Source organism: Sphingomonas crusticola, from assembly GCF_003391115.1.
Lineage (GTDB): Bacteria > Pseudomonadota > Alphaproteobacteria > Sphingomonadales > Sphingomonadaceae > Sphingomonas_I > Sphingomonas_I crusticola.
Genome location: NZ_QTJP01000001.1, coordinates 283,469 through 338,774, shown reverse-complemented (window position 1 = coordinate 338,774; position 55,306 = coordinate 283,469). Strand labels below are relative to the sequence as shown.

Annotated in this window: 58 protein-coding genes, 1 tRNA gene and 1 riboswitch (2 of these 60 cut by a window edge); of the genes, 39 read left to right on the top strand and 20 right to left on the bottom strand. The window is 63.8% G+C overall.

Features of this window, described 5'->3' with window-relative positions; genetic code table 11:
- The 4 genes from DX905_RS01610 to DX905_RS01595 all read left to right on the top strand — a co-directional run.
- Positions 1-669: the 3' portion of an N-formylglutamate amidohydrolase gene (locus DX905_RS01610; protein WP_116089773.1), read on the top strand. It extends 57 nt beyond the left edge of the window; only the last 669 of its 726 coding nucleotides appear in the window; its start codon lies beyond the left edge, outside the window; its stop codon occupies positions 667-669.
- Positions 666-2,045 carry an NAD(P)H-hydrate dehydratase gene (locus DX905_RS01605; RefSeq protein WP_116089772.1) on the top strand — a complete coding sequence of 460 codons (1,380 nt, stop codon included), beginning with the start codon at positions 666-668 and terminating at the stop codon, positions 2,043-2,045. The genes DX905_RS01610 and DX905_RS01605 overlap by 4 nt, the downstream gene beginning before the upstream one ends.
- Positions 2,042-3,244, top strand: a complete 1,203-nt coding sequence (locus tag DX905_RS01600) for a class I SAM-dependent RNA methyltransferase (protein WP_240320677.1) — start codon at positions 2,042-2,044, stop codon at positions 3,242-3,244. Before DX905_RS01605 ends, DX905_RS01600 begins: the two co-directional genes overlap by 4 nt.
- Before the next feature lie 68 nt (positions 3,245-3,312).
- Positions 3,313-3,567, top strand: a complete 255-nt coding sequence (locus tag DX905_RS01595; protein WP_116089771.1) for a hypothetical protein — start codon at positions 3,313-3,315, stop codon at positions 3,565-3,567.
- A 30-nt stretch (positions 3,568-3,597) separates the two neighbouring features.
- Here DX905_RS01595 and DX905_RS01590 read toward each other — a convergent pair whose 3' ends face one another.
- A complete protein-coding gene (locus tag DX905_RS01590) occupies positions 3,598-4,056 on the bottom strand; it encodes a hypothetical protein (RefSeq protein ID WP_162875407.1) in 459 nt (152 codons plus the stop codon).
- Positions 4,057-4,131: 75 nt separating this feature from the next.
- On the bottom strand, positions 4,132-4,770 hold the full coding sequence (locus tag DX905_RS01585; protein WP_116089769.1) for a carbonic anhydrase: 639 nt from the start codon (positions 4,768-4,770) through the stop codon (positions 4,132-4,134).
- A 63-nt stretch (positions 4,771-4,833) separates the two neighbouring features.
- Between DX905_RS01585 and lipA the strand changes: the two genes are divergently transcribed.
- Positions 4,834-5,763, top strand: coding sequence for a lipoyl synthase (gene lipA / locus DX905_RS01580; RefSeq protein ID WP_116089768.1), 930 nt, complete (start codon positions 4,834-4,836; stop codon positions 5,761-5,763).
- Entirely contained in the window at positions 5,750-6,229 is a 480-nt protein-coding gene (locus DX905_RS01575; protein ID WP_116089767.1) for a type II toxin-antitoxin system RatA family toxin, read from the top strand. The genes lipA and DX905_RS01575 overlap by 14 nt, the downstream gene beginning before the upstream one ends.
- On the opposite strand, the gene DX905_RS01570 is transcribed toward DX905_RS01575, so the two are convergent.
- The 4 genes from DX905_RS01570 to DX905_RS01555 are packed head-to-tail and all read right to left on the bottom strand — an operon-like array spanning position 6,172 to position 9,346.
- The gene (locus tag DX905_RS01570; RefSeq protein WP_116089766.1) at positions 6,172-6,693 is read right to left on the bottom strand and encodes a CinA family protein; all 522 of its coding nucleotides are present in this window, start codon (positions 6,691-6,693) and stop codon (positions 6,172-6,174) included. The two genes, DX905_RS01575 and DX905_RS01570, sit on opposite strands and share 58 nt — an antisense overlap.
- Positions 6,690-7,235 carry a hypothetical protein gene (locus tag DX905_RS01565; protein WP_116089765.1) on the bottom strand — a complete coding sequence of 182 codons (546 nt, stop codon included), beginning with the start codon at positions 7,233-7,235 and terminating at the stop codon, positions 6,690-6,692. Before DX905_RS01565 ends, DX905_RS01570 begins: the two co-directional genes overlap by 4 nt.
- Positions 7,232-8,386, bottom strand: a complete 1,155-nt coding sequence (locus DX905_RS01560; RefSeq protein ID WP_116089764.1) for a bifunctional 2-C-methyl-D-erythritol 4-phosphate cytidylyltransferase/2-C-methyl-D-erythritol 2,4-cyclodiphosphate synthase — start codon at positions 8,384-8,386, stop codon at positions 7,232-7,234. The genes DX905_RS01565 and DX905_RS01560 overlap by 4 nt, the downstream gene beginning before the upstream one ends.
- 51 nt (positions 8,387-8,437) lie before the next feature.
- Positions 8,438-9,346: a hydrogen peroxide-inducible genes activator gene (locus DX905_RS01555; protein ID WP_116089763.1), complete on the bottom strand. Its 909-nt coding sequence runs from the start codon at positions 9,344-9,346 to the stop codon at positions 8,438-8,440.
- A 105-nt stretch (positions 9,347-9,451) separates the two neighbouring features.
- Here DX905_RS01555 and DX905_RS01550 point away from each other — a divergent pair, with 105 nt between their 5' ends.
- Both DX905_RS01550 and ahpD read left to right on the top strand, forming a co-directional pair.
- Positions 9,452-9,994, top strand: coding sequence for a peroxiredoxin (locus DX905_RS01550; RefSeq protein ID WP_116092241.1), 543 nt, complete (start codon positions 9,452-9,454; stop codon positions 9,992-9,994).
- A 74-nt stretch (positions 9,995-10,068) separates the two neighbouring features.
- Positions 10,069-10,590 (top strand): alkylhydroperoxidase, AhpD family, encoded by a 522-nt coding sequence (gene ahpD, locus DX905_RS01545; protein ID WP_116089762.1) that lies wholly within the window; start codon positions 10,069-10,071, stop codon positions 10,588-10,590.
- A gap of 2 nt (positions 10,591-10,592) precedes the next feature.
- Here the strand turns inward: ahpD and DX905_RS01540 are convergent, their stop codons facing one another.
- A complete protein-coding gene (locus DX905_RS01540) occupies positions 10,593-12,362 on the bottom strand; it encodes a cation:proton antiporter domain-containing protein (RefSeq protein ID WP_116089761.1) in 1,770 nt (589 codons plus the stop codon).
- A gap of 56 nt (positions 12,363-12,418) precedes the next feature.
- Between DX905_RS01540 and DX905_RS01535 the strand changes: the two genes are divergently transcribed.
- On the top strand, positions 12,419-13,621 hold the full coding sequence (locus DX905_RS01535) for an FAD-dependent oxidoreductase (RefSeq protein ID WP_116089760.1): 1,203 nt from the start codon (positions 12,419-12,421) through the stop codon (positions 13,619-13,621).
- Positions 13,622-13,742: 121 nt separating this feature from the next.
- Here the strand turns inward: DX905_RS01535 and DX905_RS01530 are convergent, their stop codons facing one another.
- The gene (locus DX905_RS01530; protein WP_116089759.1) at positions 13,743-14,963 is read right to left on the bottom strand and encodes an NADP-dependent isocitrate dehydrogenase; all 1,221 of its coding nucleotides are present in this window, start codon (positions 14,961-14,963) and stop codon (positions 13,743-13,745) included.
- A gap of 99 nt (positions 14,964-15,062) precedes the next feature.
- On the opposite strand from DX905_RS01530, the gene DX905_RS01525 reads away from it, so the two are divergent.
- From DX905_RS01525 to rpmE, 14 genes are all read left to right on the top strand, one after another.
- Entirely contained in the window at positions 15,063-15,797 is a 735-nt protein-coding gene (locus DX905_RS01525; protein ID WP_116089758.1) for a phosphatidylserine decarboxylase, read from the top strand.
- 58 nt (positions 15,798-15,855) lie between these two features.
- A complete protein-coding gene (locus tag DX905_RS01520; RefSeq protein WP_116089757.1) occupies positions 15,856-16,599 on the top strand; it encodes a CDP-alcohol phosphatidyltransferase family protein in 744 nt (247 codons plus the stop codon).
- Positions 16,600-17,349: 750 nt separating this feature from the next.
- The gene (gene rpsB, locus DX905_RS01510; protein ID WP_116089755.1) at positions 17,350-18,102 is read left to right on the top strand and encodes a 30S ribosomal protein S2; all 753 of its coding nucleotides are present in this window, start codon (positions 17,350-17,352) and stop codon (positions 18,100-18,102) included.
- A 98-nt stretch (positions 18,103-18,200) separates the two neighbouring features.
- Positions 18,201-19,127 (top strand): translation elongation factor Ts, encoded by a 927-nt coding sequence (gene tsf, locus DX905_RS01505; protein ID WP_116089754.1) that lies wholly within the window; start codon positions 18,201-18,203, stop codon positions 19,125-19,127.
- Between the two features lie 94 nt (positions 19,128-19,221).
- On the top strand, positions 19,222-19,947 hold the full coding sequence (gene pyrH, locus DX905_RS01500) for a UMP kinase (RefSeq protein ID WP_116089753.1): 726 nt from the start codon (positions 19,222-19,224) through the stop codon (positions 19,945-19,947).
- A gap of 4 nt (positions 19,948-19,951) precedes the next feature.
- On the top strand, positions 19,952-20,509 hold the full coding sequence (gene frr / locus DX905_RS01495) for a ribosome recycling factor (RefSeq protein WP_116089752.1): 558 nt from the start codon (positions 19,952-19,954) through the stop codon (positions 20,507-20,509).
- Between the two features lie 20 nt (positions 20,510-20,529).
- Complete coding sequence (locus DX905_RS01490) at positions 20,530-21,249, top strand: isoprenyl transferase (protein ID WP_116089751.1); 720 nt, start codon at positions 20,530-20,532, stop codon at positions 21,247-21,249.
- Positions 21,236-22,021: a phosphatidate cytidylyltransferase gene (locus DX905_RS01485; RefSeq protein WP_116089750.1), complete on the top strand. Its 786-nt coding sequence runs from the start codon at positions 21,236-21,238 to the stop codon at positions 22,019-22,021. Before DX905_RS01490 ends, DX905_RS01485 begins: the two co-directional genes overlap by 14 nt.
- Positions 22,018-23,178: a 1-deoxy-D-xylulose-5-phosphate reductoisomerase gene (locus tag DX905_RS01480; protein WP_116089749.1), complete on the top strand. Its 1,161-nt coding sequence runs from the start codon at positions 22,018-22,020 to the stop codon at positions 23,176-23,178. Before DX905_RS01485 ends, DX905_RS01480 begins: the two co-directional genes overlap by 4 nt.
- Positions 23,175-24,308, top strand: coding sequence for an RIP metalloprotease RseP (gene rseP / locus DX905_RS01475; RefSeq protein ID WP_116089748.1), 1,134 nt, complete (start codon positions 23,175-23,177; stop codon positions 24,306-24,308). Before DX905_RS01480 ends, rseP begins: the two co-directional genes overlap by 4 nt.
- Positions 24,309-24,394: 86 nt before the next feature.
- Positions 24,395-27,085 carry an outer membrane protein assembly factor BamA gene (gene bamA, locus DX905_RS01470; RefSeq protein WP_116092240.1) on the top strand — a complete coding sequence of 897 codons (2,691 nt, stop codon included), beginning with the start codon at positions 24,395-24,397 and terminating at the stop codon, positions 27,083-27,085.
- Positions 27,085-27,669 (top strand): OmpH family outer membrane protein, encoded by a 585-nt coding sequence (locus tag DX905_RS01465; RefSeq protein WP_116089747.1) that lies wholly within the window; start codon positions 27,085-27,087, stop codon positions 27,667-27,669. The genes bamA and DX905_RS01465 overlap by 1 nt, the downstream gene beginning before the upstream one ends.
- Entirely contained in the window at positions 27,669-28,142 is a 474-nt protein-coding gene (gene fabZ, locus DX905_RS01460; protein WP_116089746.1) for a 3-hydroxyacyl-ACP dehydratase FabZ, read from the top strand. The genes DX905_RS01465 and fabZ overlap by 1 nt, the downstream gene beginning before the upstream one ends.
- Positions 28,143-28,223: 81 nt before the next feature.
- Positions 28,224-28,454 (top strand): 50S ribosomal protein L31, encoded by a 231-nt coding sequence (gene rpmE / locus DX905_RS01455; RefSeq protein ID WP_116089745.1) that lies wholly within the window; start codon positions 28,224-28,226, stop codon positions 28,452-28,454.
- A gap of 17 nt (positions 28,455-28,471) precedes the next feature.
- Here rpmE and DX905_RS01450 read toward each other — a convergent pair whose 3' ends face one another.
- Positions 28,472-29,335, bottom strand: coding sequence for an XdhC family protein (locus DX905_RS01450; RefSeq protein WP_240320914.1), 864 nt, complete (start codon positions 29,333-29,335; stop codon positions 28,472-28,474).
- A 145-nt stretch (positions 29,336-29,480) separates the two neighbouring features.
- On the opposite strand from DX905_RS01450, the gene DX905_RS01445 reads away from it, so the two are divergent.
- Positions 29,481-29,885 carry a VanZ family protein gene (locus DX905_RS01445; RefSeq protein ID WP_205412175.1) on the top strand — a complete coding sequence of 135 codons (405 nt, stop codon included), beginning with the start codon at positions 29,481-29,483 and terminating at the stop codon, positions 29,883-29,885.
- Here the strand turns inward: DX905_RS01445 and DX905_RS01440 are convergent.
- Positions 29,847-31,010, bottom strand: coding sequence for a tetratricopeptide repeat protein (locus DX905_RS01440; protein ID WP_116089743.1), 1,164 nt, complete (start codon positions 31,008-31,010; stop codon positions 29,847-29,849). The genes DX905_RS01445 and DX905_RS01440 overlap by 39 nt on opposite strands.
- A 15-nt stretch (positions 31,011-31,025) precedes the next feature.
- Positions 31,026-31,115 (bottom strand) — tRNA-Ser (locus DX905_RS01435).
- 100 nt (positions 31,116-31,215) lie between these two features.
- Between DX905_RS01435 and DX905_RS01430 the strand changes: the two genes are divergently transcribed.
- The 9 genes from DX905_RS01430 (at position 31,216) to DX905_RS01390 (ending at position 40,089) form a co-directional block, all read left to right on the top strand.
- Complete coding sequence (locus tag DX905_RS01430) at positions 31,216-32,307, top strand: lytic murein transglycosylase (protein ID WP_420822128.1); 1,092 nt, start codon at positions 31,216-31,218, stop codon at positions 32,305-32,307.
- A gap of 58 nt (positions 32,308-32,365) precedes the next feature.
- Positions 32,366-33,547 (top strand): D-alanyl-D-alanine carboxypeptidase family protein, encoded by a 1,182-nt coding sequence (locus tag DX905_RS01425; RefSeq protein WP_116092238.1) that lies wholly within the window; start codon positions 32,366-32,368, stop codon positions 33,545-33,547.
- Complete coding sequence (tmk, locus tag DX905_RS01420) at positions 33,544-34,179, top strand: dTMP kinase (protein WP_116089742.1); 636 nt, start codon at positions 33,544-33,546, stop codon at positions 34,177-34,179. Before DX905_RS01425 ends, tmk begins: the two co-directional genes overlap by 4 nt.
- Positions 34,176-35,156 carry a DNA polymerase III subunit delta' gene (locus DX905_RS01415; protein WP_116089741.1) on the top strand — a complete coding sequence of 327 codons (981 nt, stop codon included), beginning with the start codon at positions 34,176-34,178 and terminating at the stop codon, positions 35,154-35,156. Before tmk ends, DX905_RS01415 begins: the two co-directional genes overlap by 4 nt.
- Positions 35,157-35,161: 5 nt before the next feature.
- Positions 35,162-36,679: a methionine--tRNA ligase gene (gene metG, locus DX905_RS01410; protein WP_116089740.1), complete on the top strand. Its 1,518-nt coding sequence runs from the start codon at positions 35,162-35,164 to the stop codon at positions 36,677-36,679.
- The gene (locus tag DX905_RS01405) at positions 36,679-37,455 is read left to right on the top strand and encodes a TatD family hydrolase (RefSeq protein ID WP_116089739.1); all 777 of its coding nucleotides are present in this window, start codon (positions 36,679-36,681) and stop codon (positions 37,453-37,455) included. The genes metG and DX905_RS01405 overlap by 1 nt, the downstream gene beginning before the upstream one ends.
- Entirely contained in the window at positions 37,452-38,219 is a 768-nt protein-coding gene (locus DX905_RS01400) for an MBL fold metallo-hydrolase (protein WP_116089738.1), read from the top strand. Before DX905_RS01405 ends, DX905_RS01400 begins: the two co-directional genes overlap by 4 nt.
- A gap of 35 nt (positions 38,220-38,254) precedes the next feature.
- Complete coding sequence (locus tag DX905_RS01395) at positions 38,255-38,824, top strand: retropepsin-like aspartic protease family protein (RefSeq protein ID WP_240320676.1); 570 nt, start codon at positions 38,255-38,257, stop codon at positions 38,822-38,824.
- Between the two features lie 84 nt (positions 38,825-38,908).
- A riboswitch (yybP-ykoY riboswitch) is annotated at positions 38,909-39,061 on the top strand.
- A gap of 17 nt (positions 39,062-39,078) precedes the next feature.
- A complete protein-coding gene (locus DX905_RS01390) occupies positions 39,079-40,089 on the top strand; it encodes a sodium:calcium antiporter (protein WP_116089737.1) in 1,011 nt (336 codons plus the stop codon).
- Here DX905_RS01390 and DX905_RS01385 read toward each other — a convergent pair.
- Positions 40,086-42,524, bottom strand: coding sequence for a TonB-dependent receptor (locus DX905_RS01385; RefSeq protein WP_116089736.1), 2,439 nt, complete (start codon positions 42,522-42,524; stop codon positions 40,086-40,088). The two genes, DX905_RS01390 and DX905_RS01385, sit on opposite strands and share 4 nt — an antisense overlap.
- An 83-nt stretch (positions 42,525-42,607) precedes the next feature.
- On the opposite strand from DX905_RS01385, the gene DX905_RS01380 reads away from it, so the two are divergent.
- From DX905_RS01380 to DX905_RS01370, 3 genes are all read left to right on the top strand, one after another.
- On the top strand, positions 42,608-43,852 hold the full coding sequence (locus tag DX905_RS01380) for a putative DNA modification/repair radical SAM protein (RefSeq protein ID WP_116089735.1): 1,245 nt from the start codon (positions 42,608-42,610) through the stop codon (positions 43,850-43,852).
- Positions 43,853-44,118: 266 nt separating this feature from the next.
- The gene (locus DX905_RS01375) at positions 44,119-45,516 is read left to right on the top strand and encodes a UdgX family uracil-DNA binding protein (protein ID WP_116092236.1); all 1,398 of its coding nucleotides are present in this window, start codon (positions 44,119-44,121) and stop codon (positions 45,514-45,516) included.
- Positions 45,517-45,555: 39 nt separating this feature from the next.
- Positions 45,556-47,493 carry an OPT family oligopeptide transporter gene (locus DX905_RS01370; RefSeq protein WP_116089734.1) on the top strand — a complete coding sequence of 646 codons (1,938 nt, stop codon included), beginning with the start codon at positions 45,556-45,558 and terminating at the stop codon, positions 47,491-47,493.
- On the opposite strand, the gene DX905_RS01365 is transcribed toward DX905_RS01370, so the two are convergent.
- The 3 genes from DX905_RS01365 to uvrC are packed head-to-tail and all read right to left on the bottom strand — an operon-like array spanning position 47,488 to position 51,020.
- Positions 47,488-48,303, bottom strand: coding sequence for an aldo/keto reductase (locus DX905_RS01365; protein ID WP_116089733.1), 816 nt, complete (start codon positions 48,301-48,303; stop codon positions 47,488-47,490). The two genes, DX905_RS01370 and DX905_RS01365, sit on opposite strands and share 6 nt — an antisense overlap.
- Before the next feature lie 27 nt (positions 48,304-48,330).
- Entirely contained in the window at positions 48,331-49,062 is a 732-nt protein-coding gene (gene recO, locus DX905_RS01360; protein ID WP_116089732.1) for a DNA repair protein RecO, read from the bottom strand.
- 17 nt (positions 49,063-49,079) lie between these two features.
- The gene (uvrC, locus tag DX905_RS01355; protein WP_205412173.1) at positions 49,080-51,020 is read right to left on the bottom strand and encodes an excinuclease ABC subunit UvrC; all 1,941 of its coding nucleotides are present in this window, start codon (positions 51,018-51,020) and stop codon (positions 49,080-49,082) included.
- Positions 51,021-51,070: 50 nt separating this feature from the next.
- Between uvrC and DX905_RS01350 the strand changes: the two genes are divergently transcribed.
- Positions 51,071-51,601: a DUF4337 family protein gene (locus DX905_RS01350; RefSeq protein WP_162875406.1), complete on the top strand. Its 531-nt coding sequence runs from the start codon at positions 51,071-51,073 to the stop codon at positions 51,599-51,601.
- A gap of 38 nt (positions 51,602-51,639) precedes the next feature.
- Here DX905_RS01350 and DX905_RS01345 read toward each other — a convergent pair whose 3' ends face one another.
- The 5 genes from DX905_RS01345 to DX905_RS01325 are packed head-to-tail and all read right to left on the bottom strand — an operon-like array spanning position 51,640 to position 54,185.
- On the bottom strand, positions 51,640-52,194 hold the full coding sequence (locus DX905_RS01345) for a F0F1 ATP synthase subunit B family protein (RefSeq protein ID WP_116089730.1): 555 nt from the start codon (positions 52,192-52,194) through the stop codon (positions 51,640-51,642).
- 11 nt (positions 52,195-52,205) lie between these two features.
- A complete protein-coding gene (locus DX905_RS01340) occupies positions 52,206-52,694 on the bottom strand; it encodes a F0F1 ATP synthase subunit B family protein (protein WP_116089729.1) in 489 nt (162 codons plus the stop codon).
- Positions 52,695-52,754: 60 nt separating this feature from the next.
- Positions 52,755-52,985 (bottom strand): F0F1 ATP synthase subunit C, encoded by a 231-nt coding sequence (locus DX905_RS01335; RefSeq protein WP_116089728.1) that lies wholly within the window; start codon positions 52,983-52,985, stop codon positions 52,755-52,757.
- Positions 52,986-53,015: 30 nt separating this feature from the next.
- On the bottom strand, positions 53,016-53,804 hold the full coding sequence (locus tag DX905_RS01330; protein WP_116089727.1) for a F0F1 ATP synthase subunit A: 789 nt from the start codon (positions 53,802-53,804) through the stop codon (positions 53,016-53,018).
- A 48-nt stretch (positions 53,805-53,852) separates the two neighbouring features.
- Positions 53,853-54,185: an AtpZ/AtpI family protein gene (locus DX905_RS01325; protein WP_116089726.1), complete on the bottom strand. Its 333-nt coding sequence runs from the start codon at positions 54,183-54,185 to the stop codon at positions 53,853-53,855.
- Between the two features lie 142 nt (positions 54,186-54,327).
- On the opposite strand from DX905_RS01325, the gene radC reads away from it, so the two are divergent.
- On the top strand, positions 54,328-55,014 hold the full coding sequence (gene radC, locus DX905_RS01320) for a RadC family protein (protein WP_116089725.1): 687 nt from the start codon (positions 54,328-54,330) through the stop codon (positions 55,012-55,014).
- A gap of 67 nt (positions 55,015-55,081) precedes the next feature.
- Positions 55,082-55,306 carry the 5' portion of an adenylosuccinate lyase gene (gene purB, locus DX905_RS01315; RefSeq protein WP_116089724.1) on the top strand. 1,086 nt of this gene lie beyond the right edge of the window, so 225 of the gene's 1,311 nt are visible here — the first part of the coding sequence; the start codon lies at positions 55,082-55,084; its stop codon lies beyond the right edge, outside the window.

Below are 55,306 nucleotides of genomic sequence, written 5' to 3'. Positions count from 1 at the left end.
GCGGATCATGCCTCGAACCATGTGCCGGATGGGCTAGATCTGGGCGTGCCGCAGGCGATGATGCAGGAACATGTCGCGATCGACCTCGGGGTCGCGCCGCTGGCTGAATCGCTTTGCGCGGCACTGAATTGCCCTGCAGTCCTCGGCGCGGTTTCGCGCTTGGTAATCGATCTCAACCGCGAAGAGGACGCGCCCGGCCTGATCCCGGCCAGCAGCGATGGACGGGATATCCCAGGCAATGCCGCTCTGACAGGGGAGCAGAGGAAGCATCGGATCGAACGCTATTGGCGTTCCTATCACGATCGTATTTCACGACGAATAGCGGGAGATCGTCCAAAGCTACTGATTTCGTTACATAGCTTCACACCTCGCCTCGCCACGAGCGACGTCGAACGGCCGTGGCAAATCGGTATCCTCTACAACCGGGACGAGCGCGCCGCGCGGATCGCGCTGTCGTTGCTGCAAGAGGCTGGGATCGTCGCGGGCGACAATCTCCCCTATTCGGGCAAGATGCTCAACGCGACCATGAACCGCCACGGCGAAGCGAATGCCATCCCCTATCTGGGGATCGAGGTGCGGCAGGACTTGGTCGCCGATCCGTCCGGCGTGACGCGCTGGTGTGCCCGGCTCGCCCCGATGATCGCTGCCGTGCATCGACAGTTGCTATGACCCTGGCACGACCAATCCTGAACGCCGCGGAAATGCGCGCTGCCGAGCAGACCGCACTTGATGCGGGCGCCTCGGTCGAAGCACTCATGGAGCGCGCCGGCGCGGCTGTCGCTGAGGCAGCGTGGCGAACGAGCGGGCCTGCCGAAATCTTGATCCTGTGCGGCCCCGGCAACAATGGCGGCGACGGCTATGTCGCGGCGCGGCGGCTGCAGGAGCGAGGCGTAACCGTACGGGTCGCCGCCAGCGCCGCTTCGGCCAGCGAGGCTGCGCGTCAAGCAGCCGCCCGCTGGCAGGGCCCGGTCGAGCCGCTGCATGAAGCGAAGCGTGCGCCGGTCGTGATCGACGCTTTGTTTGGAACAGGTCTGTCCCGCCCGCTGGATGACGCGGTTGGGGAACCATTCGGGCGACTGTGCGCCGGCGCTCAACGGCGCATTGCGGTCGATCTGCCGAGCGGTGTGGCCACCGACGACGGCGCGGTGCTGGGGTCGGTGCCTGTCTTCGATCTCACGGTAGCGCTGGGCGCGCTCAAGCCGGCGCATCGGTTGCTGCCATCGGCAGGTCTCTGTGGCCAGATAGCCGTCGCGGATATCGGCCTTGGAACGATCGAAAATGTCGGCATGCATGAGGTGGCGCGCCCTGCGCTGACGCCGCCGGGCCATGGTGCGAACAAATATAGCCGGGGAAAACTGGTCATACTCGCCGGAGCGATGGCGGGGGCGGGCAGGTTGGCGGCGCTCGCCGGGCAAAGGGCCGGAGCGGGCTATGTCGAACTGCTCAGCGCGGCAGACGACGCTCCGCCGCATTCCCTGGTGCGCCGCGCCTGGAGTGAAAAGGCGCTGCACGATGAGCGTATCGGCGCGATCGTGATCGGCCCGGGGCTGGGCCTGAACCGCACCGCGCGCGACCGGCTCGAGGCGGCGCTGGCCTCGGGCAAGCCGCTGTTGCTCGACGCTGATGCGCTGACGCTGATCGGCAAAATGCGCCATGAACGGCTGGCCGGCCACGTGTTGACGCCGCATTGGGGAGAATTCGTGCGGCTGTTCGGCGACAGCGAACGCGATCGGCTGAGCCAGGCGCGCGCGGCCGCCATCGCTTCGGGCGCTGTCGTCCTGCTGAAGGGCGCGGACAGTATCGTCGCCTGCCCGGACGGCCGGGTGGCGATCGCGCCGCTGGCGCCGACCTGGCTTGCCAGTGCCGGTACGGGCGACGTGCTGGCCGGCATCATCGGCGGCCTGCTTGCTGGTGGGCGCGGCGGGTTCGAAGCGGCACAGGACGGTCTGTGGCTTCATGCGGAGGCGGCGCGGCTGGCGGGTCCGATGCTCGTCGCGGACGACCTGATCACCTGTTTGCCACGCGCGGTGGAGGCTTGCCTGTGATCCTGTCCGAGGTGATCCGTCTGGCGGCACGCGGCGATGGCGTCACCGCCGACGGCCGCACCGTGGCGCTGACGGCGCCCGGCGACATGGTCACGAACGCCGCCGATATCATCCCGGGGCCGCATCATGTCGATCCGCCATGCCGCCATTTTCCGCGGTGCGGCGGCTGCCAGCTCCAGCATGTCGACGATCGAGCATATGCGGACTATCTGGTCGATCGCGTGAGTGCGGCGCTTGCCGCCCAGAAGGTGGCGATCCCGGACATCAGGCCGCCGCACCTTTCGCCACCGCGCACCCGCCGGCGCGCATCGCTCAGCGCCGAACGGATCGGAAGGCGCATCGTGCTCGGCTTCAACGAGGAGGTCAGCCACCACATCGTCGACATGCGCGAATGCCATATCCTGCTGCCCGAGCTGTTCGCCATGGTCGAGCCCTTGCGCGTCTTGCTGGGCACATTGCTGGCCCCTCGTAAACGCGCAACCGTCTTCCTGGCGATGACCGACCAGGGGGTCGACGTCGCGCTGGATGACGTGACGGTCGAGGGGCTGGCCGCGCATGAGGCGCTGACCGATTTCGCCCAGACGTACAAGCTCGCCCGCCTGGCGGTCGACGAGGGCTATGGCAGCGAGCCGCGGTGGGAGCCGGAGCCGGTCACCGTAACGCTCGATGGAGTGGCGGTCGGCCTGCCGATAAAGCCGTTTCTGCAGGCTACCGCCGACGGCAGCGCCGCGCTGACGCGTGCCGTGCAGGAGGCGGTCGGCCAAGCATCGGCCATTGCCGATCTCTTCGCAGGCGTAGGTACGTTCGCGGTGCCGCTCTCGCGAGGCGCCCGTGTCCTGGCAGTGGAGGGCGCGCGCGATCCCGCGCTGGCCTTGCAGATGGCCGGCAACCATTCCGGCCGCCAGCTGGCAGTGGAGCATCGTGATCTGTTTCGCCGGCCGCTTTCGGCGCAGGAGCTGGGGCGGTTCGAGGCGATCGTGCTCGATCCGCCCCGTGCCGGAGCCAAGGAACAGGCGCCCGACCTCGCGCGGACGGAGGCGGGCCGTCTCGCTTACGTCTCCTGCAATCCCGCGACTTTCGCGCGCGACGCGCGCACGCTGATCAACGGGGGATGGCGCTTGGAGTGGGTTCAGCCGGTCGGCCAGTTCCGCTGGTCGACCCATGTGGAATTGGCGGCCGCGTTCAGCCGGCCGATCTGAACGATGGACGCGACGCGCTGAAACCGGCACTCGTTTCGTCGGTTGACCGCGAAAAGGAGGCATGCCGGATGAATGTTTCAAAGGGGAGCGTGGTCGAGCGGATTGCGCGCGTGCTTGCCGGTCAGCGGCTCAGCGCCAATGCCGAAGGCAGCAGCAAGTCGGCCGGTAGCGCGGTCGATGCGGCCTGGACCGACCATGTCGACGATGCGATGGCCGTGCTGCGGACCTTGCGGGAGCCCGATGCACGCATGGCGGCCGCGGGCGATCCGGCTGTGTGGGAACGGATGATCCTGGCGGCGCTGCCCGAAGGCGACCGTAGTTAGAAGGGGAGCGGCGAACCGCTCCCCTCCAAGTCAGTAGAAATCGGCGGGATTGGGCGTCGGCGCCTTGCAGGCGCTGGGATGGCCATGCTTGCAGGCATAGACCTGCGCGCGCCACACCCGCATCGCGTCGGCATAGGCATTCTGCTGACGGACGTAACGGGCATCCGTGCGGTTGACGGCGCGATCGTGCTGGACAAGCGCGTCCATATAAGCCGCGCGATCGGCCTCATATTGCGCCTGATTGGCAGCAGCATCGGTGGCGTTGGCGTCGCTATTTGCCTGGCTGGTGGCCGCGACCTGATTGTTGAGCGCGGCTGTCGCCGGGGCGCCGGCCGCATTGATCGCCTCCTGATTGGGCATCGGCGTGGCGGCATAGCCGCGCTGATACTCCTCGGCTGGCGGGCGGCCGGTATTGTCGGTGGTCTGGGCGAGGGCGGGCGCGATCGCCGTCGCGGCGAGCAACAGCCCGAAAAGAGGTTTAGCCAACATGTCGCTCTCCTTGATTGCGCATGCGGCCTTGAACGCCATGCCTGCCCCGGCGTTCCGGTTTGGCCTTAATTTGAGTTAAGAGCGGGCAGGGGCGAAGGTGCCGCTTCGCTCGTCGAGCAAATGCAAAATGCCCTCGGCAATGGCGAAATAAGCGCCGCGCAGGCGCAGCGTTCCGGCCTGCTCCCGCTCCGGAATGCAAGGAAAGGTGCGCAGGTTGGCGAGGCTGACCTTGACGCATTCGAGTTCGAGTGCGTGCACCGCCTCCGGCCCCTGGCCCAGCTCGGCGACGATGCGATCGCGCGGCCCGTCCAGCAGCGATACCCAATCGGCGATGAAGCCGCCACGCCCCGGCGGTTCGCCGGCGAAGGCGTGGTTGAGCGACGCCGCCACGCCGCCGCAGGCGCCATGGCCGAGCACCACGATCTCGGCGACGTTCAGCTGTGTGACCGCGAATTCGAGTGCGGCCGACACGCCGTGATGGCCCTTGGTGGTCTCGAACGGGGGCACGAGATTGGCGATGTTGCGCACCACGAACAGCGTTCCGGGCGATGAGTCGAAGATGCGCGTCGGGTCGACCCTGCTGTCGGAGCAGGCGATCACCATCGTCTTGGGCTGCTGCCCTTCGGCCAGTTGGGCCCAACGCGCGCGCTGCTGCGACCAATCCTCGTCCCGAAAGCGGCGATAGCCGGCAAGAAGTTGCTCGAATTCGTCCATGGATTCCCCTTAGCGGCCTGCTTGGGGGTGGCAAGTCGGCCCGTGCGACGCTATCTGGCGGGCATGAACGAGCCGCTGCCGATCCGCCCGCTGCGTGAACGAAAGCCCGACTGGATCCGCGTTCGCGCGCCCACCAGCCACGGCTTCAACGAGACACGCCAGCTGATGCGCCGCCTCAACCTCGCGACCGTGTGCGAAGAGGCTGCCTGCCCGAACATCGGCGAGTGCTGGACCAAGAAACACGCGACCGTGATGATCCTGGGCGACGTGTGCACGCGCGCCTGCGCCTTCTGCAACGTCAAGACCGGTATGCCGCGCGCGGTCGACCTGCTCGAGCCCCAGCATGTGGCCGATGCCGCGGCCGAGCTGGGGCTCACCCACATCGTGGTGACTTCGGTCGATCGCGACGATCTTAAGGATGGCGGCGCCAGTCAGTTCGTCAAGGTGATCGAGGCTTTGCGGCGGACCACGCCCAGCACCACGATCGAGATCCTGACGCCCGACTTCCGCAACAAGGCGGATAGCGCGGTCGAGGCGATCGTCGCCGCACGGCCCGACGTCTATAATCACAATCTCGAAACCGTGCCGCGGCTCTACCCGACGATTCGCCCGGGCGCGCGTTATTACGCCTCGCTGCGCCTGCTGGAGCAGGTCAAGCGGCTCGATCCGTCCATCTTCACCAAGTCCGGCGTGATGGTCGGTCTCGGCGAGGAGCGGCTGGAGGTCCATCAGGTGATGGATGATATGCGCTCCGCCCAGATCGATTTCCTGACGATGGGCCAATATCTTCAGCCGACGCCGAAACATGCCAAGGTCGCCGAGTTCGTCACGCCGCAGGCATTCGCCGCTTATGGGTCGATCGCGCGTGCCAAGGGCTTCCTGCAGGTGGCCGCGACGCCGCTGACGCGGTCGAGCTACCATGCCGGCGACGATTTCCAGCGGATGCGGGCCGCGCGCGAGGCGCAGCTCCAGGCGAACCGTGCCCCGGCATAAAGAGACGCGCCGGCTTCCCTACACGCCGGAGCAGATGTTCGACCTCGTGGCCGATGTCGGCCGTTATGGCGAATTCCTGCCATGGGTGGCCGCGGTGCGGGTACGTTCCGATAGTCCGGAGGAAATGGTCGCCGACCTGATCGTCGGTTTTCGGGCGCTCAAGGAGCGTTTCACATCGCGCGTCTCGAAACAGCGGCCGCGCAAGATCCACGTCGATTATCTCGACGGCCCGCTCAAATATCTGACCAATCATTGGACGTTCGAGCCGGACGGAGAGGGCGGTACGTTGGTCGGCTTCTGCGTCGACTTCGAGTTCCGCAGCCGCATCTTCGAAGCGCTGGCGGGGCAGATGTTCGGCGTGGCGTTCCGCAAGATGGTAGGCGCGTTCGAGGCGCGCGCCGCGAAGCTTTACGGCTCGGGCGATCCGGTCGGTAGCAGCAATTCCAGCGCGCACAGCGCCGCCTGAAGGCGGATCCCGCCGCGGCCCTGGTCGCCGAAATCCTTCTGATCGGTGACGGCATCCTCCGGATCGTCGCCGGCTCTCGATAGCGCGAACACCACCGTGCCGACCGGCTTGCGGTCGGTTCCGCCGCTCGGGCCGGCGATGCCCGTGATGGCGACCGCAATGTCGCTGCCCGATTTGGCGACGGCGCCGTGGGCCATGGCCCAGGCGGTGGCGAGGCTGACGGCGCCGAACGTCTCGATCACGTCGCTCGCCACGCCCAGCAGACGCGTCTTGGCCGCGTCGGAATAGGTCACGAAACCGGCATCGAATACGTCGGACGAGCCGGGGATTTCGGTCAGCGCGGCGCTGACGAGGCCGCCGGTGCAGCTTTCGGCCACGGACAGGCGGCGTCCGGCCGCCCGATTTTCGTCGATGACGCGCCGCGCGAGCGCGACCAGCTCGGGCGGGAGGAGGTTTTCGTTCACTGGCCGCGCGGCTCCAGCTTGCAGATCTTGAGCATTTCGGTGAGCCCCTTGCCCTTGCGCTCCGCGACCGTGAGCGCCAGCACCGCCAACCGACCGAGATCGGTGCCGGACACGGCGCGCGCGCCCTGGATCGCTTCGTTCGCGATGAAGCAATCGTCGCGGTTGATCTGCTTGGCGAGCAGCCCGCCGAGCGCCGGCTCCGCCAGCATCCGGATCGCGTCGGAATTCATATCCGGCGGCATCGGCTGGCCGAGGAACTTCTGGAAGATCACGCCGATCGCGCGCCGCGCCTGCGGCCAGGCCGCCGCGCTGTCCGGGCGGTAACGATCGGCCAGGTCCACCGCGTTGGCCACGATATAGGCATTGGGTGCGAGCACCTCGCTGCAACGATTGCCGAGCTTCTGGACGAGGGTGGGCAGGGCGAAGGTCACCAGTGCGGCCGCCTGCGGCTGCGGCAGGCAGTCCGGCGCCTGCGCCAGCGCGACGGAGGGCATTGCCGCCAACATCACGGCCAGCCCGATACGCTTTCCAACAAAATTCATGCTTCAATCTCCGGCAGGCGCACGGTGGCGGCGGCCTGGGCGGCGATGCCTTCGCGGCGGCCGGTGAAACCCAGGCGTTCGGTGGTGGTGGCCTTGATACTGATCTTCGCCTCCTGCAGCCCAAGCAACTCGGCCACCCGCGTCCGAATCGCGGCGCGGTGCGGGCCGACCTTCGGCTCCTCGCAGATAATGGTTAAGTCGACATGATCGATCCGTCCGCCTTGCTGCGCGACGAGATTGCGGGCGTGGATCAGGAAGCGATCCGAAGACGCGCCACGCCATTGCGGATCGCTCGGTGGGAAATGCGTGCCGATATCGCCGTCGCCGATGGTGCCCAACAAGGCGTCGGTCAGCGCGTGCAGCGCGACATCGGCATCGGAATGGCCGGCGAGTGCGCGGTCATGGGGAATGCGGATCCCGCCGAGCCATAGTCCGTCGCCAGCGACGAAGCCGTGGACATCGAAGCCGAGCGCGGTGCGCGACACCATATCTGTCGCCAGCCGGCGTTCCGCGGCCTCGAAATCGGCAGGGTAAGTAAGCTTGTCCAGCGCCGCCGACCCCTCGACCGTCGCCACCGCCAATCCGGCGGCGCGCGCAATCTGTGCGTCGTCCGTCGCCTCCATCGCCGCGTCCCAGGCAGCATGCGCGGCGCGGATCGCATGGGTATGGAAGGCCTGCGGCGTCTGCACACGCGCCAGCCTTTCGCGCGACACCGTCGCGCCCAAGGTTGCACCAATGTGGGCAAGCGTATCCGCGACCGGCAGAACCGGCACCGCGCCGGGGCTATGCTCCAATGCCCCGAGCAACCGGTCGATCACCGCCCCGGGAAGGAAGGGGCGCGCGGCGTCGTGGATCAGGATATGTTCGCCCGTAGCGGCAGCGAGGCCGTTCGCGACCGATTCGCGCCGGGTCGCGCCACCGATGATCGGCGCGCCGACGATCCGGTCGCCCACCGCGCTACGGTAGAGGCTCTCTTGTCCTGCGCCGATCACCACCCTGATCTCGCTGATGGCAGGATGAGCGGAGAGGCGGTCGATCGCATGGGCGAGCACGGCCTTGCCGGCGATCGGCAGATATTGCTTCGGCAACTCCGGACCGGCTCGCGTGCCGGTCCCGGCCGCGACGATCAACGCTGTGGTGCGGCCCTGCATCGCGCGCGGCCTAGCGCGTCCCGCGCAGCAAGAACATATCGCTTAACATCCTCACGCCGCCTGATGCGCCTCCTGCAGCGCCTGTGCGAACATGCGGAACTCTTTTTCGCGCGGCGATCCCTTGCGCCAGACCAACGCGATGCGGCGCGAGGGATGATCGGCATCGAGCGGCCGCGCGATTACGTGGGTGTGATCGAGAATGCCGGCGTCGAGCGCCATCTCAGGCAGCATCGTCACACCCAGACCGTTATCGACCATCTGCACCAATGTGTGGAGCGACGTACCCATCATCGCCGCCCCGGCGCGCAACTCCGGACGATTGCAGGCGGCGAGCGCATGATCCTTGAGGCAGTGACCGTCCTCCAGCAACAACAGGCGGGTCTCGTCGATCGCGTCGGCACGCAATATATCGGGGAGGTCCTTCGCTTCGGCAGCCGGGAAGGCGACGAACAGGCGATCTTCGAACAGATCGGCATGATCGATATCGCCGCACGAATAAGGCAGAGCGAGCAATACGCAGTCCACATGGCCACGATGCAGCGATTCGCAGGCTGCGGCGGATGGCTCCTCGCGCAAATAGAGCTTCAGCTCGGGCCACTGGTCGCGCAGCTTCCCCATGATGCGCGGCAGCAGGAACGGAGCGATCGTCGGGATCACGCCCATGCGCAATTCACCGGCCAGCGGCTTGCTTGCCGAGCGCGCCAGTGCGGCCAGTTCCTCCGCCTCGCGCAGCACCCGCGCGCCCTTGTCGGCGATGCGCAGACCCAGCGGCGTGAAGCGCACGACGCGCCGTGTCCGCTCGACCAGCATCACACCGAGCAAGGATTCGAGCTCGCGCAAACCCGCCGACAGCGTCGACTGGGTGACGAAGCAAATCTCGGCCGCGCGCCCGAAATGCCCCGTGTCGCGCAGCGCCACGAGATATTGCAGCTGCTTCAACGTCGGGAGGTAGACCGCCATTATCGTTCCAATCGATCAATAGCGCCTAAATAATCAATTTGCTTCGCGATGGCCAGTACCCCAGATGAAGGCCTCGGAGTTTCCTTCCCCAAATCGGAGAACAACATGCTGACTGTCGGCGACAAATTTCCTGCGCTCAAACTGCCCGTTCAGGAGGGCGTCTCCGCTTTGCCCAACGGCGAGACGATCGATACCGGCGAGACCGGCGGCAAGTGGAAGGTCGTCTTTTTCTGGCCGAAGGATTTCACCTTCATCTGCCCGACCGAGATCATCGGTTATGGCGAGCTCAAGAATGATTTCGCTGATCGCGACGCACTGCTGATCGGTGCCTCGACCGACACCGATTTCGTGCATTTCGCCTGGCGCAAGTCGGACGAGCGTCTGGCCAATTGCGACTTCCCGTGGATTGCGGACAACAAGAAGGAATTGGCCAACGCACTCGGGATCGTCGCTCCGGAAGAGGGCGTCGCCTATCGTGCGACCTTCATCGTCGATCCGCACAATGTGATCCAGCACGTGACCGTCAATGGTCTCAACCAGGGTCGCAACCCGGCCGAGGCGATCCGCGTGCTCGATGCGCTTCAGACGGATGAGCTCTGCCCGTGCAATTGGCAGCAGGGTGAAGAGGTTCTGAAGCCCGCCGCTTAAACACGACCAATATCGAAGGGGCGCGGGTGGCAACCGCCGCTCGCGCCCTTTTCACGCCTGTAACAGGAGAAACCATGTCGCTTCGTGAATTTGCGGAAGCCTTGCCCGATTATGCCAAGGACATCCGCCTCAACCTGAATTCCCTCGCCGGCGATCAGACGCTCGGCGACCAGCGCAAATATGGCCTGCTGCTCACCACCGCCCACGGCTCGGCCTACAAGCCCCTCGTCGAAGCAGCCGAAGCCGAATGCGCGCCCAAGCTCTCGCCCGAAGCGGCCAATGCGGCCCGCGCAGCAGCCGCGATCATGGCGATGAACAACGTCTATTACCGCTTCACCCACCTTGCCTCGAACAAGGAATATGCAACGCTCCCGGCCAAGCTGCGCATGAACGTGATCGGCAATCCCGGCATCGACAAGGCGGACTTCGAACTGTTCAGCCTGGCCGTCTCGGCGCAGAATGGCTGCGGCATGTGCATCGACAGCCACGAAAAGGTTCTCAAGAGCCATGGCGTTGCCGCCGACGTCATTCAGGCGGCGGCGCGCATCGGTTCGGTGATGACCGCTGCGGCGACGGTGCACGCCACCCGCGTCTAGGACTAGGTCTCGTCCCCGAGCTGCCGCCGTCTGAGCGGCGGCTCGCGGGACAATTCCGCCATCTCCATGATCTTGGCGCGCAATTGTGCCCTTTTGTCGTGGATCGACGCGATGACCGGCCCCATCGCCAATCCCAGATCGACCAGCACCGCCTCCGACAGCTGCAGCGACGATTCGACCGTCTCCGGCACCGCATCGGTCGCGCCGGCCCGGTAGAGCTGCGCGGCATGATTGGGATCACGCGCGCGGGCGACAATCGTGAGTTCCGGAAACTGCGTGCGTAACACCTTGGTCAGGCGCACGACCTGCACCGGATCGTCCATCGTGAGTACGATTGCGCTGGCCCTGGCGACATCCAGCCGTTCGATCATGCCCGGACGGACGATATCTCCGAACGATGCGTGGTAGCCGCGCTCGCGGGCCGAACTGACAAGATCGGCGTCCGCATCGATCGCCAGGTAGGGGCGCTTATGCGCGTCGAGCATTTGCGCGACCAGCCGGCCGACGCGGCCGAAGCCGATGATCAGGACCCGCGGCTTGCTTATGTCCGCCGGCGGCAACGGCGCGTCGCTGCTGCGCCGTTCTACGCGCTTGGACAGGGCACTTCCCACCTGCGCCAGCAAGGGCGTGATCGTGAGGCCAAGCGCGGTGACGATTTCCCAGAAAGTCGCCGTTGCCGGCCCGATCAGGCCGCCCGCCGCTGCCGTCCCAAGGACGATCAAGGTGGTCTCGGCCGGCGCAGACATCAGCAGCCCGGTTTCCAGGCTGACACCCCGCCGTGCGCCTCCGACCCGCAGGAGGAGGCCGGTGACCACGGCCTTGACCGCGATCACGCCGGCGAGCGCCAGCAGCAATTCCGCCCAGCGCGCGGCCACGACCGACAAATCCAGCGACATGCCGACGCTGAGCAGGAAGATACCCAGAGCGAGCCCCTTGAAGGGCGCGGTCATTGCCTCGACCTCCTCATGATAGTCCGTCTCGGCAATCAGGATTCCGGCGATCAGCGCTCCCACGATCGGCGAAAGACCGGCGGCAGCGGTCGCGACGCTGGCGAGGATGACGACGAGCAGGCTCGCGGCAAGGAACAGCTCGGGGCTCTTTGTACGCGCCGCCTGTGCGAACAGGCGGGGTAGGGCGATCCGGCCGAGCAGCAACATGGCGGCGATCGTCCCGCCGCCGATCAGCAGGGTACGCACCATTTCGGGCCAGGCGCTGCCACCGTGCGGCGCCAGCGCGCCGAGCGCGAAGATGATCGGCACCAGCGCCAGATCCTCGAACAGCAGCATCGCGAAGGCGCGTTCGCCCACCGGGCCGCTGGTGCCTGCGATTGGCAGCACCAGCGCGGTTGAGGACAAAGCCAGGGCGATCCCCAGCCCGAACGCAGTGCCCATCCCTTCCCCGAAGGCGATGAAGCCCAGCGACAGCAGCAGGGCGCAGCCGATCAGCTCGGCCGCCCCCAGGCCGAACACCTCCCGCCGCATCGTCCACAGGCGCCGGAACGACAATTCCAGCCCGATCGAGAAGAGCAGCATGACGATGCCCAGCTCCGCGAACGGCTCGATCGCATGCGGATCCGTGATGGTCGCATAGAACAACCACGGCGCCACCGGTACGAACCGGCCGAGACCGGCGGGCCCGACCGCGATGCCGACCAGAATGAAGCCGATAACCGGGTTGATCTTGAGGCGGGCGAAAGCGGGGATGACGAGACCGGCGGCGCCAAGGATGACGAGCGCATCGCTGAAACCGGAGGAATCGATCGGGAGCGCCATGCGCCGACCTTTGCCCGGTTCGGCCGAGAAGGCTAGAGGGGGGCGAGAGGAACGCGATGGCCGATAACGAAACCGATCTTTGTGTCGTCGGCGGCGGGCCTGCCGGAATGATGGCCGGCTATCTGTTCGCGCGGGCCGGCGTGCGCACCACCGTGCTGGAGAAGCACGGCGATTTCCTCCGTGATTTCCGCGGCGACACGGTCCATCCATCGACGCTCGACCTGTTCGACGAATTGGGCTTGCTCGACGCCCTGCTCGAGCGGCCCCACGACAAGGTCTATGATGTCGGGGCGGTTATCGGCGGCGAAACGCTCCGGATTGCCGATTTCTCGCATCTGCCGGGCCGCGGTCGGTTCATCGCGATGATGCCGCAATGGGAATTTCTGGACTTTCTGGCGGGCGAGGCAAGGAAGTTGCCCGCCTTCACGCTTCGCATGAATAGCGAAGCGGTCGATCTGATTCATGATGGTAACCGTATAGTCGGTGTCCGCACCCGCACCGGCGAGGCTGTTCGTGCGAAGCTGGTCCTCGCAGCGGACGGGCGTGGATCGGTCCTGCGTGGCGCCGCGGCATTGCCGCTTCACGATCTCGGCGCCCCGATCGATGTCTTCTGGTTTCGCGTTCCCAAGCAGCGCACGCCCGACAATCGCACCCAAGGCTATATCGGCAATGGGCAGATGGTGGTCGCGATCGACCGTGGTGACTATTTTCAATGCGCCCGCGTCATTCCCAAGGGCAGTGCCGATGCTGTGCGCGGGGAGGGGATAGAGCGCTTTCGGGCGGATGTGATCGCGACCGCGCCCATCCTGCGCGATCGGATCTCGGCGCTAGGATCATTCGACGATATCAAATTGCTCACCGTTTCGCTCGACCGCCTCACCCGGTGGCACGCGCCCGGCCTGCTTGCGATCGGCGATGCCGCCCATGCGATGTCGCCGGTCGGCGGCGTAGGTATCAACCTCGCCATCCAGGACGCCGTGGCAGCCGCGAACATCCTGGCGGGGCCGATGGCGCGGGGTGAGCCGCTCGACACGCTGACGCCCGGCGTCCAGCACCGGCGCATGCTGGCGGTGCGGGTCATCCAGGGCATGCAACGGCTGGTTCACGAAAGAGTGATCGGTGCCGCCTTTCGTAACCGGTCACCCAAAGCAAGCGGGCTGGTGCGGCTGATCAATGCCGTTCCCCTGAGCCAGCGCATTCCGGCGCGAGTGCTCGGGCTGGGCATCAGACGCGAGCATATCCGTTCACCAAAAGCGTAGCGCGCTCGCCGCTCAGCCCGTCATGCCGGACTTGTTCCGGCATCCACCCAGCCCCGAACGTGTCGCCCGAGCCCCTGTGGACCCCGGAACAGGTCCGGGGCGACGGCTTGATTGGTCGGGCTTACGCCCAGCTCGCCATCTTCTGCTCCAGGTTGGCGCGAACCGCCTCGAAGAATTGCTCAGTGGTCATCCATGCCTGGTCGGGACCGACCAGCAGGGCCAGATCCTTGGTCATGGCGCCGCCTTCGACAGTCTCGATGCAGACCTTCTCCAGCTCCTCCGCGAAGCGGGTGACGTCGGGCGTGTCGTCGAACTTGCCGCGGAATTTCAGGCCGCCGGTCCACGCGAAGATCGACGCGATCGGGTTGGTCGAGGTCGCCTTGCCCTGCTGATGCTGGCGATAGTGGCGCGTGACGGTGCCGTGCGCGGCCTCGGCCTCGATCGTCTTGCCGTCCGGCGTCATCAGCACCGACGTCATCAGGCCGAGCGAGCCGAAGCCCTGCGCGACCTGATCGGACTGCACGTCGCCGTCGTAATTCTTGCAGGCCCAGACGAACTCACCATGCCACTTGAGCGCGCTGGCGACCATGTCGTCGATCAGGCGGTGTTCGTATACGATGCCAGCATCCTTGAACGAATCCTTGAATTCGCTCTCGAAAACGTCAGCAAAGATATCCTTGAACCGACCGTCATAGGCCTTGAGGATCGTGTTCTTGGTCGAGAGATAGACCGGCCACTTACGGCCCAGGCCATAATTCAGGCTGGCGCGCGCGAAGTCGCGAATCGACTCGTCGAGATTGTACATACCCATCGCCACGCCGGCGCCGGGGAAGTTGAACACCTCTTCCTCGATCACCTGGCCATCCTCACCCTGCCACTTCATGGTGAGCTTGCCCTTGCCGGGGACGAGGAAGTCGGTTGCCTTATATTGATCGCCGAAAGCGTGACGGCCGACCACGATCGGCTTGGTCCAGCCCGGGATCAGGCGCGGAACGTTCTGGATCACGATCGGCTCGCGGAAAACGACGCCGCCAAGGATGTTGCGGATCGTGCCGTTGGGCGACTTCCACATCTTCTTGAGCCCGAATTCCTCGACGCGCTGCTCGTCGGGAGTGATCGTCGCGCACTTCACGCCGACGCCATATTTTTGAATGGCATGCGCGCTGTCGACGGTAACCTGGTCGTTGGTCGCATCGCGATGCTCGATGCTCAGGTCGTAATATTCCAGGTCGATGTCGAGATACGGCTTGATCAGGCGTTCGCGAATCCATTCCCAGATGATCCGCGTCATCTCGTCGCCGTCGATTTCGACGACGGGCGTCTTCACCTTGATCTTCGCCATATCGCAATTCCCGTAATGGAGGTTTGCGCGCCTCCTAGGGCGGGGGCGGGGCGTGCACAAGATTGTCAGGGCGAAAGGGGGCGCCTAGAAAGCGACCTTATGAGCTCCCTTGAAACCCGGCCCGATACGACGCCAAGCGCCCAGTGGCGTTGGCCCTCCGTCCATCCCGAAGGCCGCAAGTTCGCGGTGATAGCGGGCGTGATCACGGCGGGCCTGTTCCTGCTGCACGTGCCGCTGCTTGCCTGGCTGATGGTCGGCGTGACAATTTGGGTTGCCGCCTTCTTCCGCGATCCCATTCGCAGCGTGCCGCAGGGGCTGGGCCTGATCGTCGCGCCGGCCGATGGACTCGTGACCATGATCCAGGAGGTCGAACCCCCGTTTGAATTGGGTGGGGAAGGCGGTCTGCCGCCCGGTCCGTGCATGCGCGTATCGATCTTCATGAGTGTGTTCGACGTGCACATCAATCGTGCGCCGATATCCGGCACGATCGCGCGGGTCGTCTACATCGCCGGCAAATTCCTCAACGCCAGCCTCGACAAGGCCAGTGAGGAGAATGAGCGCCAGCATTTCTTGATGAGCAGTTCAGACGGCACGCTGATCGGCTTCACCCAGATTGCCGGGCTGGTCGCGCGACGCATCGTGCCCTTCGTCAAATCCGGCGACATGGTCGCGGCCGGCCAGCGCGTCGGGCTGATTCGGTTCGGCAGCCGCGTCGATGTCTATCTGCCGGCCGGAACCGCGCCGAAGGTAACGCTCGGCCAGCGATCGATCGCTGGCGAGACCATCCTTGCCCGCATCGGCGACACCGAGCGCGTCACCGGCGTCGCCCAGTGAGCGACGGCACTTGATCCGTCCTCGTGGAACACGGCGCGGCATCCCGCTGCGTGCGGTCATGCCCAATGCCGTTACCGCGCTCGCCTTGTGCTTCGGCCTGACGGGCGTGCGCTTCGCAATCGCCGGGGAATGGGAGAAGGCCGTCGGCGCGATCGTGATCGCAGGTGTATTGGACGGCCTCGATGGGCGGGTCGCGCGCTTGCTCAAGGCGGAAAGCCGGTTCGGGGCGGAGCTCGATTCGCTGTCCGACGTGATCGCCTTTGGTGTCTCGCCGGCGGTCATCCTCTATCTGTGGGCGCTGCAATATATTCCCAAATATGGCTGGGTGGTCGCGCTCGCCCATGCGGTCTGCTGCGCATTGCGGCTGGCGCGGTTCAATTCGCAGATCGATAGCGAATGGCAGCCCCACAAATCCGCAGGCTTCCTGACCGGTGCCCCGGCACCGGCGGGGGCGGCGATGGCGCTGCTGCCGGTGATATTGTGGCTGGCGCTCGGCGATGCCGATCTGCCGCGCCTCCAGGACATATTCGCGCGCAGCTATGTGGTCGCGCCGTGGACCTTGTTCGTGGCCTTCCTGATGATCTCGGATTTCGCGACCTACGGCTGGAGCTCATTCCGCTTGCGGCGCGAGTTCCGCCTGCCGGCCCTGCTTTTGATCGGTCTGATCGGGGCCGCCATGCTGACCGCGCCGTGGGCGACTTTGGCCATAGCGGTCATCCTCTACGCAGTGGCTATCCCGTTTGCGGTGCGAAGCTACGCTCGGGTTAAGCGGCGGCGCGCAGCGGAGCGGACTGCGACCTGACCCGCACGACGCGCGCCCGGCGATCTCCCGGGGGGCGCGCACGAACCGGCGAGGCACTCTCGATAGGGGCATGCAAGCCCAATGCATGCATGATCTTCACCCAGTCATCAGCCAGCACGCCAGCGATTACCGCGATCATGCCTGCGGCGATGAATAGTGAGATCAAGGTCGCAACACTTTGAAGCATCGAACAATCTCCGGCTGGGTTCCGACCGTCCCAAGCGATGGTGCGGAAACAAGGCATTCACGAACCCGTTCCCTATGTTCTTGGTTTGTTCGTATGTCAATGCCTGCCTTGGTGTCGCGAAAGCGGTGGAAGGCGTAAGTGGAGGGCGGTCAAGGTTCGCGCCTGTTCACAGCTATCGAACAAGCCCCAACATTGACATTCGTACGTAGTTAGCGTACGCCGTCGCCTTCGCCGCGCCCATGCGGCTTTCGGCTCTTTCTCAGGTTTGACTTCCTTGGCGAGGTGATGCCGTCATCATTGTCCTCACATTCGCCACGCGCACGTCGGGCGGCCGCACCTGCCCGATTATCAAGTTCGTTTCCGGTGTTTTTTTATTTTACGACTGGGGATGCCGTCCTGCCGCCGCGGCGCACCGCCGCTTCGGACGGGCTGGCAAGACTTGCTTTTTCCGGCCGCCACTCCTAAGTGCCCGCCCATTCCACATGTGGAGCATCCATACCGGTGCCGCGGAGTCATCCACGGTTCCTGCTCCACAGAGGTTCAACCGGGTTAGGAGAATTACCATGGCGGCACGTGCCGTTACCATGCAGCAGCTGCTCGACGCAGGTGCACATTTCGGTCACCAGACGCATCGCTGGAATCCGAAGATGAAGCCTTACATCTTTGGCGATCGCAACGGCGTTCACATCATCGACCTGTCGCAGACCGTGCCGCTGTTCGCGCGCGCGCTTGACTTCATTAGCTCGACCGTCGCCGCGGGCGGCAAGGTGCTGTTCGTCGGCACCAAGCGCCAGGCGCAGGATCCGATCGCGGACGCGGCGCGTCAGTCGGGCCAGCATTTCGTCAACCATCGCTGGCTGGGCGGCATGCTCACCAACTGGAAGACCATTTCGGGTTCGATCAAGCGCTTCAAGAGCCTTGAGGAGCAGCTTTCGGGCGATACGCACGGCCTTACCAAGAAGGAAGTGCTGCAGCTCACCCGCGAGCGCGACAAGCTCGAGCAATCGCTCGGCGGCATCCGCGACATGGGCGGCATTCCGGACGTGATGTTCGTGATCGACGCCAACAAGGAAGAGCTGGCGATCAAGGAAGCCAATACGCTCGGCATTCCGGTCGTCGCGATCCTCGACTCCAATGTCAGCCCCGACGGCATCGCTTTCCCGATCCCGGCCAATGACGACGCTTCGCGCGCCATTCGCCTCTATTGCGATGCGATCGCCGAAGCGGCGACCCGCGGCAACACGCAGGGCCGCCTCTCCTCCGGTGAGGATTTCGGTGCGGCCGAAGCTCCGCCGGCCGAAGAAGCGCTGGCGTAACATTTCCGGTGCATCCGCCCGTGTGGCGGATGTGAACGGGCCGAACGTGCCTCCGCTTCGGCGGGGGCACATTTCTGCATTTTGAAAGGATCAGAACAATGGCGGAGATTACCGCTGCTGCCGTGAAGGACCTGCGCGAGCGCTCGGGTGCCGGCATGATGGATTGCAAGAAGGCGCTGACCGAAAATGGCGGCGACATGGAAGCTGCCATCGATTGGCTGCGTACCAAAGGCCTCGCCACCGCTGCCAAGAAATCGGGCCGCACGGCCGCTGAAGGTCTCGTCGGCGTTGCCGTCGAAGGCAAGAAGGGCGCCGCGGTCGAGGTCAATTCGGAAACGGATTTCGTCGCCAAGAACGAACAGTTCCAGGACTTTGTTCGCACGGTTTCTAAGCTGGCGCTCACGACTGGCGACAGTATCGAGGCGCTCGCCTCGGCCTCCTATCCCGGCGGCGAAGGTTCGGTGCAGGACAAGCTGACTGCCAATATCGCCACGATCGGCGAGAACCAGCAGCTGCGCCGCGCCAAGGTTGTGTCGGTCAACGAGGGCGCGGTCGTGTCCTACGTCCACAACGCTGCCGGCCCCGGCATCGGCAAGATCGGCGTGCTGGTCGCGCTCGAGGGTTCGGCGCCGGTCGACAAGATCGAGGCGCTCGGCAAGAGCCTTGCCATGCATATCGCCGCGGCCAATCCGTTGGCGCTGCACGAAGAGGGCCTCGACGAGGCACTGGTCGAGCGTGAGCGCGCCATTGCGATGGAAAAGGCGGCCGGTTCGGGCAAGCCGCAGAACATCATCGAGAAGATGGTGGAGGGCGCGATCGCCAAGTTCCGTAAGGAAAATGCGCTGACCTCGCAGCTGTTCGTCATGGACAACAAGACCAAGATTGCCGACGTCATCGCGCAGGCAGCCAAGGACGCGGGCGGATCGATCGCGCTGATCGATTATGTCCGCTTCCAGCTTGGCGAGGGCATCGAGAAGGAAGCCAGCGACTTCGCCGCTGAAGTGGCGGCCGCCGCCGGCATCTGACACCGTCATGCTCTTCCCTCGGGAAGGGTTTTCAGGAGCGGCGCGCGCCTCTAAGGTGCGCGCCGTTTCCATGTAAGATCGGGTTCACTCAGGCATGTCGCAGCCTCCGTTCAAACGCATCCTGCTCAAGCTTTCGGGTGAGGTGCTGATGGGCGATGGCGGTCTCGCCATCGATCCCGCCATGACCGCGCGCGTCGCCGGCGAAATCGCGGCAGCGCGTGAGGCCGGCTTCGAACTTTGCGTCGTCGTCGGCGGCGGCAACATCTTCCGTGGCCTCTCGGCGGCGGCCAAGGGGATTGAGCGCGCTACCGCCGACTATATGGGCATGTTGGCGACCGTGATGAACGCGCTGGCCGTGCAGAATGCGCTCGAGCAGATCGGCGTCGAGACCCGGGTTCAGTCGGCCATCCCGATGGCGTCGGTATGTGAGCCCTTCATCCGCCGGCGTGCTGAGCGTCATCTGGAAAAGGGGCGGGTGGTGATCTTCGCCGCAGGCGTCGGCAGCCCGTTCTTCACGACCGATACGGGTGCGGCCTTGCGGGCAGCCGAAATGAAGTGCGATGCTCTGTTCAAAGGCACGTCCGTGGATGGCGTTTACGATGCCGACCCGAAAAAGGTGCCCACCGCAAAACGTTATGAAACAGTCACTTTCGACAAGGTGCTTTCGGATAATCTGAGAGTGATGGACGCGAGCGCGGTGGCGCTTTGCCGCGACAATGCTATTCCGATAGTCGTGTTCAACATCCGCGAGCAGGGCAACCTTGCCCATGTTTTGGCGGGCAACGGGACGGCAACAATCGTCCGCAATTCTGGGGAGTAACGGCATGGCCGCCTACGATAAGGCCGATCTTGAGCGCCGCATGCACGGCGCCGTGGATGCATTGAAGCATGATCTGCAGGGGCTGCGCACCGGCCGCGCCTCGACCAGCCTGCTCGATACGGTGACCGTGGAGGTCTATGGCAGCCACATGCCACTGAACCAGGTGGGGACCGTGACCACGCCCGAATCGCGCATGCTGGCGGTCCAGGTGTGGGACAAGTCCAATGTGGGCCCGGTCGACAAGGCGATCCGTTCGGCGGGCCTTGGCCTGAACCCGATCGTGGACGGCCAGAATCTCCGTATTCCCATTCCCGATCTTACCGAAGAGCGCCGCAAGGAGCTCGCCAAGCTTGCGGGCCAATATGCGGAGAAAGCGCGCATTGCCGTCCGTAATGTGCGACGCGATGGCATGGACAATCTCAAGACCGACGAAAAGAAGGGCGAGATCAGCGAAGACGAGCGCAAACGTCGCGAGAGCGATGTCCAGAAGCTGACCGATACCGTCGTCGCTGAGATCGATGCCGCTGCCGGTGCCAAGGAAAAGGAAATCCTGGGCAAGTGACGGCCGCTCGGGCCTCGCTGATGCCCGGAGGTGGGGATAGCCCTGCGGTGCTGCGCCACATTGCCATCATCATGGATGGCAATGGCCGTTGGGCGAAGAAGCGGATGCTCCCGCGTGTTGAGGGACATCGGGCCGGCATGAAAGCCGTCCGAAAGACCATCAGCGCCGCGGGCGAGCTCGGCATCGAGGCGCTTACCCTTTATGCTTTCTCCTCGGAAAATTGGCGGCGGCCGGCCAACGAGGTCGCCGACCTGATGGGTCTGCTGCGCTTCTATCTGCGGCGCGAACTGGCCGAGCTCGATCGCAACAATGTGCGGCTGGAACTGCTCGGCGACTGGCGCGCATTGGATTCTGACATCGTCGCGGATCTCGACGCCGCCCGGTCGCGCCTGTCGGGGAATAGCGGGCTAATCGTCGCGCTCGCGCTCAATTACGGCGGGCAGGACGAGTTGGTGCGTGCGGTGCGTGCAATCGCCGCCGATGCCAAAGCGGGCATGCTCGATCCGAACGCGATCGATGCTGCTGCGATCGAGCAACGGCTCGACACCGCATCACTGCCGCCGCTCGACTTGATCATTCGCACCTCCGGAGAAGAGCGGCTGTCCAATTTCCTCCTTTGGCAATCGGCTTATGCCGAGCTGTTGTTCGTCGACACGCTGTGGCCCGATTTCGATCGTGCGGCACTGGAAGGCGCGATCGCCGCATTTGGGCGGCGGGAGCGGCGTTATGGCGGGCGCTGACGGCCGATCTTCCGATCTCGGCACACGTGCTGCGATCGGCGCTGCTCTGGCGGCCGGGGCGATCCTCGTCCTGCTATTGGGCGGCTATGTGTTGTGGATGCTGCTGACCGCCGGTGCGGTTCTCGCCCTGGCGGAATGGGCGGGGCTCGTGAAGGCCAGCCGTGTGCGGCTCGGCATTGGGGCGCTGGTGCTTCTGGCGGGGCTGATTTGCGCGTTGCCGATAATATGGGGCACCGATCGCTCGAGCGTGGCGCTGCTGGTTATCGCCGCTTTGCTGATCGCGTTGCTGCCTCGAACGAGCGGGATCGCATTGGGCGCTGCCTATATCGGCACTGCGGCTATCGCTATCCTGTTTTTGCGGGAACAGCCGCACGGCTTCCTGCTGAGCTTGTGGACGCTGGTGATCGTCTGGGCGACCGACATCGGCGCCTATTTTGCCGGCCGCCGGTTCGGCGGTGCCAAGCTCGCCCCGGCCATCAGCCCCAATAAGACCTGGGCCGGGCTAGTAGGCGGCATGCTCGCAGCGGCGATCATCGGTGGTGCAATTGCATGGTTCGGTCACTTGCCGGGACCGGCGTTGTGGCTCGGAGCGCCGCTGGCGGTCGCGGCACAATTGGGCGATTTGCTTGAAAGCTGGATGAAGCGCCGGGTGGACGTCAAGGATTCGGGCAAGATCCTGCCCGGCCATGGCGGCCTGCTTGACCGGATTGACGGCATGTTGCCGGTGGTCATCATCGTCGCCGCGCTTGTTGCCAACGGCAATTTCCGATGACGCGTACGGTCACGATCCTGGGTGCCACCGGCTCGATCGGCACCTCGACCCTCGACCTGATCGAACGCGAGGGCGATCGTTTCGATGTTGTGGCGCTCACCGCGCAACGCGACGTGGAGGGATTGGCTGCGGCGGCACGGCGCACGCGCGCGCACCGCGCGGTCATTGGCGAGGCGCGGCTTTATGGCGCGCTGAAGGAGGCGCTCGCCGGCAGTGACGTTGAGGTCGCAGCCGGGCGGGATGCGATAATCGAGGCGGCGGAACTGCCTGCCGACTGGACCATGGCCGCGATCGTCGGCACCGCGGGCCTCAATCCGGTAATGGCGGCGTTGCGCCGGGGTCGGACGGTGGCGCTTGCCAACAAAGAGTCGCTGGTTCTCGCGGGCGGACTGATGACGCGTGTTGCGCGCGAGGCGGGGACGACCTTGCTGCCCGTCGATTCCGAGCACAATGCGGTCTTTCAATGTTTTCCGCACGACGATCCGACCCGTGTCCGACGCGTCATTCTTACGGCGAGTGGAGGGCCGTTTCGCCAATTCACCCGCGAGGAAATGGCCCGGGTGACGCCGGCGCAGGCGGTCAAACATCCCAATTGGTCGATGGGGGCGAAGATTTCGGTCGATTCGGCCACGCTGATGAATAAGGGGCTCGAGCTGATCGAAGCGCACCATTTGTTCCCAGTCGGGCATGAGCGCCTGTCGGTGCTGATCCATCCGCAATCGGTGGTGCACTCGTTGGTCGAATATCTCGATGGATCGGTGCTGGCACAGCTGGGCCCCGCGGATATGCGCACGCCCATCGCCCACACGCTTGCCTGGCCGGAGCGCATGGCAACACCGTGTACGCCGCTCGACCTCGCCACTGTCGGCCGGCTTGATTTCGAAGAACCGGATTTGGTCCGCTTTCCGGCGCTGGCGCTCGCCTTTCAGGCGTTGCGGGACGGCGGCGCGCGCCCCGGGGTGCTCAACGCCGCCAATGAGGAGGCAGTCGCCGCTTTCCTTGCCGGTCGGATCGGCTTTCTGGACATCGCCTTCATCGTCGAGAAAGTTCTGGCGCGCTATGCACCGCGCGATCCCGAGACGATCGACGATGCTCTGATGATCGATGCAGAGGCGCGCCGATATACGGAAAGCGCACTGGAGCGACAGGCGGCATGAATCCTTTGCTGACGATCCTTATCACTGTCCTGTGCTTCATCGCCGCCATTGGGCCGCTGATTTTCGTGCATGAGCTCGGCCATTATCTGGCGGGCCGCGCCTTCGGGGTCCAGGCGGACATGTTCTCGATCGGGATGGGTCGCGAATTGTTTGGCTGGACCGACAAGCGAGGTACGCGCTGGAAGGTGTCGGCCCTGCCGATCGGCGGCTACGTCAAATTCGCGGGCGATATGGGGCCGGCGAGCACGCCCGATCCAGCGTGGCTGGCGCAACCGCCGGAGCAGCGGGCAAGAACCCTCCAGGGCAGACCGGTCTGGCAGCGTTTTCTCGTCGTGCTTGCCGGGCCGGCAACCAACTTCGTTGCGGCGATCGCGATCTTCACGCTTTATTTCGCTATTACGGGTGTGCCGCAAACCCCCGCCACGATCAGCCAGGTTGCTCCCGGAACTGCAGCGGCGGCGGCAGGGCTGCGCCCGGGCGATCACGTCGTAAGCGTGGCTGGCCGATCGGTCGCCAATTTCGAAGACATGGCGCAGATGATCATGTTGCGGCCAGGCCAGCGCCTCATCCTGGGGATCGAGCGTGGTGGAGCATATCGCGCCGTTCCTGTCACACCCCAGCGCAAGCATGTTTCCGACGGCGCCGGCAACGAAAGCGAGATCGGCCTGCTTGGAGTAGCGTCAGGTCGCTCGGTGCAGACGCGGGTCGGGCCGATTGCCACGGTCGCCGCATCGTTTCGCGAAACCGGGCACATCCTTCAGACGATGATGGATGTCATTGGCCAGATCGTCGGTGGCGAGCGATCGGCCAAGGAATTGGGCGGGCCGCTCAAGATCGCCCAATTTTCCGGACAGGTCGCAACTTTCGGGTGGCTGCCCTTCATCCGCTTCATGGCATTCATTTCGATTAATCTCGGCTTCATCAACCTTCTGCCAATCCCGCTCCTCGATGGCGGCCACCTCTTCTTTTATATCATCGAGGGTGTCCGCCGCCGGCCATTGCCCGCGCAAACTCAGGAGTGGGCATTTCGGTCGGGGCTTGCTTTGTTGCTGGGATTCATGCTGTTCGTGACAGTCAACGATCTCGCTTCCTTCGGCCTTTGGCGGAGGCTTGCTGGCTTGATCGGCTGACCGGGATAGGGCAGGGCGAACAGCGCCGGCCGAGGGCCCTGGCTCAAAGCAAATTGGTTGAAGGGCGGGGTTGCGTGACGGAATTCATGACCAGCGACGGGCGACGTGCATCTGGCCGGCTGGCAAGCGCATTATTGATTGGCACCGTGCTTGCGGGCATGCCGGCAATGGCGCAGGCGCCAGCGTCGGCTCCCGCCAGCACGGCTCCGGCCGCGCCCGCAGCACAGCGTGGATCGGGCGTGATTCACTCGATCAACGTCAGCGGCAATCAGCGGCTCGAGGCCGACACCGTCCGCTCATATATCAAGCTCCGCCCGGGCGATGCTTACACCACCGAATCGCTCGATCAGGCGCTGAAGGATCTCTACGCCTCGGAGCTGTTCGCCGATGTGCAGATAGCGGGCACCGACACGGGCAACATTGTTCTTCAGGTTCGCGAAAATCCGGTGATCAACCGGATCGTGCTCGAGGGCAATAAGCGCATCAAGGAAGACAAGATCCGGCCCGAGATCAAGCTCGCGCCGCGTCAGATATTCACCCGCTCCAAGGCGCGCGCCGACGTCGCGCGCATTATCGAGCTCTACAAGCGCCAGGGGCGCTACGCCGCGACCGTCGAGCCGAAGATGGTACTGCTCGACCAGAACCGCGTCGACGTCGTGTTCGAGATCCACGAAGGCGCCAAGTCGCGCGTCCGCCGCATCAACATCATCGGCAACACCCATTTCAAGGACAGCCGTCTTCGCGCCGAGATGGCGACTAAGACCGCGAGCCTGCTGCACGTCTTTTCGAGCGGTACGAGCTACGATCCCGACCGGCTGGCATATGACCAGCAGAAGATGCGCCAATTCTATCTGACGCAGGGTTATGCTGACTTTCACGTCGTTTCCGCCGTGGCGGAGCTCACGCCCGACAAGCGGGACTTCATTATCACCTACGTCGTCGACGAGGGCGATCGCTACAAGTTCGGCGCGCCCAAGGTTGAGAGCGCCATCCGCGATCTTCGTCCCGAGGCGCTGCAATATCTCGTCAAGATCAAGGCCGGCCAATGGTATAATGCCAAGACGGTCGAGGACACGGTCGATGGCCTGACCGAGACTGCCGGTATTCTCGGCTACGCCTTCGCCGACGTCAGCCCGAAATTCGATCGCGACAAAGACGCGAAGACGATGACGATCACCTTCCAGCTCGCGGATGCACCGCGTGTCTATGTGGAAGCGGTCAATATCAACGGCAATACGATCACGCGCGACAAGGTGGTCCGCCGCGAATTCCGTCTGGCGGAGGGCGATGCGTTCAACGGCTTCCGCGTCAAGCGGTCACGTGATCGCATCCAGAGCCTTGGCTTCTTCCAGGACAAGCTGGAGGTGGAGCAGAAGCAAGGTAGCGCACCGGACCGCGTCGTCCTTGAGACGAACCTCGAGGAGAAATCGACTGGTTCGCTGCAGGTTTCGGCGGGCTATTCGAGCCTGGAAAAGTTTATCGTCAGCGCGCAGATTTCGCAGTCGAACCTGATGGGTAAGGGGCAGGAAGTCCGCGCCGGCGTGGATTATTCAATTTATTCGAAGTCCGTGAACCTGGGCTTCACCGAGCCTTACCTGTTCGATCACAATATCGCGCTCGGCGTCGATGTCTTCCGGCGCGATTACAATTCGTTCGGCTACGAAAACAACGATCGCCGAACGACCTATGATGAATCCACGCTCGGTTTCCAGGTCCGGGCAGGCGTTCCGCTCACCGAATTCTGGACGGTCGCGCTGCGCTACGGGTTGAACAATGACGACGTCACGCTCGACAAGTCGACATTCTATACGGCCTATAATTCGAAGGGTGAGCTCGATCCAACGGGCAAGCTGCATTGCGATCCGCTGCTGGCCGGCCGTTATCTTTGCGATGCGATCGGCAAGCGCACCACCTCTTCGCTCGGCTACAGCCTTGTGTTCGACAATCTCAATGATCGCATTCATCCGACATCCGGCGAACGCTTCTATATCAGCCAGGACATTGCCGGCTTGGGCGGCAGCGTACGCTACATCCGCACCAAGGCGGAGGGCCACAAATACTGGAACATCATCGGCTTCACCGTTTCCGCCAATGCCGAGGCGGGCTATGTCTATTCGCTGGAAAGCCGCAAGGGCCCCGGGGTCGACAAGGTCCGCCTGACCGACCGCTTCTATCTCGGTGAACCTGAATTTGCCGGTTTCGACATTCGCGGCCTCGGCCCGCGCGTGCTGCGCGCGCCTTATGGTGCGGACGGTAAGCCGGTTACGGACCGCAAGCAGATGAGCGACGACGCGCTGGGCGGCCGGGCTTATTATTTCGGTCGATTGGAAGCCCAATTGCCGCTGGGCAACGCCGTTAAGGAGCTCGGTATCCGGCCGTCGATCTTCTTAAACGTCGGATCGGTATTCGGAACGACCAAGCCGGAATTGGCCGACACCGGCGCGGCCGGACAGTTCCGCGAAGTACTCAATGGCGACGGCACGCGTCTGTGCGTCGATGCCATTCCGACCGACACCAACACGCTGCCTTCCGTATCCATCCCGTTCGACAGCCAGAAGAATAATTGCCCGAGTGGGCTGACGCCGTCGGGGACCAATATTCCAGGCTTTCAGGAGATGTTCCTCGGTGATACTTGGAAGCCACGTGTCTCGGTCGGCATCGGCGTGAATTGGAATTCGCCGTTCGGTCCGTTCCGCATCGATATGGCCAAGGCTCTCGTCAAGCGCCGTGGCGATGATACCAAGCTGTTTACATTCAACGTAGGGACTCAATTCTGATGAAGACTTTCCTTAAGCTGTCGGCGGCCGCCGCGCTGCTCGCCGCCACCGCCGCTCCCGCGTTCGCCGCGGGCAGTGTGCTGACCGTCGACTTCAACCGCGTGTTCAATGAATCTGCTGCTGCGAAGAGCGGCAACACGCAGCTTCACGCGAAGTATGACACGCAGCTGCAGCAGCGGAACACCGCATTCACCACCGCCGCGCAGAGCTATCAGACGCAGGTCAATGCGATCCGTGCCGCTGCCAAGCCGGGCGTTCAGCCGGCACAGGCCGCCGTCACCGCCGCCAACCAGGCCGGTGAGCGTGCCCAGGCGGCGCAGGATGCGCTCAACCAGCTGGATCAGGAAGTGCAGACGGTCGGTCGTTTCGTCCAGTCGCAGATCGTCGACAAGGTCGGGCCGATTGCCGAGCAGATCCGCGTCGAGCGCAAGGCCGATGTCGTCGTGCCGAAGGGCTCCGTGCTGGCCTCCGATCCTGCGGGCGACGTCACTGCGCTCGTGCTTCAGCGGCTTGACGCATCTTTCCCCAACCCGAGCATCACCCTGCCGCAGCAGGCGGCGCCGGCAACCGGTCCTGGCCGTTAATGGCTGAAGAGGCGGCAGTGCTCGGCCCGCTCCATATCGGGCGGGTGATGGCGGCGCTGCCGCATCGTTACCCGATGCTGCTGGTCGACCGGGTCGAGGAACTCGTAGTCGATCAGCGCATCGCCGCGATCAAGGCCGTCACAATCAATGAAAGCTTCTTTCAGGGCCATTTCCCTGGGAGGCCTATCATGCCTGGCGTGCTGATCGTCGAGGCGCTGGCGCAGGCCGCCGGCGTCCTCGCGGTCGAAAGCCTCGGTTTGGCCGGATCGGGCAAGCTCGTCTACTTCATGGCGATCGATGAGGCCAAATTCCGGGCGCCAGTGGAACCGGGCGTATTGCTGCGGCTCGAAGTCGAATTCGTTCAGAAGCGTGCCAGCGTGTGCAAATTCGCCGGGCGGGCGCTGATCGAGGGCAAGGTGGTGGCGCAGGCCAATTTCACCGCGATGATCGCCGATCCGCCAAAGGCCGGTTAAGCCTTTCATTTTCGTGGCTGTGCCGTTAAAGGCGCGCTTCCTCCGGCTGGTCGGAAACCAGCCATTTCAGGAATTTGTCAGATGAAGAAGAATATCCACCCCGCTTATCACGCCATCAAGGTCCAGATGACCGACGGTACGGTGTTCGAGACTCGCTCCACCTGGGGCAAGGAAGGCGACACAATCCAGCTCGACATCGATCCTACCGTTCACCCTGCGTGGACCGGCGGCAAGCAGCACATGCTTGATCAGGGCGGCCAAGTTGCCCGCTTCAACAAGCGCTTCGGCGGACTGTCGCTCGGCAAGAAGTGATATCCGGGGCGTTCCGGCTAGGCCCGGAACGCCTGGATCATTCCAGACGCGATCGACAGCGCGATCTCCGCAGGTCCCTGTGCGCCTATCGACAGGCCTGCAGGCGCGTCGATGCGCGCCAGATCGGCTTCACCGAAGCCTGCCGCAGTCAGGCGCTCCAGGCGCTTGGCGTGGCTGCGTCGTGAGCCCAAAGCGGCAATATAGGCAGCAGGCGAACGCAGCGCCGCCGCCAATGCGGGATCATCGATCTTTGGGTCATGGCTGAGCGTCACTATCGCCGTGGCGGCATCGGGGCGCAGGGCTTCGACTGCCTCATCCGGCCACCGGTCATCCAATGTCGTTCCCGGAAAGCGCTCTTCGGTCAAAAAGCGTCCGCGTGGGTCGACCAGTACGGGCGCGACGTCCAGTTCGCGTGCGAACGCGGCGAGCGACTGCGCGATCTGAACCGCGCCGACGATGATCAGGCGGCGTGGGGGCGCATATCGATTTACGAAGCGCCCTTCGCCGGGAGCATCGCCGATGCGCGTTCGTCCGCTTGATAGGTCCGTAGTCAGGCTCAGCGCGGCACCGGCGGCACGTGCCGCGGCGATAGCTTCGATCAGCTCCGGCGCGAATCCTTCCGCGCGCAGCGGCTGCACCATCACCGCGATCTGCCCGCCGCACGGGAGGCCCACCGCCCACGCGCTGTCATCCGCCACGCCATAATCAAGCAAACGGGTCTGACTATCCCCGACGGTTTCGGCAGCTGCGTGCAACACCTCGCCTTCGACACAGCCGCCTGAGACGGAGCCCTCGAAACGGCCATCCTCATGGACCAGCATGTGACTGCCACGCGGCCGTGGGGCAGAGCCCCATGTCGCGGTTACCGTTGCCAGCGCCATTCTTGCGGGCGCCCAGTTACGGGCAGCGGCTATCAGGCGGTCGAGTTCGTTCGATTGGGTCACTGTCCCGCCCTTGCACATCGGCGGGCCGCCGGGCAATTGCTCTGCTTTACGCCAAGGGTGTCAGCGGGCATGGGGGCTGCGCATGTCGCCCCTGCACCGCCTGTTCGTGCTCGCCTTCTGGGCGGCCGTCATCTTCGCCTACGTCTCCGCGGTCCTTCCCGCGGCCGAGGCGCCGCATATCAGCATGTGGGACAAGCTGAACCACATGGCAGCGTTCTTCACCATCACCTTCCTGGCGCGCGCTGCTTACCCCCGTCTCGCGGTGCTGCCGTTGTTCGCCTTGCTGGCAGGGTTCGGGGCGTTCATCGAGCTTAGCCAGGCCGTGCCGTTCATCCACCGCGATGCAGAATGGGACGATTGGTTTGCCGATATTGTCGCGATCCTTGTCGGCTTGGTGCTGGCTTGGCCGTTCGCCGTGCTGGCAAATAGGCGGCGTGCGCGGCGCGCGTCAGCCGCGCAGGAGGCGCCGCCCGCGCTCGACCCATGATTGCCAGCGGAGGCTGTACTGCATGAGGCGGTAGCGCAGATTGGTGCGGTCGTAGCGGATTGCCCGCTGCACATCGGACGCTGCCCCCGCCCAGTCGCGCTGCGCTTCCCGCAATTTCGCTGCCCAGGCATGGTAGCCCGCCGTAGCAGGGGCAAGCTGCTGGATCCGCTCTGCTACCTCAAGCGAAGCATCGAGATCGCCAGCTGCAGACAGGGTTTTGCTGAGCCCCCAGAGATAATCGACCACGGGTTCGAGCGCGACCGCCTGACGATGCGCCGCGATCGCCTCGTCGTAGCGCCCGGCGGCGGCGAGCCGCCGCGCGAGCGCATCATGGAGGCTAGGATGATCGGGCGCCAATGCCACCGCACGCCCGGCCAGCGCGATGCCCCGGCCTTCGTGGGCGCGGGGATGGCGCTCGGCAAGGTTGGCGAGCCAGTGGGGCGAACGCCTGGCCCGCTTGCGGGCGGTGGCGCGGAAATATTCCTGATCGAAGCTGTCTTTCAGGACAGCGAACACTAACGGCCGGAGTAATGCGACGTCATTGAGGAAAGGTCCCACCGGGTGGCCGGCGAAGGGTAGGGGGATTTGTTCGATATCCGCCTCAGCACTTAATCTGAGCATGTGGCCGAAATCTGTTTTTAGCGTCCGATCATAAGCCAGCACCATGAGTGGAACCTGCTCGATCCTACGTTCGAGCGTTTCTATGAAGCGTATCCGGCGCCGGTCCGAGGCCCAGCGAGTCTCGAACGGTGCCTTGCGGCGATCGAGCGAATATTGCGGCGATAAAGCCAGCGCTGCATTCGCACCGACAGCTGCCGCAAAGCGCAGCGCCGCATATCCACCCATGCTGGACCCGTAGCTCAGTAATCGATCGGCATCAGCGCATGCCTCTCGTATCACCGAAAGAACCAATGCCATTTCAGGGTATTGGAACCAGTCGTTGCCACGACACATGACATGGGTGGCGGTGATGCCTTCCGTTGCGAAGAAGGCCTCGCCGAAACCCGGCCGATCCATACCGGGCGGCTCATGATAGGAGTCGAACGTCACCACTTGCAGCCGGCCGTCCCCAGCCGGCACGCGCCGAACCTCTAGCTCCAGCGAGCGATAGAGGATGTCGGTCACGCTTGAACTCCAAGATGGCGGACAGGGTGGGATTCGAACCCACGGTACGGTTCCCCGCACGGCGGTTTTCAAGACCGCTGCCTTAAACCACTCGGCCACCTGTCCAGACGCGCGCTTATTGGGGGCGGAGGCGCCGAGGCGCAAGCCTCGCGCGTCCATCGTCAATGGGGTTTTCGCTTGATACCAGATTGTGGCAGGGCAGGGCATGATGTTGTCGCTTCGCGTTTCCGCCCTCCTGCTCGCCGTGTCCGCAACACCGGTCGCGGCGCAGGATGTCGCCCCCCAGGCCGAACAACCCGCGGCCGCTGCCGCTGCGGATGATACACCGCCGGCTGCAGACGCCGCCTTCACCAGTTTCATCGCCGGACTGCGGGCGCGCGCAATTGCGGAAGGGGTAAAGCCGCAAACCTTCGACCGTGAGACGGCAGGCCTGACCTTCAATCCCCGCGTGATTCGGCTCGACCGAGGCCAGCCCGGCGGCACGCTCAACGCTGGACAACCGGGTCCGATGGAGTTCGCCTCTTACCGGCGCAGCCACGTCGATCAGGCGCATATCGACAAGGGACGGACACTCTACCAGACATTGAGCGCGCAGCTTGCCGGCAATGAGGCGCGCACCGGCGTTCCGGGCAAGGTGGCACTGTCTATATTCGGGCTTGAGACGGGGTACGGGGTCTATACCGGCAGCTTCGACCTGATCCGGTCCTTTGCAACGCTAGCTTACGAAGGGCGCCGCCGCGCCTTGTTCACGGCCGAGCTGATCGCGACGCTCAAGTTGATCGACCGCGGGTTCACGCGCGCCGAAATGAAAGGCAGCTGGGCCGGCGCGACGGGCTATCCCCAATTTCTACCAAGCGTCTATTTGCGTTTGGCCGCCGATGGCGACGGCGATGGCAAGGCGGATATCTGGACGAACAAGGCCGACGCGCTTGCCTCGATCGCCGCCTACCTCCGCGAAGCGGGATGGAAGCCGGCGACGCCGTGGGGGGTAGCAGCTACCATTCCTGCGGATTTCGACCGCTCATCGGTGCGCAGCCCGCTCGTGTCGCCGCGCTGCCCGCGGGTTCACGCCCGCCTCAGCCGCTGGCTGACGATCTCCGAATGGAAGGCCAAGGGCGTAGTGATTGCCGGTTTTCCTGCTCCCGCGGACGGCGAGCTGGCGCGACTGCTGGAACCCGATGGGCCGGGCATGACCGCCTATCTGCTCACCACCAATTACGGCGCGATCCTCGATTATAATTGCTCCAACTTCTACGCGATGTCGGTTGGGCTGCTTTCGGACGCCGTGTCGAGATAGAGACTTGGCGCGGCGCGGCGGCGGGCGCTATCACAAGCTAAACCATAACGGGATGACCATGACGCGTTTCCGCTTCACCGCTTTCGCCCTTGCCGCCACCGCGCTTACCGCACTCCCGAGTGAGGCCGCCGCGCCGCCGTTCGATACGCCGGCAACCGTCGCTTTCATGAAGGATCTGTCATCGGGCGCGGTGCTCTATTCGAAAAATGCCGACCAGCGCATTCCACCGGCATCGCTTGCCAAGATGATGACCGTCTATGTTGCCTTCGACTTGATCAAGAAGGGCGAGCTCAAGCTGAGCGACATGGCGACGGTCAATCCCGAAACATGGCGCAAGTGGCATGGGCCCGAAGCCGGATCGACGATGTTCCTATCGGCAGGCGAGCGCGTGTCGGTCGCCAATCTGCTGCTCGGCATCATCACGCTGTCGGGTAACGATGCCTGTGTGGTGCTCGCGGAGCATGTTTCCGGTACGGAGCCCGCCTTTGTGGCGCTGATGAACCGCCGGGCACAGGAATTGGGGCTGAAGAACAGCCATTTCGGCACTTCCAACGGTTGGCCCGATGGCGGGGTGAGCTATGTTACGGCACGTGACCTGACCACGCTCGCGACGGCCACCATCCAGAATTTTCCCAATCTTTATAAGCAATTTTACAGCCGACCAAACTTCACCTGGGGAAAGACTCTCGGCTCCGGGGCAGACATCACCCAGGCCAATCGTGATCCCCTGCTCGGGCGTGTCGCAGGCGCGGATGGCCTTAAGACCGGCCATACCGAAGAATCGGGATACGCCTTCACCGGCTCGGCCGAGCAGAATGGCCGGCGACTGGTGATGGTGCTGTCCGGCCTCACTTCTTTCAACCAGCGGATCGAGCAATCGGTATCGTTCATCAACTGGGGTCTGCATGCATGGCAGTCCAAACCGCTCTTCGCCAAGGGCAAGCAGGTCGCCACGGCACCAGTGCAGCTGGGCAATGCGCGTGAGATCGGCCTGGTCGCCCCGCGCGATCTGGCGGTGACTTTGCCGGCCGGCATGGGGTCGGACATGAAAGTTTCGGTCGCCTATGACGGGCCGATCCGCGCACCGTTCAAGGCGGGCACCCATATCGCCGACCTGATCGTGCGCACGCCCGATGGCCCGCCGCAGGTGGTGCCGCTCGTCGCAGCTGCCGACGTCGGCGAAGCGGGCTTCTTCGATCGCGTATGGGCAGGGTTGCGCCGGCTCCTCGGCATGGCATGATCCAAGGCGCTCGCGGTCGTTTCATCAGCCTTGAAGGCGGAGAGGGCGTCGGCAAATCGACTCAAGCCCGTGCACTTGCGGCGGCGTTGCGCGAGCGCGGGCTGGATGTGGTAGAGACGCGTGAACCCGGCGGTAGCGCTGGCGCAGAAGCAATTCGTGGATTGTTGCTGGAAGGTCGGGAAGATCGCTGGAGTCCGCGTTCAGAGGCTTTGCTGTTCGCCGCAGCGCGCGCCGATCATGTCGACAAGACCATCCTGCCTGCACTCGACGCCGGCAGGTGGGTGATCTGCGATCGTTTTCTCGACAGTTCTATCGCCTATCAGGGCGGTGCTGACGGGCTTGGTGACGAAGCGATCCGGACACTCCATCAGATCGGCAGCGCCGGCCTTCTGCCCGATCGTACCGTGCTGCTCGAGATGAACGCCGCGCGGGCGAAGTCCCGCGAATTTTCCCGCGATCGAGGCCAACTGGATCGGTTTGGCAAACGAGGCGCGGTCTATCATCAGCAGGTGGCGCAGAGTTTCCATAAAATCGCCATGGCTGAACCGGTCCGCTTTAGGATAATCGATGCGGAGGGGCCTCAACCTACTATCACCCGGCGACTGTTGAAGGCGATCGAGGACTTGTTGTGATAGTTGGGCATGAGGAGCCGATCGCCGCATTCTTGGATGCTGCGCGATCGGATCGGCTGCACCATGCATGGCTGCTGGCGGGGCCCGAGGGCGTTGGAAAAGGCACGTTCGCAAGGGCGGCCGCACGCTGGCTGTTGGCGGCCGCCACGGGTCCGGATGTGCCGGGGGACCGGCTGGAGGTGCCTGAAACGCACACAATATCTTCGCTTATCAACGCCGGATCACATCCTGATTTCAAGCTGTTGGAACGGCTTCCTCGTCCAAATTCGGAGGACCTGGCCCGATCTATCACGGTAGATCAAGTCCGCAGCCTCCAGCCCCTTTTTGCCACCACGCCGAGTATGTCGGCGCGCCGCGTGGTCGTGATCGACGCGATCGACGATATGGAGCGGGGCGGCGCCAATGCCTTGCTCAAGAATCTCGAAGAGCCGCCGGCGAGCACCATTTTTCTGCTGGTAAGCCATGCGCCAGGCAGGCTTCTCCCGACCATCCGCTCGCGCTGCCGGCTCCTGCGCTTCGGCCCGCTGACGGCGGAACAGGTAGGGATCGTGCTTCGGCATGCCCTTCCCGAGGCGGATGGAAGCGAGGTCGACAGCCTCACCCGGGTGGCGGAAGGATCGCCCGGCAACGCGCTGCGCTTCGCTGGACTTGATATTGCCAGCCTGGATGCGGCGATCGAAACCCTGGCGGCGCGCGGCGATAGCAGCAACGCCCTGCGTACCGCGCTTGGCCGAACTCTTGCAACCAAGAGCGCGCAGCCTCGCTACGAGGCGTTTCTCGAGCGTGCACCTTCGCGTATCGCGGCCGCGGCACGGTGGGGGCGGCCCGATATGGGTGATACAGTCGCCTTGTGGCGGCAGGCACGCGACATTGCGGACCGCGCGGTGCGCCAATCGCTCGACCCGCAATTGACCGTCGTCGAGATTGCCGGACTGGTCGCAAAGCTTGCTCAGGCAGACCCGCCCGCTAAAGGCTGAGCCCTATGGCCGAGCCCTTCTACATCACTACCGCAATATCCTATCCCAACGGGCGGCCGCATATCGGCCACGCTTATGAGGCGATCGCCACCGACGCAATCGCGCGCTACCGGCGAATGCAGGGGCGCGATGTGTTCTTTCTCACCGGGACCGATGAACACGGCCTCAAAATGGCGCAGGCGGCCAAGGCTCGGGGCATTGAACCCAAGGCACTAGCCGATGAAATGTCGGGCTATTTCCTCGAGATGGATCAGTCCCTCAATATTTCATTCGATCGTTTTATCCGGACCACCGAGGCCGCCCATTACGACGCGAGCCAGGCAATCTGGCGCGCGATGCAGGCCAATGGCGACATTTATCTCGGCCGCTACGAAGGCTGGTATTCGGTCCGCGACGAGGCCTTCTACGACGAGAAAGAGCTGGTTGACGGGGAAGGGGGGGCGAAGCTTTCCCCGCAGGGAACCCCTGTTGAGTGGACTGTCGAAGAGAGCTGGTTCTTTCGCCTGTCGGCCTATGCTGACAAGCTGCTGGCGCATTATGAGGCTAATCCCGATTTCATCCGCCCTGAAGGGCGCCGCAACGAGGTCACGAGCTTCGTGCGCGGCGGGCTTTCGGATCTCTCGATCTCCCGTACCAGCTTCGACTGGGGGGTGCCGGTACCCGATGCTGCCGGCCACGTCATGTACGTCTGGGTCGACGCGCTGACCAATTATCTGACCGGCGCCGGTTATCCGGGAGCCGGGGGCGGCGGCTTTGGGCGCTGGCCCGCCGACCTGCACGTCATCGGCAAGGATATCGTGCGTTTCCATGCGGTCTATTGGCCCGCTTTCCTGATGTCGGCCGGCTTGCCGCTCCCCAAGCAGGTGTTCGGCCACGGCTTCCTGCTCAACAAGGGTGAGAAGATGTCGAAATCGGTCGGCAATGTCGTCGATCCGATTGAAATGGCGGCAACGTATGGCGTGGATCAGCTGCGCTATTTCCTGCTGCGCGAGGTAAGCTTCGGCCAGGATGGCAGCTACAGCCATGAGGCGATTGTAACCCGCTGCAATGCCGACCTTGCCAATGGCCTCGGCAATCTCGCCCAACGCTGCCTGTCGATCATCGCCAAAAATGCGGGGGGCGTCGTACCCACACCCGGCCCAGCCCACGACCAACTCGGGCTGGCCGCACTATTGGAGCGTGTCGAGGGGGCGATGGAAGAATTGTCGCTCAATCGTGCGCTGGAGATCGTGTGGGACGGCGTGGCGCTCGCCAACCGCTATTTCGCCGACATGGCGCCCTGGTCCTTACGCAAGGAAGATCCGGCGATGGCTGACGGCGTACTATACTGGACCGCTGAGGCGGTGCGCATCCTCGCGATCCTGTCACGCTGGGCGATCCCGGCCAGCGCCGATGCATTGCTTGATTTACTTGGTCAGGATGCCGAAGCGCGCGATTTCTCGGCACTGCGCACAGCGATCGCACCCGGCACGCAATTGCCCGCGCCGCAGGGTGTGTTCCCGCGCTGGGTGGAGCCAAGCTGATGCTGATCGATAGCCACTGCCATCTCAATTATAAGGGACTGGTCGAAGATCAGGCAGCGGTGCTTGCGCGTGCTCGCGCTCGCGGTGTGACCGGCATGCTCAACATCTCGACACGCGAACGCGAATGGCTAGAGATCATCGCCACAGCCGAGCGCGAGCCCGATGTTTGGGCGTCCGTCGGCATCCACCCCCATGAGGCCGATGAGCATCCCGACGTCGATGCGGCCAAATTGATAGCGGCCGCCGCGCACCCGAAGGTCGTCGGCATCGGCGAGACCGGGCTGGACTATTTCTACGACCATTCGGATCGGGCGCAGCAACGCCGCAGCTTTCGTGCGCACATCGCAGCCGCGCGCGAGACCGGCCTGCCGCTCATCGTGCATACGCGCGAGGCCGAAGCGGATACTGCGGAGATCATCGCCGATGAAATGGGGAAGGGGGCCTTTCCGGCCTTAATTCATTGCTTCACGGCAAGCCACGGCTTTGCCCAGGAGATGCTGAAGCTCGGCCTCTACATCTCGATAGCCGGCATCGTAACTTTCAAGAATGCGCGGAAATTGCAGGAAACGGTCGCGACATTGCCTGGCGATCGCATGTTGATCGAGACCGACGCGCCCTTCCTCGCGCCGGTGCCGCACCGGGGAAAGCCCGGCGAGCCTGCTTTTGTCGCCGACACGGCCGCCTTCATTGCCAATCTGCGGGGCGAAGAGTTGGATGAGCTGACGGAGCGGACCGCCAATAATTTCCTCACATTGTTCAGCAAAGCGCGGGCGTGAAGCTGACGCTCCTCGGCTGCGGGACATCGTCCGGCGTGCCGCGGATCGGGAATGATTGGGGCGCGTGCGACCCGTCCGAGCCGCGCAATCGACGCACGCGCGCGTCCATCCTGGTGCAGAGCGGCCCGATCACGATCCTCGTCGACACGGGCCCGGACATGCGCCAGCAGCTCCTCATGGCCAATAGCGGGGCCGTGGATGCGGTGCTGTGGACGCACGAACATGCCGACCACACCCACGGCATCGATGACCTGCGTCAGCTATTTCACATGACGGGTAAGCCGGTGCCTTGTTATGCCCGGGCACGTACGCTGGAGTCGCTGGAGCGCCGTTTCCGCTACGTTTTCCATGGACGTGGCGGCTATCCACCGACGGCCACCCTCACGTTGCTGGACGACGAGTTGATGCTCGGAGACCTTCGAGTGCGCACCGCCGACCAACCCCACGGTAGCATAACTTCCGCTGGGTTTCGATTCGATGGCGCCCATGGCTCCTTTGGATATTCCACCGATTTCCATCATCTTACGGGAGAGATGGAAGAACTCTTCGCAGGTGTGGACGTATGGGTGGTGGACGCGTTGCGGCACGCGCCACATCCCACCCATGCCGATCTCGCGACGACCTTGGACGCGATCGTGCGCGTGCGGCCCGGCCGAGCGATCCTGACGCATATGGATCAATCGATGGACTATGCCACGCTCGTCGCCGAGTTGCCGCAAGGCATCGAGCCCGGATATGACGGGCTTGAGGTCGTGATCCCATGAGCAGCGACCAGCACGCCAATGCCGTTTTCTATATATTGGCGCTGATATTGCCGCTCTCGGCATTGCTGACCCGACGCGTATCGCTGCGAAAGTCGCTGACAATGGCGGGCGCTTGGATTGCGATCTTCGTCGTCGGGCTGCTGATCTTGGGGGCGATGCGGGAATTATCCGGCGGTGGGTGGACGCGCATTACGTCCTTGCTGAGGGATGACGAGCAACACATCGCCGGAAGCACGGTGCGGCTGCGGATGGCACCGGACGGCCATTTCTGGGCGACTGTGTCGATCAACGGCGTTTCACGCAGGATGATGATCGACAGCGGCGCAACCACGACCTCACTCAACCTGGAAACCGCCAAGGCTGCAGGACTGGATCTCGCGCAAAATCCATTCCCGGTGCAGATTGACACAGCCGATGGAATGATATTCGCGCGGACATCCAGTGTGGCCCGGCTGGTACTGGGTCCGATCCGGGCTTCGGATCTGCGCGTTGTCGTGGCGCAGGAATTTGGCGACATGAACGTCTTGGGGATGAACTTCCTGTCGCGCCTGCAATCTTGGCGGGTAGAAGACCGGACGCTCATCCTTCAGCCGCGCAACCCATAACATTTTACATAATATATATTATCAAGATCAATGCGGGCACGGGGCGTGCGCCTGATTGACCTCAGCCTCCTCCGCTGCCAAAGCGCAAACTTCCTTGGGGAGTAGCCGCCCGCACCAGCGGGGCGTTCGTCAACATACTCGGCCCTCGGCCGTGGCGAAAGCAGCGAGAGCTTGGCGAGACCATGGATCGGCGAATGCCCGGGCCGGGCATGTTGCCGGTTCATGCATGTCTCCTTCCGGCCCCGGGCGATAGAATGCACATACTCTGGCTGAATTTTGCGCTGCTGATGGGATCGGCGCTTGCCATCTATTTTTCCTGTAAATTGTTCGTAAACGGCGTCGAGTGGGTGGGACGTAAGCTGGCCGTCGGCCAGCAGGCCACCGGCTCCGTCCTGGCGGCTTTCGGTACCGCCCTGCCTGAAAGCGTAGTGACCTTGGTAGCGGTCGCCTTCGGTGCCAGCGAGACATCAAAGGCGCTCGGCGTTGGTGCGGCGCTTGGAGGCCCGCTCGCCTTGGCGACGATCGCTTATGCAACCGTCGGGATCGTACTTCTGACCAGCCGCCAGAAGCTGCCGAAAACGCCCGAAATCTGCAGCGATTTCCGGAATCTGGCGCGGGACCAAGGCTGGTTTCTGGCTATCTTCGCAGGGAAGATTGCCCTGGGCCTAATTGCCTTCGCCGGGAAGCCCTGGCTCGGGCTCCTGTTCCTCGGCGCCTACGCGCTATACGTCCGCAAGGAGATGGGCGGCCATCGCGGCGAGAATGAGGGAGAGACCGAGCCCCTCACCTTCGCCCGCCATGCCGCCACGCCCGGCACCGCCATGGCCATCGTCCAGACGCTGCTCGCGCTTGCCATCATCTTCGCGGCCTCGCGCCTGTTCGTGTCGCGCCTCGAGCTGATCGGGCCTGCTCTGGGTTTGCAGCCGCATCTGCTCGCGCTGCTGCTGAGTCCGATCGCCACCGAACTTCCCGAAACGATGAATGCGATCATCTGGGTGCGGCAAGGCAAATACCGGCTCGCGCTGGCGAATATCTCCGGCGCGATGATGATCCAGGCGACGGTTCCGACTGCTTTCGGCTTGTTCTGGACACCATGGCTGCTGGACGCCCCGCTCCTGCTCGCAGCCGGCACCACCGCAGTCGCCGTGGCAATCATGTATGTCGCGTTCCGCTGCGGGGTCGTCTCGCGTCGATTGCTCGCTGGAATGGGGCTGCTTTACCTTGTCTTTGCCGGGGCATTGGTGGCGCTGCACCTGGCCCGCTAGAAAGTAACGCGCGCGCCCAGCCAGAGCGACCGCGGCGTTCCCGGCGAATAGAAGGTGGACGAGACGAGCGGCCGCTCGCCGTCGACGACCGGCCCGGCAAATGGCCGTCCGACAAAGTTACCGTTGGCATTGAAGCCGGTCGGGGAAAGCTGGGCGGCGCTGAAATAATGATTGTCGAAGGCGTTGCTGAGCTCGGCGTAGAATTTGAGGTGCGCGCTCCGACGCCAATCCAGACCGAGATTTACGATGGCATAACCGCGCGAGCGGCCTGACCCCAAATAATAGACGCCGTCTCTATGATGCTCGCCATTCTCATTGCCTCGCGCGATCATGCCGGACTGCGCGACAAGGTCCGCGCTGATGCTGAAGCGGCCAGTCACATGCAGCGCCGCGCTGGCCTTGAAGATATGGTGGGGCACCAGCGGGATCCGGTTACCCGGATCGATGTCGATGTCCCCTTCGAAGCCTGGAGCCGTGGCGTCATTGCTGCTGTTAGCGCTGCCGTCGACCGTCTCGGCAGTGCGATAGGTTGCGTCGAGCCACGTGTAATGCGCATTCATGGTAAGCCGGCCGCGTGTAGCATCCAGACCTAGCTCGACCCCCTGCCGCCGCGTTCGACCGAAGTTCCTGAAATAACCGAAGCCGGACGCATCGTCCGCGACGAATAATATGTCGTCGTGATTGTCAGCGCGGAACGCGCTGGCGGTCCACCCTACTCCGGCGACGCGCCCATGGGCGCCAAGCTCACCTGTGCGAGTCACCACTTGCTTCAGCGGTGGGTCGCCGGCGAGCGCGTTGGGAAGACGGCATGGATTGGCCGGATCCGCGCAGCCAAGCTCAATCGCCGATGGCGCCCGGCTGCTCTGGCCCAGTGTGGCATAAGCGGTGAACGTCGGGCTTGCTATAAACGTCAGCGTCGCGGCCGGATTGAAGCGGTTGTAGCGATAGTGGCCATCGAGCGAACCTGGGCCGCCACCGGGGGTGATCACGTCGCTGTTGCGGATGATCGTACGATCGTAGCGTCCGGAGATGGCCAGGCTTAGCCGCGGAAGCAGCCTCAGCGTGTCTGCCGCGAATAGACTGACGCCATCGGTGCGGCCGACAAGATCGGCCCTTGCGTCGAACGCATCCTCGGAATTCTGGCTGCCGTCGGCAAAGGCCCCGGGCCCTGTGACGCTGTTTACGCCATGGGCAGGCGTGAGATAGCCGAACTGCGAAGATTGCCGGAAATGAGCGCGGTTCACCTCCCATGTTCCGCCGACGACCAGCCGATTATTGCCGGTGATCCAGCTGAGTTCGGCCGATCCGCCCAGGTCATGTTGCTCGGTCGCTGAACGGTTGATCAATCCGTTGCACGTTTCATTCGGCTCGCTGTCCAGCAGAATGTTGGCAATGCAGCGCCACTTTGGAAAAGGCGCATCATCCTGGGTCTCGCCGCTGACGGGAAAGCCGGTATAGCCGGCGGCGGCCAACGCCCCCTGCTCCACCGCGTCGGGCTGGTAGAAATCTCCCCCCAGCGCATCGTCGTTGATGTCGCCGTTATACGTGCGCGAGCGGATATGGCGATAATGAACGTTGCCGTGCAGCGTAAGCGCGCTTCCAAAATCGTGCCGGAGAGAGAGCGTGCTGGCGTAGGAGCGGTTCTGGCTGTTGTCTGGTTGGGTGTAGACGCTGGCGTAATCGGCCGCGAGCAGCCGCACGTCCTGCAGGCCATTACCATTGAGGTCGCTCTCGGCGAAGCTGGCGGACCATTCCAGCCGCGTCCCGCCGGAGCCCCACCCCAGTTTCGCGAATACCTGATCGGCGTTTGACGGCGAAAAATCGCGCCAACCGCGCTCCTGGAAATGATTAGCGGTGATGAACCAATCAACTTCGTTGTGCGAGCCCGCAGTTTCCGCTTCAATCCGCCAGCGTCGGTGCGAACCATAATTGGCTTCCAGCGACGTGCCGCCGCCGTCGCGTCCATCCCGCGTATGGATCGCCAACGCTCCTCCGAGGGAGTTGCGCCCGAACAGCGGGTTTGAGCCGGGCACCAGATCGACGACCAGAATCGCATCTCGCGGGATCAGATCCCAGCTCACTACGTCGCCGAATGGCTGGTTCTGGCGCACGCCGTCGAGGAATACCGACAAGCCCTGCGGCGTTCCCAATAAAGGCGACGCCGTAAAACCGCGGTAATTAACGTCCGGCTGTAGCGGATTACTCTGCGTGGCGTTGATATAGACGCTGCCCAGGCGGCGCCCGAGATATTCGGAAAGATCGAGCGCATGCATCGCGGCAATGTCGGCGGCGCTGCCTACCTGAGTGCCCAACGCGCCATTTCTCTCGTCCAAAGGCGTTTGCGCGGTAACGATGATTTCAGGGACGGTAGCTTGTGATGGCGCCCCAATCACCACTGCCGCGGCGATCGGCCATATGCGCAGGATCGTAGCCATCGCGCTGCGCCTATCTCCCTGAATTCTCGCGTCAACTGCTGATGCCAGTTGCTTTCTTGGCTGGCCGAACATATCAGGAACATATGGCGCAACTCGACACCCGAGAAAAGCTGGCGATCCTGGCGGATGCGGCCAAATATGATGCGTCCTGCGCCTCCTCGGGTACCGCGAAGCGTAGTTCGCGCGATGGTAAAGGCCTGGGATCGACGGATGGCGGCATGGGCATCTGTCACGCTTACGCGCCCGACGGTCGCTGTATTTCCCTGCTGAAGATATTGCTGACCAATAGCTGCATCTTCGACTGTCATTATTGCATAAATCGGAAGAGTTCGAACGTTCGCCGCGCACGCTTTACTGTAGACGAGGTGGTTCAGCTCACCCTCGCTTTCTATCGGCGCAATTATATCGAGGGACTGTTCCTGTCTTCCGGGATCATTCGATCGTCGGATTACACGATGGAGCAGATCGTGGAAGTCGCCCGGCGGTTGCGGGAGGATCATCAATTCCGCGGCTACATCCATCTCAAGACGATACCCGATGCCGATCCCGAATTGGTGCACCAGGCCGGCCTTTATGCCGACCGCCTATCGATCAATGTCGAATTGCCCACGGCAAGCGGACTGAAGAGGCTTGCTCCGGAAAAGTCGGGCGTCCGGATCGAAGGCGCAATGGGCGATCTCAAGGGCGCAATTGAGGATGGTCAGGACGCCAGAAAACATTACCGCTCCGCGCCAAAATTCGCTCCGGCCGGCCAATCGACGCAGATGATCGTGGGCGCAGACAGTGCGAACGATGCAGAAATCATCGGCAGCGCGAGCCGGCTCTACGATCAGTTCCGGCTGCGGCGGGTTTACTATTCCGCGTTCAGCCCAATTCCCGACGCAAGCACTATCCTGCCGCTAAAGCGTCCTCCCCTCATCCGCGAACATCGGCTTTATCAGTCAGATTGGATGATGCGCTTTTACGGCTTTGCCGCTCATGAAGTCACGGCAGCGGCGGGCGACGATGGCATGCTGCCGCTGGATATGGACCCCAAACTTGCCTGGGCATTGAAGTTTCGCGGAGTTTTCCCGGTCGATATCAATCGCGCACCCAAAGAGATGCTGCTGCGCGTGCCCGGTCTGGGTACCAAGGCGGTCGCCGCCATTCTGTCCTCGCGGCGCACGCATGCATTGCGACTCGGGGACGTCGCGCGTCTCGCCGTTTCCCTCAAAAAGATCCGGCCGTTCATTGTGGCGGCGGACTGGCGTCCGGTGGCACTGGCGGATTGCGTGTTTCCGCTGCTCGAAGCGAAATCGACCGCGCAATTGGAACTCTTCGCGGCATGAAGGCCGTTTCGCGCATGCACCATTTGCAATCCGTGAAGATAGGTTTCTATGCTGTTTTCTAACGATAATATGCTATGTGGCTGTACAGCGAAATTGACCGGGGGGTCATGCTATGTCGACGTTGCTTGGAGTGCTTGCGGCAGTTTACGGCGGATCCATGCTGATCATTGCCGGTGGGAGCCTGGTCTGGGTTTTCTCGTCGCGTTTCGGCCGCACGGCGGGGGAAAATTTAGAAACCGATTGATCGCCATGGCGGCGTGCTGATGATGCGTGTCGCGACCATTGCCACCCAAGACGATTTCGATGGCTGGCGCCTGGAGGCGCGTGAACTTGCTTGCGCGGGCGTGCCGGCGGGTGAGGTGACGTGGCGCGTCGGTGATGAGTTCGGCGATTTGCTGGCCTCCGCGGGAGGGGCCGCTCCGGCAGTGGCGGGCGTAATGCCTTTTTCGGTGCCCAGACCGTTTCTCGATTTAGCGCGTGCGGCCATCCGCCATTCGGATCCCGAGCGCTTTGGCCTGCTTTACTCGATGCTGCTCAGGTTGCGCGCTATGCCGTTGCTGATCCAGGATCAGACCGATCCGCTGCTGCGGCGGATAGAAGCCATGGCGAAGGAGGTTAGGCGCGATATCCATAAGATGCGCGCTTTCCTGCGTTTTCGGGAAGTCGGCGAAGGCGAGCAACGGGGCTTCGTTGCCTGGTTCGAGCCCACCCACCACATCGTTCGCGCCAATGCGGCTTTCTTCATTGATCGGTTTGCGTCGATGCGCTGGTCGATCCTGACCCCGGAACTGTCCCTGCACTGGGACGGCGAAACGTTGCGGGAAGCGCCTGGCGCTCAACGGGCGGACGCACCGGACGGCGATCCGCTCGAGGAGACGTGGAAGACTTATTATGCCTCGATCTTCAATCCGGCACGGGTGAAGATTGGCGCGATGCTGAAGGAAATGCCGCGCAAATATTGGAAAAACATGCCGGAAACGGCGTTGGTCTCCAGCCTGATCGCTGGCGCGCAGGCACGGGAGAGCGCGATGGTGGCGACAAGCCGCGAAAATCTGGGAGGCAATGTCGCCGGCTCGTGGGAAGCGCTGCGTGAAGAAGCGATGGGGTGCACGCGCTGCCCGCTCTACAAGGACGCGACGCAAACCGTGTTCGGCGAAGGGCCGCTCGATGCCCGCTTGATGTTCGTAGGCGAGCAGCCCGGCGATCAGGAGGACATTGCGGGAAAGCCGTTCATCGGCCCGGCGGGTCAGATGTTCGATCGAGCGCTCGCACAGGCCGGCCTCGATCGCGCGCGCAGTTACGTTACCAACGCGGTCAAGCATTTCAAATATGAACAGCGTGGCAAACGCCGCATCCATTCCAAACCCAATGCCGGCGAAATTCAGGCCTGCCGGTGGTGGTATGGCCAGGAGCGTGAGTTGATCCGACCTGCTGTGACGGTCGCGCTGGGAGCGACCGCGGCACGGCAGATGCTTGGCAAGGCGGTGACCATCAGTGGCGCCCGGGGCATTGCGCATCGGCTGGAGGACGGCAGCGAAGGTTGGGCGACGATCCATCCCAGCTTCTTGCTGCGGATTCACGAGCGCGATGAGGCGGATGCCGAGTTTGGACGCTTTGTCGAAGATCTGAAGCGGGTGAAGGACCGTCTCACGGCGCTCGCCTGACTGCTCGACTCTGCCGGGGCCATCCGGCTAGGTGGCGCAATGGCTTCGAAACCCGCTTCCCGCCCGCCCGAGATCACGCTGCGGGGCATCGCGCTCGGCTGTTTCATCACGCTGCTGTTCACCGCGGCCAATCTTTATCTGGGCCTTAAGGTCGGGCTGACGATCGCCACGTCCATCCCGGCAGCCGTGATCTCGATGGCGCTGCTGCGCAATTTCAAGAATTCCAACATCTTCGAAAACAATATCGTCCAGACGATCGCCAGTGCGGCCGGTACCTTGTCTTCAATCGGCTACGTCTTGCCCGGCCTGGTCATGGTCGGCTGGTGGACCGGATTCAGCTTTTGGATGACCTTCGCCGTATGCGCCATCGGCGGACTGCTGGGTGTCTTGTTTAGCGTGCCGCTGCGGCGGGCATTGGTCACCGGGTCTGACCTCCCCTACCCTGAAGGCGTTGCCGCCGCCGCGGTGCTCAAGGTCGGCTCCGAGACTGCGGCCGGCGCTGCAGAGAGCAAGGTCGGTTTGCGCGTTATCATCGCAGGCAGCATCGCATCCGCATTCTATTCGGCCCTGGCAGCAACCCAGATCGCCACTGCCGAGATCAGCAAATGGTTTCGCGTCGGTCCGGCGGGAACGGGAATCGATGCCAGCATGTCGTTCGCCCTGATTGGCGCCGGCCATCTCGTCGGCCTTACCGTAGGGCTCGCAATTTTGTGGGGTGTGGTGCTGGGCTTCGGCATCATCACACCATTGTTGACCTATCTTGCCGGCACGCCCGATGCAGCACAGGCGGTGTGGGCGCATCAGGTGCGCTTCTTCGGCGCGGGGGTGATCGGCGTCGCGGCTCTGTGGACGCTCGCTACCTTGATCGTCCCGATCCTCGGCGGGCTGAAAGATTCGCTCGAGGCTTCGCGCTCGCGCAAGGCAGGTAATGAGTTGCTTGCGATCGAAGAGCAGGATTTGCCGGTGGCGATACTTGGCCTGGGGCTCATGGTGCTGATCGTGCCGCTGGCGATCGTCCTCTACGAATTCCTGATCGCCGGCCCGCTCGCGAGTCTTACGTGGCCGCTGATCATCCTCGGCATCGTCTATGTCATCATCGCCGGCGCGATCGTCGCAGCTGTCTGCGGTTATATGGCCGGCCTTATCGGTGCGTCCAACAGCCCGGTATCGGGGCTGGGTATCCTGGGCGTGGTCGGCGCCGGATTGGTGCTGGCGATCTTCGTAAAGCCGCACGTGCCAGCCGGCGCCGTGCAGCATCTCGTCGCCTTTGCGCTGTTCCTGACCGCCTTGATCTTCTCGACCGCGACCATATCGAACGACAATCTACAGGACCTGAAGACCGGGCAACTGGTCGGCGCCACGCCATGGAAGCAGCAGGTGGCACTGATGATCGGCGTCATTGCCGGCTCGCTCGTCATTCCGGTCGCGCTGAACCTTTTGAACCAGGCTTATGGATTCGCGCCGCTGGAAGGCGCGGCACCCCCTGCCCCACTGGCAGCGCCTCAGGCGACGCTGATCAGCACGTTGGCCAAGGGCGTGCTCGGTGCCGGCCTGGATTGGCCGATCATCGGCGCAGGCGTCGCTGTCGGGATCGTGCTGATCCTTATTGATGCCCTGCTCGGCAAGCTGGGCAAACGGCGTGTGCCGCCGCTGGCGGTCGGACTCGGGATTTATTTGCCAATGGGCGCGACCCTGCCCGTGGTCATCGGCGCGATCATCGGCCGCCTTTACGAGAAGCGAACCGGTACCGAGGTTGCCGCGCGGACCGGTGTGTTGCTCGCATCGGGATTCATCGTCGGCGACGGGCTGTTCGGGGTGGCATTGGCCGGCATCATCGTGGCGACGGGCAGCGGCACGCCGCTAGCTCTCGTAGGGGAAGGCTTCGCTACCCCGGCCATTTTTGTCGGCCTCGCGGTTTTCGGCGCGATCCTCGCTTATCTCTATCGCTGGATCGCGCGGGTCTCCGCCAGCCTATAGCAGCTCCGGGTCCGGGCCGATCCGGCCATCGGCACGGTCCAGCCGCGCAATCGCATGCACGTCGTCGACGTCGAGCGCGAAGCCGAACACGTCCAGATTTTCCGCCTGGCGCGCTCGACTGGACGATTTCGGAATGACCGTAAGACCGTTGTCGATATGCCAGCGGAGGATGACCTGCGCGGGTGTGCGGTCATGCTTGCGGGCGATTTTAGCGATCACGGCATCGGCGAGCACGCCGCCTCGTCCCAGCGGCGACCAGCTTGTTGTGACGATATCGTTCTCGTCATGGTAAGCGCGCAGCTCAACCTGCTGAAAATAGGGATGTAGCTCAACCTGGTTGACCGCAGGCACGACACCCGTGTCGTGGATGATGCGCTCAAGGTGGGTCATGGTGAAGTTGGATACGCCGATAGATTTGACCCGACCCTCGTCGCGTAGCCGGACCAAAGCTTTCCAGCTGTCGGCGTAAAGGTCCTGCCGGGGTACCGGCCAGTGGATAAGATAAAGATCAATTACGTCCAGCCCGAGCGCTTCGTAGCTCGCGTCGAACGCCCGTAGCGCGCGATCATAGCCATGGTCGTCGTTGAACAATTTCGTGGTGACGAACACCTGCCTGCCGCTGGCGCGTACCGCCCGGCCGACGCCGGCCTCGTTGCGGTAGAAAGCGGCGGTATCGACCGCCTTGTAACCCAGGTCGATCGCATCGGCGACCAACCGCTCCGTCTCCTCCGGTGGGACCAGAAACACGCCATAGCCGAGCTGGGGCATCGCCGCGCCATCATTGAGGATGATCGTGGGTTGATCCGGCATTGAGCGACTCCTTTGCCTTCCTTTGTCTCAGCCGGTGACGCGCTTCAAGCGATCGACCAGGCGTTCGCGCGCGGCCAGTATCTCAGCGGCGCGGCCATGGAGAAGATCGCGCTCGAGGAAATGGCCCGTCAGACGGAAGCCGTCGATGATATCCTGCCAATCCCCTGCCCCACCGTCCGTGAGGAAGGGGGGCAGCGGTAATAGGCGATCGCGATAACCCTCCCCCGCCGTCCGACTGACGGCGCCGCCGCTCTTGGGGCTGACATAGGCCAAATCCTCGCGCGCCCCGCCGGCGACGCACGCCGATAGATCGAGGCCGAAGCCAAGCTCGGACAGGAGGAGCAGTTCGTAGCGCACCAACGCCGCAGCCCAGGCCCGTGCCGCCGGTGCCGCCACCACTGCAGCCAGGACACCGTCGAGCGCCGCATAGAGGCGGGGATAAGGCTGCACCTCGGGTAAGGCGGTGGCAGTCAGGGCGGTCGTCCATTCGATCGCTGCCACCGGCAAAGCCTCGCTCAGCATCGACGCGCGGCTTTCGGTGAGCTCGACCGTCAGCGCGGGCAATTGCTCGTCCGTGCGGGCGCGAAAGTCCGCGCGGACGAGATTTCCCGGCACGAGGATCGGCCGCAGCCGCCGCGAGCGCCCCCCTCTTACATAGCCTGCCAGCATGCCGTCGGTGGGCGTGAATGCGCGCACGATCGCGCCATGCTCGCCGTGGGCGCGCACCGCGCAGACGATCGCCTGGGCTTCGACATGCATAAGGCGGTGCTAGGCCGTCACCCGCTTGGATGAAAGTGATCGTAGATCGCGCGCGCCATCGCAGCAGAGACGCCCGGCGCCTTCTGCAGATCCTCCAGCCCGGCGCTCTTGACGGCTTTGGCCGTGCCAAAATGCATCAACAATGCCTTCTTGCGCGCCGGCCCGATGCCGGCGACATCGTCGAGCGGGCTGCTGGTGAAGGCTGCGGCACGCTTGGTACGGTGCGCCCCGATTGCGAAGCGGTGGGCCTCGTCGCGCAACCGCTGCAGATAAAACAGGACGGGCGAGTTCATCGGAAGCATTGATTCGCGGCCGTCGGGCAAGTGGAAATGCTCGCGCCCCGCGTTGCGATCCGGGCCTTTGGAGATGCCGACCACCGGCACGTCGTGCACGCCCATCTCTTCCATCGTCTTGTAGACGGCTGAGACCTGCCCCTTTCCACCGTCGATCAGCAACAGATCGGGCCATTCGCCGGATTTGCGGTCCGGATCCTCGCGCTCCAGTCGGGCAAAGCGCCGTTCCAGCACTTCGCGCATCATCGCGAAGTCGTCGCCCGGCGCGGTCTCGGGGCGCTTGATGTTGAACTTGCGATACTGGCCATTGCGGAACCCTTCCGGCCCCGCCACCACCATCGCCCCCACCATATTCGTGCCCATGATATGGCTATTGTCGTAAATCTCGATCCGGTTGGGCACCGCCTCCAGCTCGAACAGGTCGGCGACTTCGCGCAGCAACCTCGACTGGGTCGCGCCCTCTGCCAGCCTGCGATCGAGCGCTTCTTCCGCGTTACGCGTTGCCTGAGCCAGCAAGCGGCGCTGCTCGCCCCGTTGCGGCACCTTGAGCACGACCTTGCGCTCGGCCTTGGCCGCCAGCGCTTCCGCTACCAGCTCCGCTTCAGGCAGGATCCGGTCGGTCAGGATCAGCCGCGGCGGCGGCACCTCCTCATAAAATTGCATCATGAAGCTCGTCAGAACTTCATCTTCCGGTATTTCGGCCGTGTGCGTCGGGAAGAAGGCGCGGTGCCCCCAATTCTGGCCGCCACGAATGAAGAACGCCTGGATGCCGATCTGGCCGGACTTGCAGGCCAATGCGAAGACGTCGGCCTCGTCCACGCCATCCGCATTGATCGCCTGCGTACCCTGGATGAAGGTCAGAGCCTTCAGCCGGTCGCGCAGGACCGCCGCCAGCTCGAAGTCCATCGCTTCGGCCGCTTCCGCCATCTGCGCGCTCAGCCGTTTCTGCACTTGCGTCGACTTGCCGGCGAGGAAGGCCGTCGCATCGGCAACCAGCTCGGCATAATCCTCGACGCTGATACGGTCGACGCACGGCGCCGAGCAGCGCTTGATCTGATGGAGCAAGCACGGTCGCGTGCGGTTTGCGAAAAAACTGTCGGTGCATGAGCGCAACAGGAACAATTTCTGTAGCGAGGTGAGGGTCTTCCTCACCGCTCCGGCCCCCGCGAATGGCCCGAAATACTGACCCTTGGCGCGCCGGGCGCCGCGATGCAGCTGCGCACGTGGGAAAGCATGATCCTCCCGCAGCAAGATGAAGGGAAAGCTTTTATCGTCGCGCAGCAGCACATTGTACGGCGGCCGGAATCGCTTGATAAGCTGCGCCTCGAGCAGCAGCGCCTCGGCTTCCGTATTCGTCGTGACGATCGTCATGCCGCGCGTTTGCGCGATCATGCGCGTCAGTCGCTTAGGCAGGCGGCTGACCTGCGTGTAATTGCTGACGCGATTCTTGAGCGCGCGCGCCTTGCCGACATAGAGCACGTCGCCGCGCGCATCGAGCATGCGGTAAACGCCCGGCCGTACGGGCAAGGTCTTGAGGACGTTGCGGATCGCAGCAATGCCCGCCTCGATATCGGGCGCGCCGGCGCCGCCGGCCTCGCCGCGAACCGAATAGGTCGCCTTCTCCTCGCTGAAACGGTCGCCCAGGTCTTTGGTGGTGTCGCTCACATTGCTGATTTAGGAGCCAAAACCCGATCATGCCAGCAGTGGAGCGGCCGATGAGCGAAGCCCCCGATATTCCCGAGGCGCAGGACAAGAGATTGAACCGTGCCGTCGCGGCGACAGTCGTAATTCTGTCGGTGCTGATGGCGCTCGGCAATATCAAGGACGGCAATATCGTCCAGAACATGCAGGCGGCACTGGCGACGCAGATCGACACCTGGAACGAATATCAAGCGACCCGGCTGAAATTGCACATGGAAGAGATTGCGGCGGCAGAGGGCGGCGACGATCGGCCGCGCGCGCAAGCCGCGCTCGCGAAATATACGCGGGAATCGATCGAGCTGAAGGCGAAGGCGCAGACGGCCAAGGCAGATTATGACCACAACGGCTATCGCGACGACCAATTCGACCTGTCCGAAGGCTTCGCCTCGATCGCGCTCGCTACCACCGCCATCGCGGCATTGGCGGATACGTGGTGGCTGCTGTTTTTCGGCTGGGGCGCAGGCGGCTTGGCGTTGCTGTTCAGCGTTGCCGGCTTTGCGCAGCTGCCGATCCACCCCAACGCGATCATCAGCTTCCTGACCTAGCGCTTGCTGAGCCCCGGCCTCCGGCGGAAACGACTATCTTAGTTCAGGCGCTGACCGAGATTGGCGATGGTCTTGTCAACCAAGGCTTTGTCGCCTTCGGCGTCATGCCGCTCGGCGATAAGCGCAGCAGCGGCGCGCGACGCGGCATCTGCGGCGCGGGCGCGGACTTCCGCCACCGCAGTGCGTTCGGCGGCAGCGATCTTGTCCTCGGCCATGCGCGTGCGGCGCTCGATCAGAGAGGCGGTGTGCTGCTTCGCGTCGGCGAGGATCACGTCCGCCTCCGCGCGAGCATGCGCCAGGATCTGGTCCGCTTCGCTTTGGGCGGCAGCCGCCTTAGCCTGATATTCGGCCCGGAGCGCTTCGGCCTCCGCGCGCAGCTTTGACGCTTCGTCGAGCTGCTGGCGGATCGCGGCAATCTTGTTGTCGAGTGCGCGACCGATCGCCTTGGGCGCACCCCTCCAGATGAGGATGCCGATCACTACCAGCATCGACAGGGCGACGAAGCCGCCGGCGTTGATGCCGAGGAATGCCATCTCGCCATGCTCCATGGCTTCAGGCTGAGCGAGCGTGGTCGCATTAAGGGGAGCGGTCATGCTTGCAATCCTTACGCGGTCAGCGCGGTCTTGACCGCGGTCGCAGCGGCCTGCTGGTCAACCTTCAGGCCCGCGACCTTGGCGACGATTTCCTGGACCGCTTCGGCGGCAACTGTTTCGACCTCGGCCAAGGCAGCAGTCTGCTGCCCCTGCAATTGGGCCTCGGCAGCGGCGAGCTTGGCGTGGATCTCGACGTCGGCCGCCTTGACCGCCTTTTCGGCGGCGGTGGCGGCGTCCGCCTTGGCCTTGGCCGCCGCCATCTGCGCCTCGCTGCGGCTGGCGCCGAGCTTGGCCTGATAGGCATCGTCGGCCGCGTCGGCCTCGGCCCGCGCCTTCTCGGCAGCGGCTAGATCGCCGCTGATGCGCGCGTCGCGCTGTTCGACCGTGCCCTGGATCTTCGGCAGCATGAGATAGCTGCCGATCAGGATCAGCCCGAACACCACCACCAGCCAGAATAGCTGCGAGGCATAAATGGACGCGATCTGATCAATCTGAGGCATCGGCTTCCCTTGAAGGCCGTGATAAAAATGGGGAGAGCGCCGGGCGCCCTCCCCTGCAGCTTACTTGACGACGAACAGGATCAGGATCGCGATAACGAACGCGATCAGGCCCAGAAGCTCGGCGGCGGCGAAGCCGATGAACAGGCGGCCCTGCTGGCCATCGGCGGCACCCGGATTGCGCAGCGCGCCCTCGAGGAACGAGCCGAACACGTTGCCCACGCCGAGCGCGGCCATGCCGACACCGATGGCTGCGAGGCCGGCGCCGATCATTTTGGCAGAGGTAACGTCCATATTGTCTTCCCTTCTTGGTATCGATTGTACTTAGTGAAGATTGACCGCGTCGTTGAGGTATAACGACGTCAGCAGTGCGAACACATAGGCCTGGATGGCGGACACAAGCAGCTCGAGCGCCGACACGCCGATGATCATGACGAACGACAGGAAGCTGACCCCAAAGCCGAGGCCCGACCCGCTGTTGAGCCCCTGCACCACGAAGCTGGCGAACACGTCGAGCAATATGTGCCCGGCGGTCATCGCCACGAACAGTCGCAGACCGAGGCTGAACGGGCGGACGAGAAAGCTCATCAACTCGATCGGCGCGACGAAAAGCGCAATCGGCCAGGGAGTGCCGTGGGGCACGAACAGCGAGAAGAAGTGCAAACCGTGCTTGGCAAAGCCGACGACCAGCACGATCCCGAAGCTGACGAAGGCGAGGACCGCGGTGACGGTAATGTGGCTCGTCACGGTGAACGGATGGAAGCCGGGGACGATGCCGAGCGGAAACAGACCGATCAGGTTGGCGAACAGGATGAACATGAACAGCGAGAAGACGTAGGGCGTGAACTTCTTGCCCTGCGGGCCGATGTTGGTCTCCATCATGTTGGAGACGAACCCGGTCATACCCTCGACCGCAGCCTGCCAGCGGCCCGGAACCAGCTTACGCTGCATGCCGCCGAGCATGAAAATCCACAGCGCCGCGGCGGTGATCACCATGAACAAGGCCGAATTGGTGAAGCTGATATCGTAGCCGTACAGCGTCAGGTGCCGGCCGAGCACGGGCTCGACCAGGAACTGATGCATGGGATCGATACCGGATCCTTCAGCCGCCATTCTTCTCAACCCCTATTCGCGTGAACCATCATGCGCGAAGCGCCCGGATCACTCCGGACGCTGTTGCGAAATCCGATAGATATTCCGGAAGGCGACCGCGATCCCCAGGATCAGCAGCACCAACAGGAGCCAGGGCGCCGTGCCGAACAACCGGTCCAGGAACCAGCCGAGCAGCGCACCGCCAGCGGGACCCGCGACCAGCTCGGTTAGGACCCGGGTGCCTTGACGATAGCCCTTGTCGGGCTTGCGCGGCGCCGTTCCTGACCTTGCCTGTTCGGCGCCTGTCGCGGCCTTGAGCCGCGCATCCAGCTGCGAAAGCCGGACGTCCCGTGTGGGATTATCGGTACCGATCGGATCCTGCCCGGGTTCGTTTGCCGTCACGCCACTCTCCTGCTGACCCAGTGATCGGGCCGGCCGACGGCCGTGCCGGCGGGCGATCCCGTCAGGCGCGGTCCCTTTAGCAGGGGGGGCGTCCGAGTCAACTTTTGGGTGATTTCCCCGGCATTCCCGCTAGCTTGGACCAATGAGCGACGCCGATCCCGCGACCGATGCCAGTGGCCACCGCGGCCGGCTGCGCAACCGGCTGATCGCGGGCGGCACGGACGCGCTGCTCGACCATGAGCTGATCGAATATCTCTTGGCGCTGGCAATTCCGCGCCGGGATACCAAGCCCCAGGCGCGCGCCTTGCTGGCGGAATTCGGTAGTCTGGGAGGCGTATTCAATGCGGACGCCGAATCGCTCGCCCGGGAAGGCCTCAGCGAAGGCGCGATCGCCGCGATCAAGATCGCGCAGGCATCCGCCGTGCGGCTGCTCAAGGGGGAAGTGGTCAATCGGCCGGTGCTGGCCAACTGGCAGGCGCTCACCGACTATCTCCACGCTGCGATGGCGCACCGCATGACCGAGAGCGCGCGCGTTCTACACCTTAATTCGCGCAATTTGCTGATCCGGGACGAATTGGTGTCGGAAGGCTCGATCGACCAGGCGGCAATCTATGTGCGCGAGGTGGCGCGCCGCGCGCTGGAACTGGGCTCGGCTGCGATCATCCTGGTGCATAATCATCCCAGCGGAGACCCCTCCCCGTCCCGCCAGGACATCGCACTCACCAAGGACATCGTCACCGCGCTCAAGCCGCTCGGTATCCAGGTTCACGATCATGTCATCGTCGGGGCGAGCGGTCATGCGAGCCTGCGGGCCCTCGGCCTGATCTGACGCGTGGATTGAACCTCGCGGCGCCGATTGCTACCGCGCCGCCAAACCTCCCTGGAAAGCTTCGCTCATGATCCCCCGTTATTCGCGCCCCGAGATGGTTGCCATCTGGGAGCCGCAGACCCGTTTCCGCATCTGGTTCGAGATCGAGGCGCACGCGACCGAGGCGCTGGGCGAGCTTGGTGTCGTGCCGAAAACCGCGGCCAGGGCGCTGTGGGACTGGTGGGCGACCAACCCCGAGATCGACGTCGCCGCGATCGACGCGATCGAGGCGGTGACCAAGCATGACGTCATA

What these genes read in the sequence shown, in the direction of transcription:
- DX905_RS01330 (WP_116089727.1), bottom strand. Translation starts at nt 53,804, where the DNA reads ATGGCGGCTGAAGGATCCGGTATCGATCCCATGCATCAGTTCCTGGTC.
- DX905_RS01390 (WP_116089737.1), top strand. Translation starts at nt 39,079, where the DNA reads ATGCACATACTCTGGCTGAATTTTGCGCTGCTGATGGGATCGGCGCTT.
- DX905_RS01540 (WP_116089761.1), bottom strand. Translation starts at nt 12,362, where the DNA reads ATGGCGCTCCCGATCGATTCCTCCGGTTTCAGCGATGCGCTCGTCATC.
- DX905_RS01535 (WP_116089760.1), top strand. Translation starts at nt 12,419, where the DNA reads ATGGCCGATAACGAAACCGATCTTTGTGTCGTCGGCGGCGGGCCTGCC.
- rpsB (WP_116089755.1), top strand. Translation starts at nt 17,350, where the DNA reads ATGGCGGCACGTGCCGTTACCATGCAGCAGCTGCTCGACGCAGGTGCA.
- DX905_RS01560 (WP_116089764.1), bottom strand. Translation starts at nt 8,386, where the DNA reads ATGCAGGGCCGCACCACAGCGTTGATCGTCGCGGCCGGGACCGGCACG.
- DX905_RS01465 (WP_116089747.1), top strand. Translation starts at nt 27,085, where the DNA reads ATGAAGACTTTCCTTAAGCTGTCGGCGGCCGCCGCGCTGCTCGCCGCC.
- DX905_RS01425 (WP_116092238.1), top strand. Translation starts at nt 32,366, where the DNA reads ATGACGCGTTTCCGCTTCACCGCTTTCGCCCTTGCCGCCACCGCGCTT.
- DX905_RS01340 (WP_116089729.1), bottom strand. Translation starts at nt 52,694, where the DNA reads ATGCCTCAGATTGATCAGATCGCGTCCATTTATGCCTCGCAGCTATTC.
- DX905_RS01405 (WP_116089739.1), top strand. Translation starts at nt 36,679, where the DNA reads ATGCTGATCGATAGCCACTGCCATCTCAATTATAAGGGACTGGTCGAA.
- DX905_RS01595 (WP_116089771.1), top strand. Translation starts at nt 3,313, where the DNA reads ATGAATGTTTCAAAGGGGAGCGTGGTCGAGCGGATTGCGCGCGTGCTT.
- fabZ (WP_116089746.1), top strand. Translation starts at nt 27,669, where the DNA reads ATGGCTGAAGAGGCGGCAGTGCTCGGCCCGCTCCATATCGGGCGGGTG.
- DX905_RS01485 (WP_116089750.1), top strand. Translation starts at nt 21,236, where the DNA reads ATGGCGGGCGCTGACGGCCGATCTTCCGATCTCGGCACACGTGCTGCG.
- DX905_RS01530 (WP_116089759.1), bottom strand. Translation starts at nt 14,963, where the DNA reads ATGGCGAAGATCAAGGTGAAGACGCCCGTCGTCGAAATCGACGGCGAC.
- DX905_RS01555 (WP_116089763.1), bottom strand. Translation starts at nt 9,346, where the DNA reads ATGGCGGTCTACCTCCCGACGTTGAAGCAGCTGCAATATCTCGTGGCG.
- rseP (WP_116089748.1), top strand. Translation starts at nt 23,175, where the DNA reads ATGAATCCTTTGCTGACGATCCTTATCACTGTCCTGTGCTTCATCGCC.
- DX905_RS01345 (WP_116089730.1), bottom strand. Translation starts at nt 52,194, where the DNA reads ATGACCGCTCCCCTTAATGCGACCACGCTCGCTCAGCCTGAAGCCATG.
- DX905_RS01375 (WP_116092236.1), top strand. Translation starts at nt 44,119, where the DNA reads ATGCGTGTCGCGACCATTGCCACCCAAGACGATTTCGATGGCTGGCGC.
- tsf (WP_116089754.1), top strand. Translation starts at nt 18,201, where the DNA reads ATGGCGGAGATTACCGCTGCTGCCGTGAAGGACCTGCGCGAGCGCTCG.
- pyrH (WP_116089753.1), top strand. Translation starts at nt 19,222, where the DNA reads ATGTCGCAGCCTCCGTTCAAACGCATCCTGCTCAAGCTTTCGGGTGAG.
- DX905_RS01365 (WP_116089733.1), bottom strand. Translation starts at nt 48,303, where the DNA reads ATGCCGGATCAACCCACGATCATCCTCAATGATGGCGCGGCGATGCCC.
- rpmE (WP_116089745.1), top strand. Translation starts at nt 28,224, where the DNA reads ATGAAGAAGAATATCCACCCCGCTTATCACGCCATCAAGGTCCAGATG.
- DX905_RS01490 (WP_116089751.1), top strand. Translation starts at nt 20,530, where the DNA reads ATGCCCGGAGGTGGGGATAGCCCTGCGGTGCTGCGCCACATTGCCATC.
- DX905_RS01550 (WP_116092241.1), top strand. Translation starts at nt 9,452, where the DNA reads ATGCTGACTGTCGGCGACAAATTTCCTGCGCTCAAACTGCCCGTTCAG.
- bamA (WP_116092240.1), top strand. Translation starts at nt 24,395, where the DNA reads ATGACCAGCGACGGGCGACGTGCATCTGGCCGGCTGGCAAGCGCATTA.
- lipA (WP_116089768.1), top strand. Translation starts at nt 4,834, where the DNA reads ATGAACGAGCCGCTGCCGATCCGCCCGCTGCGTGAACGAAAGCCCGAC.
- DX905_RS01350 (WP_162875406.1), top strand. Translation starts at nt 51,071, where the DNA reads ATGAGCGAAGCCCCCGATATTCCCGAGGCGCAGGACAAGAGATTGAAC.
- DX905_RS01525 (WP_116089758.1), top strand. Translation starts at nt 15,063, where the DNA reads ATGAGCTCCCTTGAAACCCGGCCCGATACGACGCCAAGCGCCCAGTGG.
- DX905_RS01385 (WP_116089736.1), bottom strand. Translation starts at nt 42,524, where the DNA reads ATGGCTACGATCCTGCGCATATGGCCGATCGCCGCGGCAGTGGTGATT.
- DX905_RS01605 (WP_116089772.1), top strand. Translation starts at nt 666, where the DNA reads ATGACCCTGGCACGACCAATCCTGAACGCCGCGGAAATGCGCGCTGCC.
- DX905_RS01335 (WP_116089728.1), bottom strand. Translation starts at nt 52,985, where the DNA reads ATGGACGTTACCTCTGCCAAAATGATCGGCGCCGGCCTCGCAGCCATC.
- DX905_RS01585 (WP_116089769.1), bottom strand. Translation starts at nt 4,770, where the DNA reads ATGGACGAATTCGAGCAACTTCTTGCCGGCTATCGCCGCTTTCGGGAC.
- DX905_RS01480 (WP_116089749.1), top strand. Translation starts at nt 22,018, where the DNA reads ATGACGCGTACGGTCACGATCCTGGGTGCCACCGGCTCGATCGGCACC.
- DX905_RS01445 (WP_205412175.1), top strand. Translation starts at nt 29,481, where the DNA reads ATGTCGCCCCTGCACCGCCTGTTCGTGCTCGCCTTCTGGGCGGCCGTC.
- radC (WP_116089725.1), top strand. Translation starts at nt 54,328, where the DNA reads ATGAGCGACGCCGATCCCGCGACCGATGCCAGTGGCCACCGCGGCCGG.
- tmk (WP_116089742.1), top strand. Translation starts at nt 33,544, where the DNA reads ATGATCCAAGGCGCTCGCGGTCGTTTCATCAGCCTTGAAGGCGGAGAG.
- DX905_RS01430 (WP_420822128.1), top strand. Translation starts at nt 31,216, where the DNA reads ATGATGTTGTCGCTTCGCGTTTCCGCCCTCCTGCTCGCCGTGTCCGCA.
- DX905_RS01370 (WP_116089734.1), top strand. Translation starts at nt 45,556, where the DNA reads ATGGCTTCGAAACCCGCTTCCCGCCCGCCCGAGATCACGCTGCGGGGC.
- frr (WP_116089752.1), top strand. Translation starts at nt 19,952, where the DNA reads ATGGCCGCCTACGATAAGGCCGATCTTGAGCGCCGCATGCACGGCGCC.
- DX905_RS01450 (WP_240320914.1), bottom strand. Translation starts at nt 29,335, where the DNA reads ATGGCGCTGGCAACGGTAACCGCGACATGGGGCTCTGCCCCACGGCCG.
- ahpD (WP_116089762.1), top strand. Translation starts at nt 10,069, where the DNA reads ATGTCGCTTCGTGAATTTGCGGAAGCCTTGCCCGATTATGCCAAGGAC.
- metG (WP_116089740.1), top strand. Translation starts at nt 35,162, where the DNA reads ATGGCCGAGCCCTTCTACATCACTACCGCAATATCCTATCCCAACGGG.
- DX905_RS01565 (WP_116089765.1), bottom strand. Translation starts at nt 7,235, where the DNA reads ATGAATTTTGTTGGAAAGCGTATCGGGCTGGCCGTGATGTTGGCGGCA.
- DX905_RS01380 (WP_116089735.1), top strand. Translation starts at nt 42,608, where the DNA reads ATGGCGCAACTCGACACCCGAGAAAAGCTGGCGATCCTGGCGGATGCG.
- DX905_RS01590 (WP_162875407.1), bottom strand. Translation starts at nt 4,056, where the DNA reads ATGTTGGCTAAACCTCTTTTCGGGCTGTTGCTCGCCGCGACGGCGATC.
- recO (WP_116089732.1), bottom strand. Translation starts at nt 49,062, where the DNA reads ATGCATGTCGAAGCCCAGGCGATCGTCTGCGCGGTGCGCGCCCACGGC.
- DX905_RS01520 (WP_116089757.1), top strand. Translation starts at nt 15,856, where the DNA reads ATGCCCAATGCCGTTACCGCGCTCGCCTTGTGCTTCGGCCTGACGGGC.